Source organism: Wolbachia endosymbiont (group A) of Oxytorus armatus (assembly GCF_964027005.1).
GTDB lineage: Bacteria > Pseudomonadota > Alphaproteobacteria > Rickettsiales > Anaplasmataceae > Wolbachia > Wolbachia pipientis.
In genome coordinates this window covers 1,150,755-1,208,425 of sequence record NZ_OZ034719.1, presented here as the reverse complement: position 1 = coordinate 1,208,425, position 57,671 = coordinate 1,150,755, and the positions used below count along the sequence as shown (strand labels likewise).

Annotated in this window: 52 protein-coding genes, 3 tRNA genes and 3 pseudogenes (2 of these 58 cut by a window edge); 16 read left to right on the top strand and 42 right to left on the bottom strand. The window is 34.8% G+C overall.

Going from position 1 to position 57,671, the window contains the following annotated elements:
• Positions 1–860, bottom strand: the 5' portion of a protein-coding gene (dapE, locus tag AAGD79_RS05980) for a succinyl-diaminopimelate desuccinylase (RefSeq protein WP_341811295.1). Its footprint begins 337 nt before the window's first position; the window shows 860 of its 1,197 coding nt (coding positions 1–860); it begins with the start codon at positions 858–860; the stop codon falls past the left edge of the window.
• A 42-nt stretch (positions 861–902) separates the two neighbouring features.
• Between dapE and AAGD79_RS05975 the strand changes: the two genes are divergently transcribed.
• A complete protein-coding gene (locus tag AAGD79_RS05975; RefSeq protein WP_265043196.1) occupies positions 903–2,159 on the top strand; it encodes an iron-containing alcohol dehydrogenase in 1,257 nt (418 codons plus the stop codon).
• Between the two features lie 170 nt (positions 2,160–2,329).
• Here the strand turns inward: AAGD79_RS05975 and AAGD79_RS05970 are convergent.
• The 8 genes from AAGD79_RS05970 to gltX form a co-directional block, all read right to left on the bottom strand.
• Positions 2,330–2,402, bottom strand: a tRNA-Met gene (locus AAGD79_RS05970).
• Complete coding sequence (gene purB / locus AAGD79_RS05965) at positions 2,402–3,694, bottom strand: adenylosuccinate lyase (protein WP_341811294.1); 1,293 nt, start codon at positions 3,692–3,694, stop codon at positions 2,402–2,404. The genes AAGD79_RS05970 and purB overlap by 1 nt, the downstream gene beginning before the upstream one ends.
• Positions 3,691–3,888 (bottom strand): hypothetical protein, encoded by a 198-nt coding sequence (locus AAGD79_RS05960; RefSeq protein ID WP_236717745.1) that lies wholly within the window; start codon positions 3,886–3,888, stop codon positions 3,691–3,693. The genes purB and AAGD79_RS05960 overlap by 4 nt, the downstream gene beginning before the upstream one ends.
• A 42-nt stretch (positions 3,889–3,930) precedes the next feature.
• Positions 3,931–4,485, bottom strand: coding sequence for a 50S ribosomal protein L9 (gene rplI / locus AAGD79_RS05955; protein ID WP_341811293.1), 555 nt, complete (start codon positions 4,483–4,485; stop codon positions 3,931–3,933).
• Between the two features lie 7 nt (positions 4,486–4,492).
• Positions 4,493–4,768, bottom strand: a complete 276-nt coding sequence (gene rpsR / locus AAGD79_RS05950; protein ID WP_007548890.1) for a 30S ribosomal protein S18 — start codon at positions 4,766–4,768, stop codon at positions 4,493–4,495.
• Positions 4,768–5,541: a 30S ribosomal protein S6 gene (locus AAGD79_RS05945; protein ID WP_010082465.1), complete on the bottom strand. Its 774-nt coding sequence runs from the start codon at positions 5,539–5,541 to the stop codon at positions 4,768–4,770. The genes rpsR and AAGD79_RS05945 overlap by 1 nt, the downstream gene beginning before the upstream one ends.
• Positions 5,542–5,589: 48 nt before the next feature.
• Positions 5,590–8,919, bottom strand: a complete 3,330-nt coding sequence (gene dnaE / locus AAGD79_RS05940; RefSeq protein ID WP_341811646.1) for a DNA polymerase III subunit alpha — start codon at positions 8,917–8,919, stop codon at positions 5,590–5,592.
• A gap of 863 nt (positions 8,920–9,782) precedes the next feature.
• A complete protein-coding gene (gltX, locus tag AAGD79_RS05935) occupies positions 9,783–11,105 on the bottom strand; it encodes a glutamate--tRNA ligase (RefSeq protein WP_341811292.1) in 1,323 nt (440 codons plus the stop codon).
• Between the two features lie 206 nt (positions 11,106–11,311).
• On the opposite strand from gltX, the gene ligA reads away from it, so the two are divergent.
• On the top strand, positions 11,312–13,300 hold the full coding sequence (ligA, locus tag AAGD79_RS05930) for an NAD-dependent DNA ligase LigA (RefSeq protein WP_341811291.1): 1,989 nt from the start codon (positions 11,312–11,314) through the stop codon (positions 13,298–13,300).
• A gap of 38 nt (positions 13,301–13,338) precedes the next feature.
• Here ligA and dapA read toward each other — a convergent pair whose 3' ends face one another.
• From dapA to AAGD79_RS05880, 10 genes are all read right to left on the bottom strand, one after another.
• Positions 13,339–14,220, bottom strand: a complete 882-nt coding sequence (gene dapA, locus AAGD79_RS05925) for a 4-hydroxy-tetrahydrodipicolinate synthase (RefSeq protein WP_341811290.1) — start codon at positions 14,218–14,220, stop codon at positions 13,339–13,341.
• Positions 14,221–14,229: 9 nt separating this feature from the next.
• Entirely contained in the window at positions 14,230–14,712 is a 483-nt protein-coding gene (gene ssb, locus AAGD79_RS05920) for a single-stranded DNA-binding protein (RefSeq protein ID WP_010082448.1), read from the bottom strand.
• Between the two features lie 67 nt (positions 14,713–14,779).
• Positions 14,780–14,853 (bottom strand) — tRNA-Arg (locus AAGD79_RS05915).
• A 13-nt stretch (positions 14,854–14,866) separates the two neighbouring features.
• Positions 14,867–15,682 carry a hypothetical protein gene (locus tag AAGD79_RS05910; RefSeq protein WP_209473389.1) on the bottom strand — a complete coding sequence of 272 codons (816 nt, stop codon included), beginning with the start codon at positions 15,680–15,682 and terminating at the stop codon, positions 14,867–14,869.
• 4 nt (positions 15,683–15,686) lie between these two features.
• On the bottom strand, positions 15,687–16,295 hold the full coding sequence (locus tag AAGD79_RS05905; RefSeq protein WP_015589194.1) for a hypothetical protein: 609 nt from the start codon (positions 16,293–16,295) through the stop codon (positions 15,687–15,689).
• A gap of 4 nt (positions 16,296–16,299) precedes the next feature.
• A complete protein-coding gene (locus tag AAGD79_RS05900; RefSeq protein WP_015589193.1) occupies positions 16,300–17,739 on the bottom strand; it encodes a hypothetical protein in 1,440 nt (479 codons plus the stop codon).
• Between the two features lie 361 nt (positions 17,740–18,100).
• Entirely contained in the window at positions 18,101–19,846 is a 1,746-nt protein-coding gene (locus tag AAGD79_RS05895; RefSeq protein WP_065094799.1) for a type I secretion system permease/ATPase, read from the bottom strand.
• Positions 19,847–20,536: 690 nt separating this feature from the next.
• A complete protein-coding gene (gene lgt, locus AAGD79_RS05890; RefSeq protein ID WP_006280508.1) occupies positions 20,537–21,328 on the bottom strand; it encodes a prolipoprotein diacylglyceryl transferase in 792 nt (263 codons plus the stop codon).
• A gap of 6 nt (positions 21,329–21,334) precedes the next feature.
• On the bottom strand, positions 21,335–21,784 hold the full coding sequence (gene smpB / locus AAGD79_RS05885) for an SsrA-binding protein SmpB (RefSeq protein WP_007548863.1): 450 nt from the start codon (positions 21,782–21,784) through the stop codon (positions 21,335–21,337).
• Between the two features lie 120 nt (positions 21,785–21,904).
• On the bottom strand, positions 21,905–23,281 hold the full coding sequence (locus AAGD79_RS05880; RefSeq protein WP_341811289.1) for an ankyrin repeat domain-containing protein: 1,377 nt from the start codon (positions 23,279–23,281) through the stop codon (positions 21,905–21,907).
• A 145-nt stretch (positions 23,282–23,426) separates the two neighbouring features.
• Here AAGD79_RS05880 and AAGD79_RS05875 point away from each other — a divergent pair, with 145 nt between their 5' ends.
• On the top strand, positions 23,427–23,879 hold the full coding sequence (locus tag AAGD79_RS05875; RefSeq protein WP_410541940.1) for a Na+/H+ antiporter subunit E: 453 nt from the start codon (positions 23,427–23,429) through the stop codon (positions 23,877–23,879).
• On the opposite strand, the gene AAGD79_RS05870 is transcribed toward AAGD79_RS05875, so the two are convergent.
• The gene (locus tag AAGD79_RS05870; RefSeq protein ID WP_006279382.1) at positions 23,872–24,288 is read right to left on the bottom strand and encodes a hypothetical protein; all 417 of its coding nucleotides are present in this window, start codon (positions 24,286–24,288) and stop codon (positions 23,872–23,874) included. The genes AAGD79_RS05875 and AAGD79_RS05870 overlap by 8 nt on opposite strands.
• 304 nt (positions 24,289–24,592) lie before the next feature.
• Between AAGD79_RS05870 and purN the strand changes: the two genes are divergently transcribed.
• Complete coding sequence (gene purN, locus AAGD79_RS05865) at positions 24,593–25,153, top strand: phosphoribosylglycinamide formyltransferase (RefSeq protein WP_265043177.1); 561 nt, start codon at positions 24,593–24,595, stop codon at positions 25,151–25,153.
• A gap of 9 nt (positions 25,154–25,162) precedes the next feature.
• On the opposite strand, the gene AAGD79_RS05860 is transcribed toward purN, so the two are convergent.
• From AAGD79_RS05860 to ribF, 4 genes are read right to left on the bottom strand one after another with little or no spacing between them, the layout of a single operon-like run.
• On the bottom strand, positions 25,163–26,482 hold the full coding sequence (locus AAGD79_RS05860; protein ID WP_010962819.1) for a M16 family metallopeptidase: 1,320 nt from the start codon (positions 26,480–26,482) through the stop codon (positions 25,163–25,165).
• Positions 26,469–27,809 (bottom strand): pitrilysin family protein, encoded by a 1,341-nt coding sequence (locus AAGD79_RS05855; protein WP_341811288.1) that lies wholly within the window; start codon positions 27,807–27,809, stop codon positions 26,469–26,471. Before AAGD79_RS05855 ends, AAGD79_RS05860 begins: the two co-directional genes overlap by 14 nt.
• Before the next feature lie 29 nt (positions 27,810–27,838).
• Positions 27,839–28,315 carry a signal peptidase II gene (gene lspA, locus AAGD79_RS05850; protein ID WP_006279329.1) on the bottom strand — a complete coding sequence of 159 codons (477 nt, stop codon included), beginning with the start codon at positions 28,313–28,315 and terminating at the stop codon, positions 27,839–27,841.
• On the bottom strand, positions 28,312–29,244 hold the full coding sequence (gene ribF / locus AAGD79_RS05845; RefSeq protein ID WP_010082493.1) for a riboflavin biosynthesis protein RibF: 933 nt from the start codon (positions 29,242–29,244) through the stop codon (positions 28,312–28,314). The genes lspA and ribF overlap by 4 nt, the downstream gene beginning before the upstream one ends.
• A gap of 68 nt (positions 29,245–29,312) precedes the next feature.
• On the opposite strand from ribF, the gene grxC reads away from it, so the two are divergent.
• From grxC to AAGD79_RS05805, 8 genes are all read left to right on the top strand, one after another.
• Positions 29,313–29,651 (top strand): glutaredoxin 3, encoded by a 339-nt coding sequence (gene grxC, locus AAGD79_RS05840; RefSeq protein ID WP_007550037.1) that lies wholly within the window; start codon positions 29,313–29,315, stop codon positions 29,649–29,651.
• Positions 29,652–29,766: 115 nt separating this feature from the next.
• Positions 29,767–30,639 (top strand): hypothetical protein, encoded by an 873-nt coding sequence (locus tag AAGD79_RS05835; RefSeq protein WP_007550039.1) that lies wholly within the window; start codon positions 29,767–29,769, stop codon positions 30,637–30,639.
• Between the two features lie 801 nt (positions 30,640–31,440).
• Positions 31,441–31,617 carry a hypothetical protein gene (locus AAGD79_RS05830; RefSeq protein ID WP_182319925.1) on the top strand — a complete coding sequence of 59 codons (177 nt, stop codon included), beginning with the start codon at positions 31,441–31,443 and terminating at the stop codon, positions 31,615–31,617.
• Positions 31,611–33,332, top strand: coding sequence for a recombinase family protein (locus AAGD79_RS05825; RefSeq protein ID WP_341811287.1), 1,722 nt, complete (start codon positions 31,611–31,613; stop codon positions 33,330–33,332). Before AAGD79_RS05830 ends, AAGD79_RS05825 begins: the two co-directional genes overlap by 7 nt.
• A 109-nt stretch (positions 33,333–33,441) precedes the next feature.
• A complete protein-coding gene (locus tag AAGD79_RS05820) occupies positions 33,442–34,041 on the top strand; it encodes a peroxiredoxin (RefSeq protein ID WP_341811286.1) in 600 nt (199 codons plus the stop codon).
• Positions 34,028–34,966 (top strand): thioredoxin-disulfide reductase, encoded by a 939-nt coding sequence (gene trxB / locus AAGD79_RS05815; protein ID WP_174516028.1) that lies wholly within the window; start codon positions 34,028–34,030, stop codon positions 34,964–34,966. The genes AAGD79_RS05820 and trxB overlap by 14 nt, the downstream gene beginning before the upstream one ends.
• 89 nt (positions 34,967–35,055) lie before the next feature.
• The gene (locus tag AAGD79_RS05810; protein WP_341811285.1) at positions 35,056–36,222 is read left to right on the top strand and encodes an ankyrin repeat domain-containing protein; all 1,167 of its coding nucleotides are present in this window, start codon (positions 35,056–35,058) and stop codon (positions 36,220–36,222) included.
• Between the two features lie 32 nt (positions 36,223–36,254).
• Positions 36,255–36,722 (top strand): hypothetical protein, encoded by a 468-nt coding sequence (locus AAGD79_RS05805; RefSeq protein WP_341811284.1) that lies wholly within the window; start codon positions 36,255–36,257, stop codon positions 36,720–36,722.
• Here the strand turns inward: AAGD79_RS05805 and AAGD79_RS05800 are convergent.
• The 3 genes from AAGD79_RS05800 to AAGD79_RS05790 are packed head-to-tail and all read right to left on the bottom strand — an operon-like array spanning position 36,719 to position 40,132.
• On the bottom strand, positions 36,719–37,648 hold the full coding sequence (locus AAGD79_RS05800; RefSeq protein WP_341811283.1) for a tyrosine recombinase XerC: 930 nt from the start codon (positions 37,646–37,648) through the stop codon (positions 36,719–36,721). The two genes, AAGD79_RS05805 and AAGD79_RS05800, sit on opposite strands and share 4 nt — an antisense overlap.
• Before the next feature lie 2 nt (positions 37,649–37,650).
• A complete protein-coding gene (gene lpdA, locus AAGD79_RS05795; protein WP_341811282.1) occupies positions 37,651–39,030 on the bottom strand; it encodes a dihydrolipoyl dehydrogenase in 1,380 nt (459 codons plus the stop codon).
• Positions 39,023–40,132 (bottom strand): PQQ-binding-like beta-propeller repeat protein, encoded by a 1,110-nt coding sequence (locus AAGD79_RS05790; RefSeq protein WP_341811281.1) that lies wholly within the window; start codon positions 40,130–40,132, stop codon positions 39,023–39,025. Before AAGD79_RS05790 ends, lpdA begins: the two co-directional genes overlap by 8 nt.
• A gap of 359 nt (positions 40,133–40,491) precedes the next feature.
• Here AAGD79_RS05790 and AAGD79_RS05785 point away from each other — a divergent pair, with 359 nt between their 5' ends.
• Positions 40,492–40,785: a transposase gene (locus AAGD79_RS05785; protein WP_080717625.1), complete on the top strand. Its 294-nt coding sequence runs from the start codon at positions 40,492–40,494 to the stop codon at positions 40,783–40,785.
• Between the two features lie 248 nt (positions 40,786–41,033).
• Here the strand turns inward: AAGD79_RS05785 and AAGD79_RS05780 are convergent.
• A pseudogene (locus AAGD79_RS05780) lies at positions 41,034–41,898 on the bottom strand (IS982 family transposase).
• A 242-nt stretch (positions 41,899–42,140) separates the two neighbouring features.
• Between AAGD79_RS05780 and AAGD79_RS05775 the strand changes: the two are divergent.
• A complete protein-coding gene (locus tag AAGD79_RS05775) occupies positions 42,141–42,392 on the top strand; it encodes a hypothetical protein (protein WP_022626339.1) in 252 nt (83 codons plus the stop codon).
• A gap of 106 nt (positions 42,393–42,498) precedes the next feature.
• Here the strand turns inward: AAGD79_RS05775 and AAGD79_RS05770 are convergent.
• The 7 genes and pseudogenes from AAGD79_RS05770 to AAGD79_RS05740 form a co-directional block, all read right to left on the bottom strand.
• Positions 42,499–42,585, bottom strand: a tRNA-Ser gene (locus AAGD79_RS05770).
• Positions 42,586–42,616: 31 nt separating this feature from the next.
• Positions 42,617–43,423: a DUF2163 domain-containing protein gene (locus tag AAGD79_RS05765; RefSeq protein ID WP_341811280.1), complete on the bottom strand. Its 807-nt coding sequence runs from the start codon at positions 43,421–43,423 to the stop codon at positions 42,617–42,619.
• 436 nt (positions 43,424–43,859) lie between these two features.
• Complete coding sequence (locus AAGD79_RS05760; RefSeq protein ID WP_341811279.1) at positions 43,860–45,827, bottom strand: porin; 1,968 nt, start codon at positions 45,825–45,827, stop codon at positions 43,860–43,862.
• Positions 45,828–46,034: 207 nt separating this feature from the next.
• Entirely contained in the window at positions 46,035–46,856 is an 822-nt protein-coding gene (locus tag AAGD79_RS05755) for a 3'-5' exonuclease (protein ID WP_006279435.1), read from the bottom strand.
• Positions 46,849–47,733, bottom strand: coding sequence for a GTPase Era (era, locus tag AAGD79_RS05750; protein ID WP_341811278.1), 885 nt, complete (start codon positions 47,731–47,733; stop codon positions 46,849–46,851). Before era ends, AAGD79_RS05755 begins: the two co-directional genes overlap by 8 nt.
• Before the next feature lie 250 nt (positions 47,734–47,983).
• On the bottom strand, positions 47,984–49,006 hold the full coding sequence (cydB, locus tag AAGD79_RS05745; RefSeq protein WP_010962802.1) for a cytochrome d ubiquinol oxidase subunit II: 1,023 nt from the start codon (positions 49,004–49,006) through the stop codon (positions 47,984–47,986).
• Positions 48,999–50,405 (bottom strand): annotated as a pseudogene (locus tag AAGD79_RS05740) (cytochrome ubiquinol oxidase subunit I). Before AAGD79_RS05740 ends, cydB begins: the two are co-directional and overlap by 8 nt.
• 241 nt (positions 50,406–50,646) lie before the next feature.
• Here AAGD79_RS05740 and AAGD79_RS05735 point away from each other — a divergent pair.
• A complete protein-coding gene (locus tag AAGD79_RS05735; RefSeq protein ID WP_213863598.1) occupies positions 50,647–50,784 on the top strand; it encodes a hypothetical protein in 138 nt (45 codons plus the stop codon).
• Positions 50,785–51,121: 337 nt separating this feature from the next.
• Here AAGD79_RS05735 and AAGD79_RS05730 read toward each other — a convergent pair whose 3' ends face one another.
• The 5 genes and pseudogenes from AAGD79_RS05730 to AAGD79_RS05710 all read right to left on the bottom strand — a co-directional run bounded on the left by AAGD79_RS05730 (position 51,122) and on the right by AAGD79_RS05710 (position 55,092).
• Positions 51,122–52,852, bottom strand: coding sequence for a recombinase family protein (locus AAGD79_RS05730; RefSeq protein ID WP_341811277.1), 1,731 nt, complete (start codon positions 52,850–52,852; stop codon positions 51,122–51,124).
• The gene (locus AAGD79_RS05725) at positions 52,761–53,036 is read right to left on the bottom strand and encodes a hypothetical protein (protein WP_017532679.1); all 276 of its coding nucleotides are present in this window, start codon (positions 53,034–53,036) and stop codon (positions 52,761–52,763) included. Before AAGD79_RS05725 ends, AAGD79_RS05730 begins: the two co-directional genes overlap by 92 nt.
• Positions 53,037–53,142: 106 nt before the next feature.
• Complete coding sequence (locus AAGD79_RS05720; protein WP_236514967.1) at positions 53,143–53,604, bottom strand: ankyrin repeat domain-containing protein; 462 nt, start codon at positions 53,602–53,604, stop codon at positions 53,143–53,145.
• 25 nt (positions 53,605–53,629) lie between these two features.
• Positions 53,630–53,743, bottom strand: a pseudogene (locus tag AAGD79_RS05715) (ankyrin repeat domain-containing protein); the annotation flags it as partial.
• Positions 53,744–53,745: 2 nt separating this feature from the next.
• The gene (locus AAGD79_RS05710) at positions 53,746–55,092 is read right to left on the bottom strand and encodes an IS110 family transposase (protein ID WP_341811129.1); all 1,347 of its coding nucleotides are present in this window, start codon (positions 55,090–55,092) and stop codon (positions 53,746–53,748) included.
• Between the two features lie 259 nt (positions 55,093–55,351).
• Between AAGD79_RS05710 and AAGD79_RS05705 the strand changes: the two genes are divergently transcribed.
• Positions 55,352–55,933: a hypothetical protein gene (locus AAGD79_RS05705; RefSeq protein WP_341811276.1), complete on the top strand. Its 582-nt coding sequence runs from the start codon at positions 55,352–55,354 to the stop codon at positions 55,931–55,933.
• A 45-nt stretch (positions 55,934–55,978) separates the two neighbouring features.
• On the opposite strand, the gene AAGD79_RS05700 is transcribed toward AAGD79_RS05705, so the two are convergent.
• Both AAGD79_RS05700 and recR read right to left on the bottom strand, forming a co-directional pair.
• The gene (locus AAGD79_RS05700; protein WP_341811275.1) at positions 55,979–57,208 is read right to left on the bottom strand and encodes a P-loop NTPase fold protein; all 1,230 of its coding nucleotides are present in this window, start codon (positions 57,206–57,208) and stop codon (positions 55,979–55,981) included.
• A 3-nt stretch (positions 57,209–57,211) separates the two neighbouring features.
• Positions 57,212–57,671, bottom strand: the 3' portion of a protein-coding gene (gene recR / locus AAGD79_RS05695) for a recombination mediator RecR (protein WP_010963080.1). Its footprint extends 146 nt past the window's final position; the window shows 460 of its 606 coding nt (coding positions 147–606); its start codon lies off the right edge, out of view; the stop codon is at positions 57,212–57,214.

Sequence of the window (57,671 nt, the reverse complement as noted above, 5' to 3'; positions counted from 1 at the left end):
GAAAGTTTATAATCGTTAGTTACACTGTAGCATATTTCATCAATCAGCTTATATAAGCCACCCGGTGTTTGTTCATTGTTATATCGAATGTTAAAACGTGTAGTTGCTGAACTAGGTATTAGATTGCTAGTATTATTTCCAACATCAATAGTAGTAACTTCGCAATGTGAAGGCTGAAAATATTTATTACCATGATCAAAAGTAGTATTTTTTACCTTACTCAATATCGATATTACCTTATATATTGGATTATCTGCTAGGTCTGGATAGGCAACGTGCCCTTGTTTTCCATGGCAAATTAATTCAAATGTTACAGAACCTCTTCTGCCTATTTTTATGGTATCACCTAATTTCTCACTACTGGTTGGTTCAGCAACCACACAGAAATCCACCTTTTTTTGCTTACTTTTCATCCATTCCAAAACTGCCTTTGTTCCATATTCTTCCGTGCTTTCTTCAGCACTGGTAATCAATGCACTTATCGAACCATTAAATTGAAACTTCTCTGCAATCAAATTTACCATAGCAGCAATAAACGCAGCTACTCCGCTTTTCATATCAGCCGCCCCTCTTCCATATAATATACCATCCCTCACTTCTGGATTAAATGGACCAAATGCCCAATCTTTTAACTGACCCGGTGGTACAACATCAACATGCCCAGCAAAGCACAAATTTGGTACTCCATTTATATATTTCGCATAAAGATTTTTAACTTTATCACCAAACTCTAAAATTTCACAATCAAAGCCACTCTTCTTGAAGATTGTTGCTATATACTCTATTGCCCCGCCGTCCCTTGGTGTTATACTCTCAAAAGAGATCAATTTCTTAGTTAGCTCTACAGGGTCAATTTTCATGTCAATCTTAAAATACTTATATTGCTATATTGTAAACACTCTATGCACTATTTAAAACAAATATTACATCAAACCGAACAAACTTTTCTAAGGGAAGTAATAACAGATTACTACCTTGCTGATGATATCTATGAAATATGCACACGACACGGAAATGACGTCTTTCTAGTTGCAGATAAAAATACAGCAAAACTTTTAAACAAAAACGTACTTAATAAAATTTCTCATTTAATTATTCCAACCCCACCTGCCATTCCAGTGTCACGCGCTGGGATGACATCAGGTAGAGAAATGACACCAAGCAGAGCTGCCTCTCTTGAAACCGTAAATCTAGTGAGAAACAAAGTAAAAGACAGTGACTTAATAGTTGCATTTGGTAGCGGCACCGTTAACGATATCTGCAAATATGTAAGCTACCTCGAGAAAAAAGATTATATATCCTTCCCAACAGCCGCTTCTATGAATGGATATACATCCGCAAATGCTTCAATATTAGTAAATGGATATAAAAAATCGTTCAAAGCACATCTTCCAAGAGCAATATATATAGATATAGACATACTTGCCAATGCACCACTGCGCCTCACATTAAGCGGATTTGCAGATTTCATTTGTCGTTCAACAGTTCAGGCTGACTGGCTACTATCTCATTTGTTGCTTAGCACAGAATACAATGAATTACCTTTTACACTTGTTCATGATTTGGAGCAAATTTTGCTAAGAGAATATATGGCGCTTACTAAAAGAAGTAGAAAAGAGGTCCTATTACTTATGGAAGTTCTACTAATTTCAGGACTTGGAATGGTGATGTCAAAAGGCAGCTATTCTGCAAGCCAAGGAGAGCATATGATAGCTCACGCAATGGAAATGGTAACAAAAGATTATTCCTCACTACATGGTGAAAAAATTGCTGTCACAACGATTACTATGGCTAATTTACAGGAAAAGATATTATCAATACAAAACCCAATAATCAAACCGACCACTTTAGATGTAAAACATATAACTCAGTGCTTTGATAATATTGAATTTGTAAGAACTTTTGAACAGAAGCAAATTCTGCAGCAAAAAATCCAAGAGATTATTCGCAAAGAATGGCATAATATTTCCAGTTTAATTAAGCAAAATTTACTACCTGCAAAACACCTGCAAAAAATATTTGAAGATCTATCAATTCCACACTTACCAGAGCACCTCAATTGGAATAAAGAACAATATTGTAAAGTGGTCGATCTTGCGTTTGCAACAAGAGATAGATTCACTTTTCTTGACTTAGCTAACTGCATAGAAGAAAGTTAAGTTTTGTAGTGAAATTCTGTCATTTAAAGAGATCATAGGCCAAAAGCTAAACCCTTTTCACAATTTCTTATCCATTGTCTCTTCACCTGAGTGGATACACAACTCACTCCAAGTAGTTGACACTGGGTTTCACCAATAGCACTATCTTGCTAAACATAGTTTAGTGCGAGTGGCTGAGGAGGGACTCGAACCCCCGACCAAGAGATTATGATCCTCCTGCTCTACCAACTGAGCTACTCAGCCTAATTGAAAACCTTGCTATACGTGTGACCTACATGTTTTGTATAGTATTTCAAATCAAACAAAGATTCAAGTTTTTCCGAGTTAATAACCTTAAGTAAGAGTTTATCTTGTTTCAATTCGGCCAGAAAATCACTGTTGTTTTGTTTCACTTTCATTGCATTGCTCTGAACAATTTTATACGCCTCTTCCCTCGCCAAACCACTATTTACTAACTCAAGCAATACACGCTGTGAGAAAACTAAACCTTTTGAAGAATTTAAGTTCTTTTCAATGTTTTCCTTATTGATCACCAATTTATCTATCAAATCTGTTAATCGCACTAAAGCAAAATCCATTGTTATACAAGCATCAGGAGCAATGCATCTTTCCACAGACGAGTGTGATATATCACGTTCGTGCCACAATGCAACATTTTCTAACGCAGGAAAAACATAACTGCGTATTAAACGTGAGAGTCCAGTCAGATTTTCACTTAAAATAGGATTACATTTGTGTGGCATAGCAGAACTCCCCTTTTGCCCAGTGGAAAAATGCTCAGAAATTTCGCCGATTTCAGTTCTTTGCAAATGACGAATTTCAATTGCAATATTTTCTATTGAGCTTGCAATCACTCCCAAAACTGAAAAGAACATGGCATGTCTATCACGAGGAATGATTTGAGATGATATGGTTTCAGGTATGAGTCCCATTTCTTTCGCTACATACTCTTCAACAAACGGATCAACATTTGCAAAATTGCCTACCGCACCTGATATTTTACAAATTGAGATTTCTTTTTGCGCGCTAATTAATCTCTGATAATTGCGTTTAAATTCAGCATAAAATCTGGCAAATTTTATTCCAAGAGTTGTTGGTTCTGCATGCATTCCGTGACTGCGTCCAACACAAACAATATCTTTATAGTCCTCAGCTTTTTTTTTCAATGCTGCAAGTAAATTTTTTAGATTCTCGAGCAAAATATCACAGGACTCTTTCAGTTGCACCGCAAGGCATGTATCCAAAACATCAGAACTTGTCATTCCATAGTGGAGATAACGAACATCAACTCCCGCTTTTTCAGCAACATATGTCAGAAAAGCTATAACATCATGTTTTACAATGGATTCAATTTCGTTGATACATTCAACATCAAATTCAATAGCACCAGAGAGGTTCTCAGCAATATTATTCGGAATCACTCCTAACTTTGCTTGAGCTTCACACGCTAATTTTTCTATTTTAAGCCATATATTAAATTTATTATTTTCCTCCCAAATGGAAGACATTTCTTTTCTGCTATAGCGGGGAATCATTTTTGATTTATTCCAATAATGGTGTCATTCCAGTGCGTGACACTGGAATCCAGGTATAAAAGTATTTGCAAATTATTCAATGGACAACGGATTCTAGAAGCATAAAATAATGTCCATGATGAAATAAACTGGATCCCAGTGTCACGCACTGGGATGACATGAGGGAAGCACTGGGATGACACCAGCTTAGCCATGGCAGACATTTCTTTACGACTATAACAAGGGATCATCTTTGATCAGCTATCATCACCATCAGTAGCTTCTTTATTCGCATCTTGCTCTGCCTCTTGTTGCTCAGAGTTCTGATTTTGCAATTTTACTTGCCTTAGCTCATTTGCATCTGTTTCGGATTTCACGACGTATATAGTAATTGGTACTACTACTTCACTATGTAATTCTACGTTTACTTGGTATTCACCCAAGTTTTTGATGCTTACTCCACCAAAAGATAAACTACGGTGATCTATCACATGTCCTTCTTGTAGTAAAATTTTCGCAATTTCACGTGTTGTTACAGAACCAAAAATTTTACCATCCTCTGAAGCTTGCTTTATCAATACCACAAACTTATCATGTAGTGACAATGCAAGCTCTTTTGCTACATTTAATCTTTTTATATTCTCTTCTTCCAGTAATAAACGTTGCTCCTCTAGCTTTGTTAAATTTTCCTTGGTAGCTTTCACCGCTTTTCTTTGTGGAAAAAGAAAATTACGTGCATAACCTGGTTTAACTTTGACAACTTCACCAAGCTTACCTAAAGTCCTTATATTTTCCTTTAAAATTATCAACATAAATTACCTAAACTTTTTTAGTACAGTAAGGAATAAGAGCTAAAAAACGTGCCCTTATGATCGCTAAGCGTAACTTCCTTTGTTTTTTTGCACATACGCCTGTTAATCTTCTAGGTAATATCCTACCATAGTCAGAGGTAAACTTGGATAATAAATCTATATTCTTATAATCTATGTCTTCATCTTTAGACGCAGCAAGAGGGCAAACTTTAGAACGCCTAAAGCCAGTCCTATTATTTACAGATACGTAAGAATTATTAAAACTATTTCGTCTTTTCATCATTATGCGCTTTGCTCCTCAATTTGTTTATTCATCATATGAGATTTACCTTCAAAAATTTTATCAACCTGCACAGGAAAGTGGCGAATAACGTTCTCATTAAGTTTCATTCTACGCATAAATTCATCCAGAATGCTTGCAGTAGAACTTATGCACATTATACAATAATGACCGCTCTTCATTTTATTTTTGTGATATGCAAAATCCAAAAGACCCCAATGTTCATACTTGATTAATCCTGATGCTTCAATGTTTTTCAAAAGCATTTCCAACGCTTTGCTCGATTGAGTTGGACCGTTTATTCTAAAATCTTTCAAAATATCTTGAAAAATCTTTATTAGATGTTCTGAAATATTTCTCTTCAAAGCATTTACTGCGTTATGGATAAACGCACTTTTAGTACTGCCTCCTAGAAATTTTGTAAAATCTTGCGTTATTCCTAAATCTTTTAGGTCATCTTTCAACTCTTTATCGATTTTTGACTTCACTTCTTTCAAATTTGAAAGATCTTCTTCTAATTCAACCCATAAAATTTTTGTAAGATCTTCCAAGAAATCAGAGTAAGCAACTAGACTTTCTTTAATGTCCTCAGCACGCACTTCTAACTCTTGTTTTGTAAGCTTGTCATTTCCTTTTTTCAGAATATCCCTGATTTGCTGGAACATAATATCTGCTTTAATATTTTTCAATGAAACAGCTAGCTCTTGGACCATCTCCTCTACTTCTTGCTGTAACAATCCTTGTTGTGCTATAAAAGTAAATTCATAAAGATTCACTATATCTTCCTTTAATACCGATTAAATATTTCATTATATAAAGCTTTTTTATATAAGCAAGTTATTTGTATTAATTTCTACGCCTTTAATCCAGCTTAAGTTAGATATTTCATAAATAACTTGAGGAGCAATTGAGTATGCACCTGGTAATAAGATGCTCACTTTGTGTTTTTCGAGAAGAAGTTTTAGCATTATTTTGGTTCTGCCTTCATCTTTCAATATTGCGTTTAATTCCATAGCGGCTTTTTGCGAATCCGTGCACTCAGTGGTGAGAACTAATTCTTTTATTGTAGAAGTGACTCTTTTTGTAAACTCAGATATATCTTTGCCTGCCAATCTTGTTGTATTTTCCGAAGCTTCAAGATCAATTATCACAAATGTTCCTGGTGAAAATAAATCTCTTTTTTCTTCTATTATTTCATTATTATAGAATGCTATTTCAGAAACGTTATGGGGATCAGAAAGTGTGAGGATAACAAACCTTCCACGCTCTGAAGTTCTCATACGTGCATTTAATATTACCCCAGCAGTTTTTGCTGTTCTATTTTCTCCGATAAACCCAATATTTAACTTTTCCAGAAGAGTTCTAAATTTTTCAAGCGGATGATTAGTTAAATAAAATCCTAGTGAAAATAACTCATGTTCTAATTTTTCCTCTTCATCAAAATCTTCCACATTCTCAAGTTTCGGTTTGAGGACATCAAGACTACCAAACAAAGCAGCTTGACTTGATTCTCTATCCTGTTTGTTTTTATTTGCAAAGTAAATCAGCGTGTCCATTGACTCATATAGCTGCTTTCTGTTCTTATGCACGCTATCGAATGCTCCGGATTTAATCAGGCTTTCTAGCGCTCTCTTATTTATTATATGACCTGAATTTTGAATGAATTCCCATATTTCCTTACAAGCGCTTGAACGTACGTTCACTATTCCTTCCGCTATAGAAAAACCAACATTCCTCAAGGCAGCAATACCATAACGTATGCGTTCATCCTCTATTGAGAATTCAGCTTGAGACTTGTTTATATCAGGTGAAAGAACGGTAACGCCACTAAACTTTGCTGCATGATAAAATAAATTCAGTTTATCTCTATCATCAATATTCAGATTCATTAGTGCTGTAAAAAATTCTAATGGATAATTAGCTTTAAGGTAAGCCGTTTGATAAGATATAACCGCATATGCTGCAGCATGAGATTTATTGAACCCATAACCAGCAAATTTTGCAACAAGGTCAAAGATATAACTTGCCCTGTCATAATCAACGCCATTCTTCGTTGCCCCTTGGACGAAAAGTGTACGTTGTTTATCCATCTCTTCCTTGATTTTCTTACCCATGGCACGTCTTAGCAAATCTGCTTCTGCGAGACTATATCCAGAGAGAATACGCGCTATTTCCATCACCTGTTCTTGGTAGATTATTACCCCAAACGTTTCTTTTAATATTCCCTCAAGTAATGGATGAATATAATCTGGCTTTTCAAGTCCATGTTTTCTTGCAACATAAGTTGGAATGTTATCCATAGGTCCTGGACGATAAAGGGAGATTAAAGCGATGATGTCCTCAATGCAGTCCGGTTTTAGTTTAATTAAAGCTTCTCTCATTCCCGAACTTTCAAGCTGGAACACTCCAATTGAATCACCGCTTGAGAGCATCTCATAGGTTTTTTGGTCATCTAAAGGAACTGAAGAAATATCGATCTTTTGTCTATCACGATTAATTAAACGACACACATGATCTATTAGCGTTAGCGTACCAAGTCCAAGAAAATCAAATTTTATTAGCCCAGCTTTCTCCACATATTTCATGCTGTATTGAGTGATTGGCAGAGCCGAATTTGGATCGTAGTACACAGGAACAAAATTTTCCAACTTTTGATCACATATTACAATTCCAGCAGCATGAGTTGAAACGTGACGATATATTCCTTCAAGCTTAAGAGATATATCAAGAAGCTTTGCAATTACCTCATCACTATCTCGTTCTTTCTGCAGGTTTTGATCAAGCTCTATCGCTTGCGATAAAGTTACAGGATTTACTGGATTAAATGGAACCATTTTAGATATTTTATCCACTTGAGAGTAAGGCATTTGCAATACTCTACCAACATCACGCAATACTGCCCTTGCTTGCAATTTTCCAAAAGTGATTATTTGAGCAACATAACCGTACTTTTTCTGAACATAATCAATAACCAGGTCTCTTTTTTCCTGGCAAAAATCGATATCAAAGTCAGGCATCGATATACGATCAGGATTCAAAAATCTTTCAAATATTAGGCCAAACTTTATTGGATCAAGGTCTGTAATCTGTAAGCCCCAAGCAACAATTGAGCCTGCACCAGAGCCTCTTCCTGGACCAACTGGAATGCCATTTGCTTTGCTCCAACGAATGAAATCAGAAACTATTAGAAAATACCCGGAATAATTCATTGAAGTTATTACGCTTAGTTCGTAATTTAGCCGATCGTAGTATTGTTTAAGGTCTATGTCTGTCTCATTCGCGATGCGGAATTCTAATCCTGCAACTGCCTGCTCCCTCAGTTCTTCATTCTCAGTTTTATTTTCTCTACAAGGAAATTTAGGCAGAATAGGCTGCCTGCTTCTTGGCATGTAAGAGCACCGCTTAGCTATCACTAAAGTGTTATGAATTGCTTCAGGAATATCACTGAACAGCTCCTCCATTTCTGCCACAGACTTGAAGTAATGCTCGGTAGTTAACTTCTTTCTGTTATTCTCCAGGGCATAACTCCCCTCCGATATACACGTTAATATATCATAAGCCTCATAGTCAGACCTATTTGGAAAAAACACATCGTTCGTTGCAACTAGTGGTATATTGCGCTGATAAGCAAAGTCTATCAAAGCTTCTTCAAGCTCTAGCTCTTTATTCAGCCCATGACGCTGCAATTCAACATATAAATGACCATTGAATGCTGAAAGCAGTTTTTCAACCGTTTCTTTATCTTGCCCCAACAATGGTTGAGCCAAACATCCACCGGTTAAAGCGATCAGACCCGTACTTAAATTCAATAGCTCATCAAAATCAACGTAAGGAATATCGCTGTTATTCTTGCGCTTTCTAAAAGACTCACTCACCAAAGTGACTAAATTAGTGTACCCTTGCTCATTTTTTGCAAGCAATAATATAGGTAAATTTTGTTCTGAATGTTTAACTATAATATTGCATCCTATTATTAGCTGTATTCCCCTACTTGCTGCATATTCTGAAAACTCGAGCGAGCCAAACAAGTTACCTGAATCAGTAATTGCAACCGCTGGCATTTTATTTCGCAAACAAAGGCCGATCAGCTCCTCAATTTTAACCGAGCTTTCAAGCAGCGAATAAACACTATGAACACGTAAGTGTATGAACATAAGAAACTTTAGATCAACAAAAAAGGATAACATTAATTTACTCATGAGAACATAATTTTCATGAGAACAAAAGCCTATAAAATTCTAAAATTAAAATACAAAAACTTACTTGACAAACTCCGCCAGCTCCCTTATCATGATAGTGAAGCTATTGTATTTGCTTTCGCCAATCTGCAGATTAAAAGGTAAGGATTACTTAATGTATTGGCGTCTTATGTTCAATTTTTTGCAGTATATAGATACTGTATGTCTTTACAAAACTTCATCTACATCTAGATTTTTATCTAAATAAGCTGAACGCGCTTATAAAGCGTTACAAGACATCAAAAAATGCCAATACTCGACAGAGATAGTAAAAGACTAGCTAACTCGGGGATTCTTTGTCTTTTTTTCTGCTTAGTAAATTTCTTAAACATTTGCAGCGTAGGTTAGTTGCAATTAAAAGCAGCTAAATCTTGCTTGTCAAGCGTTTAAAACATAAAAAACGCCAATATTTTAAAGCGGATAATAACCACGGGGCTTCTTTTGCCTTTTTTTTCATTTGGTAAATTTCTTAACGTTTGTAGCTAAAAGAGCCCAAGAGAGGTCAGTGCTCCTTTTTTTGTCATCCCAGTGCCCAAACACTGGGATCCAGGAATTTTATTAAGTTGGTGAGCATAAAAATAGCTGTTTTAGTTAAAATACAATGTTTTAATGATTATGGAAAGGCTGGATCCCAGTGTCTGGGCACTGGGATGACAAGAAAGAGGCTACTTGGATGACACCCTGACAATCGTCATCCCGCTGCTTGTTAGCGGCTAAGAGATACCGCGAATGAATCGCGGTATGACGTAGGGATTGTATTAGCTATAATTCTTTAGTTTTCACTTTTCTTTTAACCTTGCAATGATATTTTCTTTGCCGATAAAAGTTAATAATTTAGCGAGCTCTGGTCCTGTTTCTGTTCCTGTTAAAGCTAAGCGCAACTGCATAAATAGGTCTTTTGCCTTTATATCTACTGTGTGCCGAATAGTTGTGACCCACTCTGATAATGTGTTTTCATTATAATCGTCTTGAGGCAATGTATTGAGCGCGATTTTTATAAGCTCCTTATCAAGAATCACAGGCTCTATATCGGATTTGCATATTTTCCACCACTTGGCCACCTCAGAAAACCTTTCTATATTGTTCTTTATAAAATACCAAAACTCTGAGGAGTCCACTCCAATTTGATTTAAACGTTCTTGTATAATTTCAAATGGCATTTGTTGCAGCACTTTGCTATTTAGCTTGTATGCTTCACTCAAGCTAAATTGCGTACATGCTGAGCTAAATTTTTTAATGTCAAATGAATCAATCAAAGATTGCATACAGGCGCAAGCTTCAATTGGATTGGATGTTCCAAGCTTCACTAAATAACTAACTAGTGCCATCGGTTCAATTTCATCTTCTTTTATAGATTTAATGTCCAGCACGCCGGTTCGCTTGGATATTTTGCTATCATCAAAATGTAGCAGAGAAAGGTGAGCAAGTGTAGGGATTTTCGCTTTTAATGCTTTAATCATTTGGATTTGCACTGCGGTATTAGTTACATGATCTTCCCCGCGTACAATATGAGTTACATTAAAGTCAACATCATCAGTAACAGAAGGTAACATGTATGTGTAAATTCCATCTTCTCTTTTTACCACAGGATCGCTGATGTGACTTGTTGCAATATTTATTTCACCTTTAACTTCATCATTCCATTTAACAACTTCATTTCTATCCAACTTAAATCTAAAATGTGGTCTTCTTCCTTCTTGCTCATAACTAATTTTCTCTTGCTCAGTTAGAAGTAACGCGCTTCTGTCATATACAGGGGGAAGTCCTTGTTTTAACTGCAATTTTCGTTTAATGTCTAACTCTTCTCTTGTTTCATAGCATGCATAAATATGCCCTTCTTTTATTAACTGCAAAAACACCTCATTGTAACGCTCAAAGCGCTCTGATTGCTTGAAACTTGCATCCCAATTGATACCAATCCATTTCAAATCTTGTATGATATCATTTATATATTTGACATCTGAACGCTGAAGGTCAGTATCATCAAAACGGAGTAAAAATTTTCCATTTTGATTGCGTGTGTACATCCAACAAACCAAGGCAGTTCGTACGTTTCCTACGTGGAGGTAGCCAGTTGGGCTTGGAGCGAATCTTGTTAGCATTTAAATAGCAATATTGTTTACTCTAATTTATTTTAATTTTATATAAATGTACGGCTAAAGCAAGCGAGATCTGCTAATACAATTGAGCAAAAGAAGAATAAGTATGGCTATAGCATTGTGGCACCTTTGATGTTTGAGACCATATGATGAATTCAAGAAAATTCATGGCTTGACGACAAAGGCTAATGTAGCATTATATTGGTATCATGACTAACTTAGAAAAGATGAGAGAAAAACTGCAAGATCAAATAAATTATCATAATGTTTTGTATCACCAAAAAAATAAGCCAGAAATAAGTGATGCTGAATATGATGAACTGAAGAAAAAGTTAGCTGAAATAGAGCCAGAAATTTATGCAACACAAGATAGTGTTGGTGCTCCACCTGATGAGAGGTTTTCTAAGGTGGAACATCAAGAACCTATGCTTTCCCTTGAGAATGCTTATGATGAACAAGGTGTAGAGAAATTTTTGTCTAAAATAAAGAGGTTTTTAATTGAGGACAAAATAGAGATATTATGTGAACCAAAAATTGATGGGTTGTCGTTTTCTGCAATTTATGAGGATGGAAGATTTGTTAAAGCTGCAACTCGAGGTGATGGTTTTGTAGGGGAAGATGTCACTCACAATGTTGCAACAATAAAAGGCTTTCCTAAGTTTTTGCAAGGTGTGCAAGGAAGACTAGAAGTAAGAGGTGAAATATACATCAGTAACAGCGACTTTTTAAAGTTAAATGAAAACGATGAATTTGCCAATCCTCGAAATGCAGCCGCTGGTTCTCTAAAGCAATTGGATGCAAACATTACAGCAAGCAGACCTCTTAGATATTTTGCTTATTCTTTGATTGGTGGAGCAGAGAAAAGTCAAAGTGAGGTACTAAATAAGCTTGAGGCACTTGGTTTTTGCGTAAATGAGCATCAGTCCTTAACGAGTAGTTTAGATGGAATGCTGAAGTTCTATAATGAGGTCTATAACTGTCGCTATAACTTGGATTATGATATTGATGGAATAGTCTATAAAGTAAATGATTTGGTACTACAAAATCGTCTAGGGAATACTCACAAAGCACCGCGCTCAGCACTTGCATACAAGTTTTCTGCGGTTTATGCAAAAACAAAGTTAAATAAGATATTTATACAGGTGGGCAGAACAGGGGTTTTAACTCCAGTTGCAGATTTAGTGCCAGTCAATATTGGTGGGGTGCTAGTTAGTAGAGCAAGTCTGCATAACCAAGATGAGATAAAACGTAAAGACATAAGAGAGGGAGATATTGTAACAATCAAAAGGGCAGGGGATGTAATTCCCCAGATCGTTGAAGTAAGCAGAGATTCTCGTCTTCCAAATACACCTGAATTTGTGTTTCCTGAAGTATGCCCTGAATGTGGTAGTAAAGTACGTCAGGTTGAGGGAGAGGCTGCAGTAAGATGTCCTGAGGAATTTGCCTGTAAAGCTCAAATAATAGAAAAACTAAAGCATTTTGTATCGAAAGATGCATTTGACATTGTTGGCCTTGGTGATAAGCAGATAGAGTTTTTTTACGACCTTGGTCTGATAAAACAAATTCCCGATATTTTTACTTTAGAAGAAAGATTGGATGAATTTAATCTGGAAGAACAGTCTGGTTGGGGCAAGAAATCAATAGCTCATTTATTAAATGCTATACAAAGCAGAAGGGTAATAACTCTAGATAGGTTTATATTTTCTTTAGGTATTAGATTTATTGGCCAAGTTGCAGCAGAATTGCTTGCAGATTATTATGTTTCTTATGATAATTGGTATAATTCGATGATTGAACTGTCATCAGATAATACTGAGCTAGTAGGTATAGACGGCATAGGAAAAAAAGTAGCTGAATCTTTGGAATCATTTTTTTCTAAGGAACATAACATCAAAATGTTAAATGATCTTACTGCTTGTCTTCAAATTCTTCCTGTGAGCTCCAACTCTAGTAACTCTGTTTTAAATAATAAAATTATAGTGTTTACTGGTAAGCTACTTGCTATGAGTAGAGGAGAGGCAAAAGTAAGAGCCAAAACTCTAGGAGCAAAGGTCAGCTCACATCTTTCTGCTAAAACTGACTACCTAATTGCAGGAGAAAAACCAGGATCCAAATATAAAAAGGCAGTGGAATTAGGTGTAGAAATTTTAGATGAAGACCAGTGGCATAAAGTGATAAGTTTGGGAGTGTTCAAATGAAACTTGGATTGTATATTAAATCAAAGTTGCAAGACTATTTAGAGAGTAGCCAATTCTTTCCATCCAAGAATCATTTTATTGACTTGCCTCAATTTTTCAACAGAAGGCAAGTCTTCTGTGCTGAGTGGTAGGCGGACAGTTTGATGTTCTATGAGCCCAATATCATGCAAAAGTGCTTTAGTGGGTATTGGGTTGCTGGCAATAAATAACGCTTCGCAAGCCTGTTGCCAGATATCTGCCTGAGGGTTCCTGCCATTGATGCACTGCTTAACGTATTCATGTGCTACGCGCGGCCAAACATTGGCAGCAACGGAAACCAGACCAGCCGCACCATAAGCGGCCATATCAGATATCATATTATCATCTCCGCAAAAGACCTCAATATTTGGTGCAACTTTCTTATACTGAGTTAAAGTATCAACAGTGCCACTTGAATCTTTGATAGCCCAAAATTTTTCGTGACTGGATAAGTTGCGTACAGTTTCAGCGTGAAGACTCACTCCTGCTCTTGATGGAATATTGTAAAACATAACCGGCACATGTGCTTTCTCAAGCAGCTTTTCAAACCATAAAGTCTGCCCCATAATTCCGGGCTTTGCATAAATGGGAGTTGTCATTAGATAGCCATGAATAGGCATACCCTTGCAAAAATCAAGCCATTCAAGAGTCTGATATAGATTCACTCCTGGTACGCCAATTATAATTTTCGTATTTAATTTTAGCTTACATACGAATTCAACTAATGTACGCTTTTCAGAATCAGTAAGCGATAGGCTCTCACCTGTGCTACCTAGCAACACTACGCCATTTTCAGCTTTAACTTGCATTGTCATTAAACGCTGCAAACTGCTATAATCTATGCTATCCCCATTGCAATTAAAAGGAGTAACACAAGCAGTCCATAAAAATGTAGATTTCAATTTAAATTGTTAAAATGGTATTTCATCGTCGAGTAGTTCATCTTTTATATCGTTGTCAAAACTTTCGTGTTTATCTTTTTGTTCTGTTTCACCTTGTTTGTATTCACTTGGCTTGTAATCAGAATTTGGCGCACTATTTCGTGAATCCAAGAGAGTAAGAGCGCTATTAAAATTATATAGAACCACCTCTGTTGTGTATCTTTCACCACCGTTTTGGTCAGTCCATTTTCTAGTTCTCAAAGAACCTTCAACATAAACTTTACTGCCTTTGCGTGCAAAATCTTTGACGATTTTTACTAATCCTTCACTAAAAATTACGATATTATGCCACTCTGTCTTTTCAGAGCGCATACCGGAAAGTTTGTCAGTCCAACTTTCAGACGTGGCTATTGAAAAACTTGCCATTTCTTTTCCATTTTGTGTAGTCCTAATTTCAGGATCTTTTCCTAAATTACCAACTAGTATGACTTTGTTTATGGTACCACCAGACATAATTATGTTCTAAATAAATCCCTTTATTATCTTATATGAAAGTACTATTGTCAAATTTAATTAAAAGTGCGCTTGGAGGGATTCGAACCCACGGCCTTTGCCTCCGGAGGGCAACGCTCTATCCAACTGAGCTACAAGCGCATATATATTTAAGTTATTTAATAGATAAGCCATCCAAGTCAAATTTTTGTTTTGGATAAAGCGTAAACATAATACTCCCATATCCAAAATATACATTTTGAGAATCATTCGCATGCTTTTTTATTGCTTTTTGATCTACGGTCCATACAAAAGTTACATAATTTTCAGTGACTGAGTGCACTTTTAAATCCTTAGTATTTATAAACAGTTTTCCATTTACCCATATTTTCCATGTATCGGGAGAAAGATATAAAATTGAGTCTAAACTCACTACCTTACCGTTGAAATTATCTGATACCTCCTCTTTTGCAGCTCTTGAAGATTGTAAATTGAACTTTTCCATTTCATTGACCATTCTATTAACTGGCTCTTCATCAAAAAAAATGCTTTTTACGTTACTATATTGTGACAAAACGTCAAAGTCACTTTCCACTGCTTCTCTTATTATATCGTCCCGATCTGTATAGCTTAGTTTTTGATTGTTGATAAAGAAACACTCTTTTGCACGCAAATTTGCTATATCAATAAAATCGTCGATTTCTTGATTGCCAACTTTAAGAATACTTTCAAAATATCTTTTTTCTATCATCATTCCATACTGAGAATGATGACAAACCATTTCATCATTACCTTGTTTTTCTATATATACGCATAAATTTCCACTATTTAATCCTAATATTTTATGCTCAATAAAATCTTCATTGCCAATATATTGTCGGCAAGAATACTCCTTACAAATTTCTATGCTTTCTATGATATCTTCACAACTGCAATATGCATTAACATTGGAAATGAGTAGCGTAAAAATAAAAAACAGCTTTATGTTCATCACCTTATCTACTTAATATAGTATACCAATCAAAGACTATATTAGCTCTCACTATCTCTATCATATTACCATTCAAAATCTGATTCATAGTTGCAGCATCAATATTTCTCTGCTTATTTAAAATAAGAGATTTGATCATAACATAACCGGGCAGATTTGGAATAGACTGTAGAAATAAAAAAATATGCTTATCGCTGATTGAGCTTAAATTTAGGACCACTTCACTTTTTATTACTTTTGTGCGTTCACTTTTGTTGTGGAGCTCAACTTCTTCGGGTATAGAAATTGATATTTCAGGTTCTAATATATAGTGCTTTTTATATAACTTGCTAAGCTCGAAATTTAAATTTGCAATGTATCTGCTACTATGTAAATTTGAAGAAGAAATTTTTTTCCATAAATCTAGGTTTTTATTTAGAACAACTTCCTTTTTTTGAATTCCAGTAATCTGTAAATTAATAGAACGTATTTTATCAATCGCAATTTGGTTTTTATTATAAATCTTTTCGTTATAGATAACAACATATGTTAATAACCCTATTAATCCAACAGATAATAACAAATACGATATAAACTGAATTGTAGCTTTTCTTTTTAATTGAGAGATAGTCATTAATCTACATTGCCTCTCCTATTTCAACATCAATAGATAGATTTTGCTCTTTAGCAGCAGGTAAGCTAGAAATATTAATGTCATAGGTACGAAAATTATCGTTTAAATTTTTTCGTAGTTTCTCGTATTGATGAGAAATATTTTTACCGGATTGAAAATTAAACTTTAAAGTTGTGGTAATATAACTTTTTGCCTCATTATAATTCCATTCAAATGATCGAAGCTCTATACCTGGTATTTTTAACTTTTCTACATATTTAACTTGTGTAAGAGGAGAGTATTCTATTTTTGATAAAATATTATTGATATTAATAAAATCATAAATTTCATCTATTTTTTTTACATTATAGCTTTGGCTAAGTTTTGTTAATTGGTTATTTAAGGTGTTCTGCTTTGCTGATAAATTATCAGCGACATTGAAATTTGAATACAAATTTAGCAAACAAAGGGTGTTTGTTATAACTAAAACCAGGGCGAAGTATAGAAAAATTCGAGGAGAGTTTAAATAAAGGTAATTGAATAGATAAAATTCTTTAGTTTCCTTTGTATTAAAAATAGCTGCTAATTTATTCTTAAAGCTATGAAACAAAATTATGGTATCGCAAAAGTTATCTTTTTCACTTATAGCTAGTTCTGCTCCTAATAGTTTGCCTAACTCATATGGAGTTAATATGTTCACACTGTTCTCTGAAAAATTTATGACTGATAAACTAGCTTTGATATCTTCTGACACTATGATACAAAGGTCGATAGGGTTATTTTTTTCAAACCCAAACTTAGTTAAGGATCGAATAGTATCTTGCACTTCCTGATATATTCCACCAGCGATAATTCCTGGTAAATTATCATTAGTAAATGATGTTAAGCGCGTAAATACCATTTTATTCTCTTTAAGAACCACTTGTCTATAGCCTCCCGTTTTAGTTGCAGCAACTATAATTTTCCAATTATTAGGATCTTTATGTAGAATCTTTTTTGTTATATTACTTATTTCTATAGGAAACATTAATATTCCCTTAAAGTTGGAGCCTATCTCAATAAACACATTCAACCAATATTCTACTAAATGCTTTGCTTTTGATGAAACAAGAAGATAGCACCAGTTTTGATTGAATTTGTTTGGCTTCTCAACCAAAAAAACTGAACTTATGTCATTATTACGAGAAAAATGCTCCATCTTTGTTTTTGCTGATAGATAGGCACTAATCTTGTTTGCCCTTGTAATAAACTGTAGCGAGTAATTTTGATCTGCATGATTAAGCACCAGGTATAAAGGTGCTTTTTTATCTGACGAAAGACATGAAATTAAATCGGAAACTGCTTTATCGTTTTTGCCCTTAACAAAATACCTTTTATTTAAAGTATTATTTTTAAAATATAGTAACATTATGCCTTCTTCTCCAATAGAAAGCATAAACTTACTTTTGGATTTTGAACTAAACATATTAACAAAGCATATACTTATCTAGAATTAAAAAGGCAATTTATTGAAATTCATTAAACGTTAGAGGGAAATATTGTTATAAATTTTCGCAGCAACATTATTTATATTATAATTTTTTTATAAAATTACCACTAATATTAAGTTATTTAGATAACAAATTAAGAAAATTCATTAAGACGAATTTGTTGTTTTTCAAATTGTAGGTAAACCTAAGCCACTTTAGCTATATCTGCCGATTGACTTTAATTAATAAGAGTTATTAATCTATTTACTATTCTTGTAATATTATTTCTAATGGTAAAGAAATATATATTTTTCTGGAACAGTTGTTATTTCAGATACAGAATTTATTGTAAGTAAACTAACCATTTGCTGAAGAGCGCTCATCTTCTGTGGTACTTGATGATGGAGCAACTAATTTGCTCAAAATCTCATCTTTTGGTCCCATAGCGTAAATGACACCATCTGACATGAGGATCACCTTATCAACTACGGACAATAACGGTAGCTTGTGAGTGATGATAACAGTAGTAGTATTTTGTTTTCTTGCAATGCCAATTGCATTAATTAAGCATGCCTCTCCATTGCTATCTAAGTTAGCGTTTGGTTCATCAAGTACTAAAAGTTTTGTGTGACCATAAAAAGCTCTGGCAAGTCCAAGAAGCTGTTTTTGGCCGCCAGAGAGCGTTACTCCTCCAGGACCTCCTATTGTTGTATCATATCCATTTGGTAAGCTTAGTATTAGTTCATGTATTCCTGCAATTTTTGCTGCTTTGATTATTTCTTCAGGATTTGGATCTGGCCTCATGCGAGCAATATTAGCTTTGACACTAGTGTTAAATAACTCAATATCCTGAGGTAAGTAGCCAACATAATTACCAAAATTTTCTCGATTCCAAGTATATACATCAGCGCCATCTAGTCTGACTACACCAGATATTGGCTTCCATACACCAACAGTTAATTTTGCGATAGTGGATTTACCAGAAGCACTTGCACCAATAACACCAACTACATCTCCAGGATCTATAATGAATGATATTCCTTTTACTGTCGGCTTATTGCTTCCATAAGGAGTAAAAAATACTCTATCAAATTCCAATTTTCCTTCAGGTTCTGGTAGAGCCATCGTTTGCTCTCTTTTTGGCGATGTTAATATAAGTCTTTGTAGCCTTCCATATGACATTCTAGCCTGATTTAAAAACTTCCAAGTATGAACCGCAGCATCAAATGGTGCTAATACTCTACCCATTAAAATTGAAGCAGCGATGATGCTACCGGCAGTCTTATGAGCTGTGATTGCAAGTAATGCACCTGTTCCAATCACTGATATTTGCAGAGTTGAGCGCAAAAATTTAGTGATTCCAGTAATTACATTAGAGCGATTTTGTGCTTTAATTTGCATTGCTCGGTTCTGATCATTTCGTTTACACCAATCAGAGACTATGAATTCTGACATGCCCATAGCTTCAACCACTTCTGCATTTCTTGTTGCAACATCTATAGCATTGATATTCCGTATAGTTTCTTCGTTGGTTTCTTGTAATATTCGTTTAGTGGCAAGTTCATTCCATATTGCCATAGAGACTAATATAATAATTCCAGTAATAGCTATAAACCCCGTGGAGGTATGTATCATGAAAATCACAACAAGGTAAATTAACGACCATGGAGTATCAAACAGTGAGAATATACCATTTCCTGTAATGAAATTTTTTATCACTCCGAGATCTCGTATTGCTTCACCACTTGAAGTTGAGCTCTGCACTGACGTTAGCCTGATTGACCTTACTATCAGATCTGGTGTTGCAGTTTTATCGATCCAATCACCTATTTTTGCCATGGCTAAATATCGACAAGTTTCAAGCATTGCAGAACATGCAAATGCAGATAAAGTGATAATTGTCAGCATAGTTAGTGTTGATACACTTTCGCTCGATATCACCCGATCAAGCACTTGAGAGGTATAAAGTGGTAGGAATAACATTAATAAATTGATTCCCGCACTAAACCAAAAGATAAACCAAAATGCACTTTTGCATTTTTCTAGGCAAATATATAGAGTACTTTGCTTCAATTCTTTTTTTATTGATGGCGTAATTTCCACAATCTTCCTCTTAATTTGATTACATGCACCATATACAATTTTTATTACAAAAATATTAATAACGGTAGTTAGCTTACTTTAAGTGAGTAAAATATTAATATATGTGAATAGGAAATATAAACAATGGTAAAAAGAAGTATAGTTAATATTTCCTTCATTGCCTATAGCGAAGCTACGTCATACCGCGATTCATTCCATAGCTGTAAGAACATTCATTTTTGAAGGTAAACTGCACAGCAAATGGTGTCATGAAAGTAGCTGACACTGGGATGGCTTTGTTGCATCGCTACTTATGAAAGGCTAACTATAATTAGGATTATAAGCAACTTATTGAAAATCTTGTTTTTTTGCAATCAATCTGATCAAATTTAAGAATAGTAATTTGTTATTTATATTAATAAATTTAATTCTATTGAAAATAGCTAAAGCATTGAAATTCTTGAATTTTAGCCAGATTAGTGAGTGGTAGTGAAATTTCTTTTACTCAAATTTAGGTATTCACTGACCGTTCTTGTTATAAATACCAGAATAATAAGCTACTGATATTCTCCACCTTTTTTATCTTTAATCCATCATAGCTAGCGATGCAACAAAGCCCACCGATTCATTCTACTGCAACGCAGAAAATTCGTACAATTGTGCATAATGTGGGGCTTCTGGCTACATTTTTCTATTGAACTCACCTTTTCTCTATGTGACAGATTTCGTATTAAATTTTAAATTTAATGCGCCTAGATATACAAGCATTCCTAGCAAAACCATAGGTATAGAAAGCAACTGCCCCATAGTTAAATCAAGCCACAAATAGCCAATTTGATAGTCTGGTTCGCGAAAAAACTCAACGAAAAAACGTGCTATTCCATACCACATAACTGCAATACCAGTTAACGCACCGTGATACAGTCTTATTCTAGTTAAGAAAAACAGTGAATTTGCAACTGCAAAAAGTAGCAGTCCTTCAAAAAGTGCCTCATAAAGCTGGCTTGGATGATGCAGCAAATTATCACCACTCTCTGGAAATACCATACCCCATGGCATAGTTGTAACTCTGCCAAATAACTCTCCGTTTATAAAATTGCCTATGCGACCTAAAAATAAACCTATGGGAACTCCGCAAGAAACTAGGTCCAGTGCATAAAATATAGGAATGTTATGTCTTCTGCAGGAGATTATTACTGCAAGCAAAACTCCTATAGCACCGCCATGAAATGACATCCCTCCTTCCCAGGTCTTCAATATCTCGATAGGGTTGCTTATATAAAGAACTGGATCATATATCAATACGTAGCCAAGTCTACCTCCAAGGATAATACCTACAATAGTGGCTGTTAATAACGAATCGTAAAAATTCTTAGTAAATATTTTTTGGTCATCTAGCCTATGTAAATACCAATATGCAAACACTATACCCAAAACGTAGGCTAAGGAATACCAATATATAGAAACAGGACCGATGCTGAAAATTACTGGATTTAAAGACATATTTTGCTATAAATTATTTTTAGACAATCTACTTTTTTCACGATCCCACTCTCTCTGTTTTATGGTTGCTCTCTTATCGTAGAGTTTTTTTCCTTTTACAATGGCAATTTTAGTTTTTGCAAATCCTTTATCGTTAAAATAGACCGAAAGCGGCACAACAGTTATCCCAGCAGTCTTGATTTGACCAATTAGTTTATTTATCTCCTTTTTATGCAAGAGTAATTTACGTTCCCTTTTTGGTTTATGATTTTTTCGGTTCGCAGCTTTATATTCTGCAATATGCATATTGTGCAGCCATACTTCGCTATTCTTTTCAACAACGTAGGCGTCGGAAATATTTACTTTTCTTTCTCTTAGCGATTTAACTTCACTGCTTAATAAGACCATACCCGCTTCAAATTCTTCTAAGATGAAATATTCAAACCTTGCTTTCCTATTTTCTGCAATAACTTCCATATTTAAAGATATCTTTAAGCTTCAATATATTACAGAGTTTTTGACTTAATTCATAATAAAACAGTTATCCCAATAAATATAAGGTGCCAGGCTAGTCTGATAGCAACAGGATAACAAAAATCAAGTAAGTACTTCTTTTGCCTTTCCAGATACAAGTTCCTGCTTTACTCCTTTCATTTCAGTTTTAGGCTTTGACATTATATATTGACCAGCACCAACTATGAGCGCAGATCCTGCAGCTAGTCCAATTATTGCTGGTACAGATAGGGCAGTAGCAAATGCAAGTGCAACACCAACTATCACTGCAGTTACAAAACACACAATAACACCTTTTACAATTGCATTTTTTGCAGATTGTTCTTTTTCTTTCACAATTGCATTTTTTCCAACCTGTTTTTCTTCCTTTTTCTCTGGAAGCTGCATTACATCTTTATTTTCAGTAAGATCCTTTGGCGTTTTTTTATTCTCATTTTTTAACGTTTGCTTTTTTTCCGCTTCCTCTAAAAGCTGAATTATACCTTGATCTTTAGTGAGGTCTCTTGGCGTTTTTCCATCAACATCTTTTAATGAAGGGTCTGCTCCAGCTTCTAGCAGAACTTTTACTATACCTTCGTGGCCATTTTTAGCAGCAAGATGTAAAGGAGTACGTCTATCACCATTTTTTGCCTTAACCTTTGCTCCTTTTGCGATTAGAGTTTTTACTATATCTTCGTGGCCATTTTCAGCAGCAACATGCAAAGGAGTCCATCTATCAGCATCCTTTATATTAACATCTGCTTTCTCAACTAGAATTTTTACTACCTCTATGTGGTTATTTTCAGCAGCAAGATGTAAAGCAGTACATCTATCATCATTTTCTGCATTAACCTTTGCTCCTTTTTTGATTAGAATGTCTACTACATCTTTATGGCCCTTTTTGGCAGCAAGATGTAAAGGAGCCCATCCTTTATCATTTTCTGCATTAACATTTGCTCCTTTTCCAATTAGAGTGTTTACTACATTTTCGTGGTTCTTTTCAACAGCAAAATGTAAAGAAGTCCATCCATCACCATTTTTTGCATCAACAATTGCTCCTTTTCCAGTTAGAATGGTTACTACATCTTCGTGGCCATAGTGAGCAGCAATATGTAAAGGAGTAATTTTATTATCATGTTCTGCATTAATATCTGCCCCGTTTTCAATCAGAGCTTTTGCTACATTTGCACAGTTCCAATAAGAAGCAAGATGTAACAATTTGACTTCCTTAGAATTTTGACCACGAGATATAGTAAATATGTAATTTATGCCAGATCTACTATCATTGTCAGGTTTACTCTTTTCCCACTCTTGACATAAATCTGGATCTTCTTCTTGTAACTTAGCTTTTATTTTTTCAACTATATTGTCCTTGCTCAAATCTGAAAGGTCATTTATTTTTTTTAATATTTCCATAAATTTATCATATTCCATAACTTCCTCACTTAAAATACATAACTTAGTTGTTATATCTTTTAACATAGAAGTCAAGAACCTAAATATTCGTTATTATCTTTCCTTAAAGAGTCATTTTAGTTATATTACAGACTATGAAAAACCTCAACTTTAGGAAGGAAATCAAATTTTTTCTCTGTCGTTTATAATTTTATTTGTTCTATGGACTGTATTGTCTGGTTATTTTGAACCGTTTTTTATTTTTTGTGGAGTGTTTTCCTCTATATTCACATCGTTTATCTTTAGAAGGTTGATAAACGCTGAAAGAGCTCTTAGCCAGATTTTAAATAGTACGAGTAGACTGTCGTTTTATAAGTTAGTAAGTTATATACCATGGTTAATGTACCAAATCATTTTATCAAGTGTTTATGTAACAAAAAAGGTGCTACAACTCAAATCTAAGCTTGAGCCGATTATTATTCTCAAGAAATGCAAAGGGCATAATGATGAAAGCATTGCGTTATTTGCCAATTCAGTCACAATCACTCCCGGAACTTTAACTATCAATGTTGAAAGCAAGCAAAAAACGTATTTGTCTACCATATGCTTGATAGATAAAAACCTTGAAAGCGGCATTTCTGAAATAGAAAACAAAATCTTAAAAATACTACGTTCAGTTAAGTAATTGCTTTAAATAAGTTAACAGCATCCTTATATTCCCTTACAAGACTTTCAAGCATTTCTTTTGGAAGGCTATTATTAACAATAGAACATAAATAATTATATAAATCTTCTAACCTTAATATGTTATTTCTCTTCTTGCTGTTAAATTTATACGGAAAAATACCTTCCATAACTTCAATAGTAGTAGCCTTGTTTAAAAATACATTTTCACTTGTCACGCTTATTCTTGCTAAAACAGTGTTAATTTCAGGTTCGTCACTCGTATAAAAATCTGATAGCTGAGTTATTCTAATAACGTACAAAGTTACTATTTTTGACAAGCAATTATCAGCATATTCACAATTTTTTATTACCTCCCACTGAGTAACCTGAGATTTACCTATTTTTGCATTGTTCGGTAATTTACTCATTGAACTTTCTCCATTTAATCCAGTGTAATAAATTATACTAATACTTTGTTAAATAAATAATAACGCGATTACAAAAATATATACTTATAGTGGTATATTATACAAAAATAGCACAATATCTAAGCATTAAAGCTAGTTTTAGCTGGGTACATGGGGCTATTCGTTATTTTGTGTTGTCCAGTGAGGTCCAAAATTAGAGGTCCACTTATATAAAGAGTTTAGTCTGCCTTCTTTGCTATAAAATAAGTTTTCCTTTTGAGCTGTTTTGTTAGTATTAACTAAATTATAAACTAACTGTGCTATAATGAAAAAGATAAAACTCGGAATACTAATTTCAGGTAGGGGATCGAATATGCAGGCCTTAATAGAAGCATGTCAAGATCAGAATTTTCCCGCAGAAGTTGCATGTGTTATCACAAATAATAGCGAAGCTGCTGGTCTGAAAACAGCAGAGCAAGCAGGAATCCCAGCGTTTATTGTTAAAGATAAACCACTTGATGCTGATAAAATTCACAAAATACTTGTTCAACAGAAGGTTGATTTAATTTGCCTTGCAGGATTTATGAGAATTCTCAAAGCTGATTTTCTGAGTAAATGGCATAACAAGGTGATAAATATTCATCCCTCTTTACTTCCGTCTTTTAAAGGTCTAAACGCTCAAGAGCAAGCTCTAAAAGCAGGTGTAAAAATTACAGGTTGTACTGTACATTATGTCACTCCTGAAGTTGATGCTGGAGCCGTAATTGCTCAAGTTGCTGTGCCAGTGCTACCAAATGATGATGTTCAAAGCCTTTCAGAACGCATTCTAGCTGAGGAGCATAAGTGTTATGTAGAAGCAGTAAGGTCAATAGCAGAAGATATATGACTGTAATAATTATTGACCTTGAGCGTTTTTTCCAACTTCAACAAAAAATAAATTTTCAGGTTCCAGTAAAGAACTTGCCAGTTCGTTTACTTCCTCTAATTTAACATCATTAATGATATTCGCATAATTATTTATACGGTTAACATCACGATCATTTATCTGCATATTATCTAGCAGCGTTGCTGTATTTGTGTTATTGGACAGGAAAAGGACAAGATTATTTACCAAGCCAATTTTTGCATCCTTGAACAATTGTTCGTCAATTCCTTGCTTTTTTATTCTGCTAAATGTATCTTTTACTGCTGATATAGCTTTGCCAGCAGTAGAACTATCAGTACTTATAAATCCAGATATAATATTTCCATGTTTATTGGAAATAATACTTGCATAAACACCATAAGTAATACCCAAGTTTTGCCTCAGTTCTGTCATTAATATTGAATTCAGCCTCATGCCACCAAGTGCATCAATTAAGACACCAGCGTTATAATAATTAGGATCTTCATAAGCTATACCTTTTTGAGCAAAAAGTATCACACTCTGTGGTATATCCATAAAAATATTCTTACTTTCTGCAGAACCAAAATTATTTTTTACAGGTATTTTTCTAACTTTTGATCTTTTTGACGGCAATTTAGATAAATATTTATCTAATAGCGTAATAATTTCTTCTTTTTTTGTACAACCAGCAACACTGATAACTATGTTATCTTTAGCAAAATTACGCTTTATGTATGTTAAAACATCGTCTCTAGTAATGCTCATTATAGTATCAAGAGTACCGTACACACTTTTTGAGTAAGGATGTTTTTTAAACAATAACGTATCTAATTCTTTTCCAGCAACAAAATAAGGATTTTTTTCAAGATTATTAAAATCAACTTTGGCTTTCTCGAAAACTCTATTCAACCCTTCAGGGTCAACTTTAGGACGCATTATAGTATCGCTCAGTAATGAAATTGCTTCCTCTAGATTGTCAGACAAAGTATTTAATGAAACCCTAAATGCTTCTAAATCAGCAATAAAATTTAAACTAATCCCTTTATCTTCAAGCTTTTTCGCAAAATCTTTGGCATCATTTTTTCCTGCCCCTTCTTGGATTACAAGAGAAGTAAACCAAGCAAGCCCCTGTTTTTCCTTATTCTCATACACATAACCTGCATCCTTGAACGATATATTTAGTGAAACTTTTGGCAAATCATGATTTTCTACAAATAAAAACTTAAATCCTTTACGGGTAGTGACCTCCTCTATATTTAGGTTACCACTTGCTTGTAAATTAAAGCCTAGACAGAAAAAAAATAGAAATATAATTTTACTTATTCTCATTATTATCTCCTTTTGGTAATAAACGACCAATTAACTTATTAGCAGAAAAAATAGCACGGATTTTATTATTTACATCCTCTAGATTGACATCATTAATCTTGCTATATGAAATATCTATTTCATCAAGTGGAATACCAAGTGCAAGGTGTGGCACATAGAACATCGCTATATGAGTTAAGTCAGATAGATTATCAAACTGTGCTGCCTTATACCTATATTTTGAGCTTTGTAATTCCTCGCTCGTCACCCCTTTAGATACGAAGCCATTAATAGCATTATCTAACTCTCTTTCAACAATATCTAAATTAGCGCCACTTTTTGGAATTATCATAATATCAATGTAGCCATCACTAAAAGCTAGGCTATTATAATAAGCAAACACTGATACTGCCACATCTTTATCTAAAACCAAATCTTTATACAGTTTGCTGGATTTGCCGCCACCTAAAATGTCAACCGCTAAATGAGCAGCAGAGGCTTCATTTATGTGATCAAATAAGGGAACACGATAACGAAAATATAAAACTGATTCTTTTACTTCAGTGCTCTCTAAGGTCACCGATAGACCTGCATTATGCACTGGATCCTGATTTGGGTAATTTCTCATTACAGGCTTAGCTTTAATTTCGCCATATTTTTCTTCTGCTAATTTCACTACTTTATCAAACTCCACATCACCCACAATCAGCAATATTGCATTACCAGGGTGATAATAACTATCGTGAAACCTCACTATGTCATCCTGATTGTAAGTTTTGATATCGCTCTCCCAGCCGATAACAGACCTACCATAGCCAGTACGGTAAAATGCACTATCCATTTCTTCCCATAACAAGTTATGAGGTTGGTTATCAAATCTCATCTTTCTTTCTTCTAATACGATGTTTTTTTCTCTATCTATTTTGTCTTGAGTAACATTAAAGCTGCCCATTCTATCTGCTTCAACTTCCATTGCAAGTGGTAAATCTTTTTTGGGGATCAACTCAAAATAACAGGTATATTCTTTAGTGGTAAATGCGTTAAATTGAGCCCCAATGCTACTCATAGTGGCTTCTATATCTGTGAACTTCCCTGTAGTTTCAAACATTAAATGTTCAAAGTAGTGAGCCAATCCTGCTTTGCCGATTGGATCATCCATTCCCCCAACTTTGTATATTACTGCATGTAAAACGGCTGGAATCCGATGATTAGAAACAACATAAACATCTAGTCCGTTACTGAGTTTAGTATATTTTATGTTGTGCTCTATGTTTAAAGCATTCGAAGAAATTGGGTAAGTAAAAAAAAGTACAGGTAGTATAAGAAAACTAAAAAACTTATGAAGCATTATTTCGACCTAATATAAAAACAATTATTTTATTCCTCATTTTGTTTAGAAATAAGCATATCGTATATATACCACTTATATAACAATGTAAACATTCCACAAACTATAGATAAATCTGCTAAATTAAAGGCTGGCCAATACCAATCATCAATATGAAAATATATGAAATCATATACAGCTCCCCAATAGATCCTATCAACTACGTTTCCGATTGCTCCACCAATCATCAGAGAAAAACCAAGGTAAGTTGACTGATCGTCAGACTTGTATATCAAATATGCAAGTATACCGATTATTAGTATTGAAAATGCTGAAAAAAAGAAACCGCCATGTGGTAAAGCGCTACACATTCCAAAACTAATACCTGAATTCCAAACTTCAACTAGTTTTATAAAACTAGCGATCTCAATTGATTCTCCTTCATCAATCAATGAGTTTATGTACAATTTGCTCGTTTGGTCAATCAATACTATAATTAATATAACAACTAAGCATAACTTTTTCATAAATTTGCCTTTAACCTATAAACTTTAAGTATATCATAATTTATCTGTTTTGTTAACTCCTCAATACTATGGAATTTTTTTTCTGACCTTATGAATTTTAAAAGTTGTATATTGACTTTATGACTATATACGTCTTCATCAAAATCGAATATGTGCATTTCTATTATAGGCTTTTTCAGATCCTTAAAAGTAGGTCTCATACCAATATTGACTACTCCATATAACCAATTTGGATTACTATCAGGAAAAGTCACTCTAGCGTAATATGTGCCAAACTTAGGTTTTATCATGCAATCTTCTATAGGAATATTTATGGTTGGAAATCCTATTTCTCTACCTCTACATGCACCTTTTGTCACAACACCAGAAACTTGATAAGGCCTGCCGAGCAATTTATTAGCAATTTCTATTTCGCCCCTTTGTACATACTCCCTTATTGAAGAAGAAGAGCAAATTTTGCCGTCAATTGTTAATGGCTCTAATTTAGTCAAAGAGTATCCATATATTTCAGAATATTTCTCTAGAGTTAATATATTACCCAATCGTTTATGACCAAAAGTGCAATTTTCTCCGACAATTATGTGTTTAGCGCCATATTTATCTATTAAAATCTCACTGATAAAGTCATCGCAGCTAACCTCAGAAAAACCTCTATTAAAATTAATAATATATAAGTAATCTATACCATAGCTGCTGATTAGTTCCTTTTTTTGTTCTTGGTCTATTAACCTAAAATTGTTTCTACCAAATAAAACAGTTGATGGGTGAGGCTCAAAAGTTAAAACTGCAGAGGGTAATCCTCTTTCTTGTGCTACCTTCTTTAGAGTAGAAATTGCAAACTCGTGTCCTAAATGAATGCCATCGAAATTTCCGAAGGTTAGTGCTATATTATTTTCTATTCCTTGCTCACAATTATAAATAATTTTCATACAATTTGATGTTTTTACATGTTTCTTATATATAATAACTATATTTTAGTAAGCTACGGAGATAAATTGTGAAAAATGTTGTGATATATGTAAAGAAGGGCTGTCCATACTGCATAAGGGCAAAGGATTTACTAGATAAAAAAGGTGTGAAGTATGAAGAAATTGATGTGCTCAAAAACTCAGATCTATTTAACGACATAAAATCAAAGTATAACGTTAGAACAGTTCCACAGATTTTTATCAACGATAAGCACATTGGGGGGTGTGACAAATTGATGGATCTTGAAAAAGAAGGAAAGTTGGATGATATGCTAAATAATAATGACAATCACACTGATGTCACAACCTACACAAACAGCAATGATGAATGTGGAGAGTGTGTTATACCACATGATGATTTTATGTAACTTTTTATCTTGTTTTGTCGTGTAATACGTAAATGAAAACTAGTATGCTCACTTTAAACAATTCTTAATGAATTAAAAATACAATTCATTCAGTGAGTTTTTTTAGTGGGAAAAAATGACAAAAAATATTTCAATTATTAGCAGAAACTTAATTAGTATCGAATTAGTTAACAAACAAGATTTAGAGAATTTCATCAAGATTTTCACAGTGCTTGATAAACATATAGCAGCTAAAACACTTTTTACAGAAGAAGTGAGAATAGAGTATAAACAACACAACGGCATAGAAGTTGTTGAATTGCTAAAAGATACAGACTTTACATATCATGAGGTTGAAAATGTATTGAACCACCTGAGTAAACATGGAATGAAGGTGCCCAGCAGTGTTATAGCACACACCCTTTTTGCTGCATACAATCATGCACTTGAATTTAAGGATGTAGCATTTTCCTTTTCTGAAGGCTCTCCACAATTTAACATCAGAGTGAGTAAGAACACCTTCATAATAACTCCTATGAGTGAGGAGAATTTGGAATTGAATTCACAAAGTAGCAAGAAATTAATAGAGTCGTTACAGAGCGAAAAAAATATTTATGATTGTATAGTAGAAGAAAATACCATTAAAGTTATAGTGCATTCTGAAATACATCAAGCTATAAATTTGATTATAAAATCACTGATAAAGTCTCGCCTTTTAGCAAAAGAGGAAGAAGGAAAATTCAAAGAGAAATTGAGACAACTTGCTTTTAAGGATCAAGCTTTTGTTGAGTATTCCAGTATCAAAACCATCAGTAGGTATCCACATAATCATCCTCTGAGAAAGCATGAAAGTGTTACTAAGGATATAGAAAATATTTTATGTGATTTCATAGCAAATGAGAATAGCGAGTTCGCTATAGAGCGGTTAAATAGGCTGAGCTCAGCAGTTTCTCCGGATACTCCAAGAATCATCACTAAAACTATAGATAAACTTGTTAAGTTTCACTAAGATATACGAGAGCCAATAGACTTCTTGTATTACCTTTTGTCATCCAAGTAGCCAAGGCTACTTGGTTCTTTTTTTGGGTTCCAGCTATGTACATAGCTGTATGAACATTGTAGCCGTTATTCAAGTAGCCCGCAGAAGCGAAAAACTTACTTGACAAACTCCGCCAACTCCCTTATCATGAAACTGAAGCTATTTATTTATCTTCTCTGTACAGATTAAATGACAAAAAAACTCACGTATCTGGCGTCTCATGTTTAATTTTTTGCACTATGTGCACCTTATGTCTTTATAAAAATCTAGGTTTTTACCTAATATAAGCTAAAATGCGCTTATAAAGCATTTAAAACATAAAAAAACGCCAACTTAAAAAATGGATAGTGAATAACTAGCTACCCTAGGGTTTCTTTTGCCTTTTTTCTGTTTAGTAAATTTCTTAATGTTTATAATTTAGATTAGTTGCGGCTTAAAAGCAACTGAATCGCGGTTATTAAACGTTTAGAATAAAAAAACGCCATACTTGAAAGTATAATGTAAGTAATTAGCCAACCACGGGGCTTCTTTTGCCTTTTTTTTCGTTTGGCAAATTTTTTAACATTTATAGCTAAACGACAACCGTCATCCCGCTACTTGTGAGCGGCTGAGATACCGTGGCGGGACTCCGCCAACAATATTGCAATAAACCTGAAACTTGAGAAGACTATTTCCCGAAAGCTTCTACAAAAAGAACGGAGAGTTGAATTTATTTATAGAGCTAATGATCAAATAACCATATGTCTCGATGGATAATATATGGTAGAGCTCATGGGCAACAAGAAATTAATAGTTCGTATTAGTTGTAGTTATGAAGTAAATCGATTAGCAGAGTTGTATCTATTAGATGCATATGAAAAATTAGTGTTAAGTAAACCAATAAAAGCGAGCAAAAAGGAAGAAAACTCTGAATATAAGAAAGTAGATTTGAGGACGGTAAAATGGTAACAGTTAGTTTATATGCAAGAGTTTCTTCAGGGAAGCAAGCACAAGAAGATACAATAGCAAGCCAAATTGCTACTATAGAGAATCAAATTAGTATGGATGGACATAAATTATTAAATGAATATAAATTTATTGATAATGGTTATAGTGGTTCTAACATAATCCGTCCTGGTTTGGAAAAATTACGTGATAAAATAGCAGAAGGTAACATTGATAAGGTTTATATTCATTCTCCTGATCGTTTATCTCGTAAGTATGCATATCAGATGATATTACTTGAAGAGTTTAAGAAATTAGGAGTGGAAGTCATTTTTTTAAATCATCAAATTAGCGATAATCCAGAATCTCAATTACTATTACAAATGCAAGGTATGATAGCAGAATACGAACGTGCAAAAATCATGGAACGAAGTCGTCGAGGAAAGATTTATGCAGCAAATAAGGGTTGTATAAGTGTAATGAGTGCTGCTCCTTATGGCTATCGTTATATAAACAAAAATACAGAAACAGGACAGGCCTTATTTGAGATTTATGAAGAAGAAGCTGAAGTTGTTCGTAAAGTATTTTCTTGGGTAGGAAGAGAAAGAGCCAGTATAGGAGAAGTATGTCGTAGGCTAAGTGCTATGTCCATTATGACGAGAACTGGAAAAGAGTATTGGGATAGGGCTGTAGTTTTGAGTATGTTAAAAAACTCTGCTTATAAAGGACAAGCAGCTTTTGGTAAAACAAGGTTTGGTGTCAAACTAAAACATATAAGACCGAAAAAAAACTCCTGCGAGCATCCAAAAGATAATTATTCTACTTATCCTGTTCCAAAAGAGGATTGGATTTATATTAAAGTACCTAGTATAGTAAGCGAAGATTTATTTGAAATCGTTCAAGAACAATTAGCTGAGAATAGAAAAATAGCAAGAACAAGACAAAGAGGAGCAAGACATTTATTGCAAGGTTTAGTAGTATGTAAGCTTTGCAATTATGCATATTATGGTACTAGCACTGCAAGGAATAAGGAGGGGGAAAAAACTAATAATCAGGTATATTATCGTTGTGTTGGCACGGATTCATACCGTTTTGGCGGTAATAAAATGTGTAACAACAAATTAATTCGTACAGATACATTAGACATGGCTGTGTGGGAAGAGGTAAAACATCTATTAAAAAATCCAAATAGAATATTAGAGGAGTATAAACGTAGACTTTCAGAACTTAAAAAATCACCACTAGATCAAAAAAGTGCTTTGCTTGAAATACAAGAAGATAAGTTAAAACGAGGTATTGCAAGGTTAATTGATAGTTATGCTCAAGAATATATTGATCAAGAAGAATTTGAGCCAAGAATTAAAGCAATGAAACAAAACTTAAAAATGGTTGAAGAACAAAAGAAAAAGATATTTGATCAGAAAAAACTCACACAAGAGTTAACTCTAGTAGTAACAAATTTAGAGGGGTTTTCCTCTAGTATTAACTCAAGTCTTAATAATGCAGACTGGCTAACTAAACGTGATATTATTAGAACGTTAGTTAAGCGAATTGAGATTAATTTTGAGGATGTAAACATTGTGTTTAGAGTAAAAGAGCTTCCAGACTCTTTTCATATGGAGAAAAATCAATGCTTGCAATGTTGTTGTAGGGGTAGGTATGACGGTTCGTGGCGGCATGACGTAGAATTTTATACTCACCAACTCAGTATTCCAACCTGGATTGTATCTTATCGGTAAAAAAGAAGAGCTATTTTAGGAAGTTTTTATAGGACTAAAACCAAAGAAAACTTGCATATAAGTTTATCAAGATGTAAAATTAAAGTTATTTTAAAAGAATAGGTTAATTATGAATCTTGTAACAAAATCTGCTATCGATTTTACTGCTTCATCTGTTCTCTCTGACGGAGAAATTGTTGATGATTTCTGTCTGAGTAAGCGCATAAAAAATAAGTATGCTGTCCTTTTTTTCTATCCACTTGATTTTACTTTTGTTTGCCCAACTGAATTGATATCGCTCAATAATAGAATAAATGAGTTTGCAAAGCGTGGTGTTGAAGTGATAGGAATAAGTGTAGATTCAAAATTTTCACATTATAAATGGCGAAACACTCCAGTTAATGATGGTGGTATTGGAGAGATTAGCTACACTTTAGTGTCTGATATCAAAAAGTCTATATCAAGAGACTATGGGGTCTTATATGATGACTCAATTGCGCTGAGAGCAACTTTCGTTATTGATGATGAATTTATTGTACGTCATCAATCGATAAATGATTTGCCTTTAGGGCGTAATATCGATGAATTCGTTAGAATCGTTGATGCAATTAAACATAATGAGGAGCATGGTGAAGTATGTCCAGCAGGCTGGAAGAAAGGTAAGCCAGCAATGCAGGCAAGCGATGAAGGAGTAGCTGATTATCTAAACTCATACAGTGAAGAATTATAAATTTAGTACAAAAGTTCTTATTATTGGATCTGGGGCAGCGGGTTATGCTGCCGCTATATATGCAGCACGTGCAAACTTAGAGCCAATTGTAGTAACGGGAATGCAGCCTGGTGGTCAGCTTACAATTACTACAGATGTTGAAAACTATCCTGGTTTTGTTTCAATACAGGGTCCAGAACTAATGGAGCAAATGAGGTTGCATGCAGAAAAGGTTGGAGCAAAAATAATAGATGATGAGATAAAAAGCGTTGAACAACTTGAGGACTTTAATGAGTATAGATTTAGATCTTCTGGTAATATCAATGACTACTATTCAGATGCAATTATCATTGCATCTGGTGCGCAAGCGAAGTGGCTTGGTTTAGAAAGTGAAAAGAAATTTCAGGGTTATGGGGTTTCAGCTTGTGCGACTTGCGATGGTGCATTTTTTAGGAATAAAGTTGTAGCTGTGATTGGTGGTGGAAACACTGCTGTTGAAGAAGCAATATTTTTAACTCGATTTGCTAAAGAAGTGATATTAATACACAGGCGTGATAAATTAAGAGCGGAAAAAGTAATGCAAGATAGGCTCTTTAAAAATGATAAAATAAAAGTAATGTGGAACCATACCGTAGAGCAGATTCTTGGAGAAGAAAATCCAAAAAGGGTTGCTGGTATTGCGATTAAATCAGCAGAAACCCAAGAATTAAAAGTGGATGGAGTGTTCATTGCAATCGGGCATGCACCAAATGCGGGTATTTTTAAAGGCTTTGTTGAAATGGATGAGCAGGGTTACATCATTACAAAACCTGGAACAACTTTAACTAGTAGGGCAGGAGTGTTTGCTGCAGGTGATGTTCAAGATAAGGTATATCGTCAAGCAGTAGTTGCAGCAGGAACAGGATGCATGGCTGCGCTTGATGCAGAAAAGTTTTTGGAGTCGTAGTTAATTCTAGGATTTTAGATAAATTGCTTGCAATTTTCCTTTTCTTTTACATAATTATATTAGTAAATCATTAATAAAGAGGGTTTAGTATGCCTTATAGAAACGGTGTAGCATATTATAGAGCTTATGGAGGTGGTGATAACACGGCATCGCAAGCTCGAAATCCGACAACTTCAAGACAGCTAAGTGAATCAACAAAACAGCTATTTAAGGCTATTAATGATGGAAACCTAGAAGATTTTAAAGAAGCTCTGGCAGAGGGTGCGGATGTTAATGCGTTTGATAAAGAAGGCATGACACCTTTGATGTCCATAGTTACTAATTTGTCTGCAGGCTCTGAAACAGAAAAAGAATATCAGAATATGATTAGGTTGCTCCTACTGCACCGGAGCATAGATGTTAATATTTCTGAACAAAATAATAACAATACAGTTTTGCATCTAGCAATGTGCTTTCAACAAAAGAAAACTTTACAACTCTTACTAAGTCATCCAAACATAAACACTTATCTAACCAATAAAAACCATCAAAATCCTGAGGAATGTGCTAGACAAAATCGTGCTGGGCATTTGATAATAGAAATACAAAAAGCACAGAAAGGAAAAGAATTATTAGCTGCTCTTTCTAGCGGAAATATTTGCCAAGCGAAAACACTATTGAATCAAGAGCTTCATCCTAATTGCTGGAGAAGAACCCAAGATGGAAGAATAAAAACACCACTTAGCTTAATTATTCGATTATGTTTACGAACGATAACAGAAGATGAAAAAGAAGTATTGACAAAACTTTTAAAACATAAAGACCTAGATTTTAGTTACGAGCAGTATGCACAATTAAAGCAAACAATTGAACAAGCTATTACAGAGCGATTAACCGGTACTATTAATAAAAAAGATTTAGATGATGTAAAAAAATTAGTAGAAGATAATGACTTCATGAATTATGCAATTATTATTGCTGCATGGAGAAATGTTAATAATCCAATCGAGTCTATTGTAAATTATCTAAATGAAAAATTTCCTGCAAATACATTACAACCTTTGGCAAGTACGAATGATATACCGGTAGGTTCTGAGCAAGTTATACAAGAACTTAAAGGTGAACTTGAAAGAACGAAAGCTCAACTCATAGAAAAAGAACGAGAGCTGGATAGGGTCGTACGCGAAAGAACGAGAGGCATTGACAAAATTTCACAGTTAGAAGAAGATTTAAGGCAGGAAAAATCGGCTCAAAAAACAAAAATCAATGATCTATAGCTCTTTTTACAATAATCCGAACAGACCGTAATATGCTACTGGCCTGCTATAGCCATAAACACATATCTTATCGCATTCGGACTATTATAAGAAAGGCTATAAATAGTGAAGTAACTCGACTTAATAGAATTATGTGTGGAAGAGCAAGCGACACTGTCGAAATTTCACGATTAAAAAGAGATTTGAAACAAGTAAGGGAAGAAAGAGATAGGCTTTTATCAGAAAATAGACTGCTCCGTAGTAATAAAAACGAAAAATCCTCGCAAGCAATTTCTTCTGGTAGAAAACTAAGCAACTACGCTTCTGCATGTTTTATATTGCTTGGAGTATATACTGTTGTTGCATGTTTAGTAATAGAAGATTATCCAGGGATAATAAGTGCTTTCTTTACAGCAGTTGCACTGGCTTTTTTTTTATTAGGATGTTGTAATTTATATAAAGCAAACACAATACTTAGTGATGTTGAAAGCACTCAGCTTGGTGGTTTAGAACGAAGTTAAAGTTTTGATTTCTTCTCCAGGCCCTGCTGAAAATTTTTGTACATGTTAAAAACATCTTGATAATTGAGGTGAGTGTAAATTTGAGTAGTTTCCAGGCTTGAGTGACCAAGCAGTTGTTGTATTGATCTTATGTCAATATCTTCCTGAAGCAAATGAGTAGCAAAACTATGGCGAAATGCATGTGGAGATAAAATTTCTGGTAAATTTAACATTCTCCTTATTTTTTGCAAACGATTGGCCACATAAGTTCTTCCCAATTTTTTTCCTCTTACTCCCAAAAAAAGATATTGTGCTTCATCATTAATGCCAAGATAAGGACAGGCTTTTACATATTCCTGTATACATTTTTTTACTACCGGAAGAATGAATACCTGCCTTTGTTTATCTCCCTTACCTGTTACTATTAAACTTTCATTGTTAATATCACTAACCCTAAGGTTCAACGCTTCACTGATTCTTAAGCCTGTACCATATAGCAGGACGATAATTGCAATTTCTCTTTTTATCACCCAAGGTTCGCCCAGGTCGGATAGTTTCATTTCTTTCAATAAAGTTTTTATATTAGGTATTGATAATGCTTTGGGCAGAGTTCTTCTCTGAATTGGCCTTGATAAGGAAAATACAGCTTCATTGTCTATATTGTGGTTATTTTTTATGTACTTGAAGAAATTTCTGATTACTGAGAGTGCTCGAGTGTTAGATCTTGCATTCACACCTCTTGCGTAACGAGAGGTAAGCCAACTTCTTAACTCAGGTATGCTTAAATTTTTCAGAGTACCAACATTTACTTCTCCACCAATGTGAGTATTTAGGAAACTTATAAGATCCTTCAAGTCCCTCATGTATGACTCTAAAGTGTTTGGTGAATAAGATCTGTTACACCTCAGCCACTCATACCATTTTTCAATGATTGAACCGAGGTCCACAATTATTTTTTAAAGAAAGCATCGATGCACGCATCTCGAAAGGCTTCATTTATATCAGGATGAGAGTGACAAATTCTGTATATATCCTCTGCTGCTGCACCATATGCCATTGCAACCGCTGCTTCGTTGATTAGCGTATCAGCGTATGCTCCTATGATATGCACACCTAGTATTGTATCTGCTCTGCTACAAGTCAGCACTTTCACGAATCCTTCAGCATCATCAGTGATTTTTGCTCTGCCGTTTGCAGCAAATTGACATTTACCAACTTTGTACTTACGGCCAGCATTTTTGAGTTCCTCTTCGGTTTTACCAATCGAAGAAACCGCAGGGTGAGTGTAAATGACAGATGGTATGATTCCATAATCAACGTGAGGTGACTGTCCTGCTATTATCTCTGCAACTGCCACTCCTTCTTCCTCTGCTTTATGAGCAAGCATTGCTCCACCGATCACATCACCAATAGCAAATATTCCTTTCACATTAGTTTCATATCTGTTGTTAACTTGAACGAAACCGCGATTATCTTTTTCTATTTTTTCATCAATACCAAGATTCTCAGTGCATGGTTTGCGTCCTGCTGCCACCAATACCTTATCCGCCTCTATAGTGTTTGTTTGATTATCTTTTACAGAGCAAACTTTCACACTCAAAGAATTACTACTTTGTTTTATCTCCTCAACTTTAGTGCTAAGTAAAAATTTTATTCCTTGTTTTTGTAGACTAGAAAGTAGAGACTTACTTAATTCTCCATCCATTGCTGCAGCGATTCTGTCAAAAAATTCTACTACAGTGACTTCAGACCCTAGCCTCCTCCATACAGAAGACATTTCAAGCCCTATTGCCCCAGCTCCGATTACGACAAGTTTTTTTGGTACTTCAGTTAAAGATAGTGCACCGGTGGAAGAAATAATGTCTTTCTCATCGATATTAATTTCTGGCAAAGAAATAACGTCAGAACCGGTTGCAATTACTATATTTTTTGTCTTCAGCACCTTACCTTCAACTGAAACTTCAAGATTACCTTGGTCAAAAGAAGCAAGCCCATTGATTTTAGTGATTTTGTGAAGGTTAAACAGATATTCTATACCTTTTCCAAGTTCCTGAACTCTGGCGTCCTTATAACCTAGCATTTCTTTTAAATCGAAACTTGCGTCCTTAATTTTTATGCCAAGCTTCGACAGATCATTTTTCGTGTGAGCATACTGATAGGAAGAATGGAGCAATGCTTTGGAGGGTATGCACCCAACTCTGAGGCATGTGCCACCAAAAATGCTATTTTTATCTATACAGGCAACTTTCAATCCAAGTTTTGCAGCAGCGATAGCACACTTATAGCCTCCTGGGCCACCACCTATAACAATTAAATCATAATCAGTCATAAAAAACAAACCTATTTTCTAAAGAATAAACACCTTTTCCCTCAGTTGTTACATATATCTTATTGCGAGTAAACACTGGAGTGTGAAACACATTACCAGGTACTTTTACTACCTTTCCTGCACTTTCAGATCCCGGAAAAGCAAACATTGAACTTTTATTGCTTGTCACCCACAGTGTATGGGCATGCATAATTGGAGCAAATAGTTGCGTATTTTCTATTAAATCAGATGCCCAGACTATTTCTCCATTTTTTATATCCAGGCCAATTATTTTATCATCTTTAGTAACTATAAAAATTCTTCCGCCTTCTTTTTGCTCCTTTGGAGGAATAAGAGGACTGTAATATGATTCAATGTCTGATACACTTTTTACTTGCAGTGACTTTGACCATAAAATATTTCCTGATTTTACGTCAATACCATAAATATAAGAATTATTTGTAGCTATTAAAGTATCGCCAAGCACTCTTGGTGTAGTAGTTACATCTGTGAGCTGTGTATCCAAAAGGTTTGTAGCCAATTTTTGGCTCCACAATTTTTTACCGTCTTCATTAAAAGCTATTAACTCACCATTTGAAAATGGTGCTATTATTTTATCATTAGAAATTGCTGGCGATATGGAATACAAACCTCGAACCTCATTGATGCCGTTTTGATAAGTCCAAACGAAGCTGCCATCTTTTATATCAAACACGTACAGATAATTATCAATAGTCAATACTACCAATTTATTGTTTATTACTGCTGCTTTCCCTCTTACTTGAGCTCTCAATTCTTTTTCCCACTGAATCTCGCCGGTTTTTGCATCTATTGTGTGTAGAACGTTATCCACTATAAAGAAAACGTTTCCTCTGTGACGCAATAGGCTCATGTTACTAATTTTTTTTCTGTGTGAGAGGTGTAATTTCCAATTCATAGCCTTTGAGTTATCAATATCAAAGGAATATAAAGCGCCGTGCTTGTCTGATAAAATAACGCTATTTTCTGTAAGCACTGGAGCTACATATCCTTGAGATAGTTTTTTATCCACTAGACTTATTCTCTCGCTTGCCATTGTGTAACTGCTACACAATAACATTATCATGACAATTATTACTTTCATTATTTATTGAAAACAAGATTCATTAATATACATCTTAAGAACCTTAATTACAACGGAAATGTTCTTGCTGCATGTTAAAAACGTTGATTTATGAACGAAATATTATATTATTATGTGAGATAATGTATACTCTTAGAGGTAGTACACCTCATCCACTATGCGGCAACGTGCATAGCTGTACGAACATTGAGATATAAAAGTAATTTATACCAAGAAGAAAGATGTCATCCAAATAGCCTCTTTTCCTGTCATCCCAGTGCTTGACACTGGGATGGCTCTGTTGCATCGCAACTGAAAAAATCTGGTGGCTACTGACAAAATTCATTATAAAATAGCCATTTAACCGCTTAAGGAAAAATATGCCACAAAAAATGAGAGTTAGTAACTGCCATGAATATAACAAATTTCTAGAAAAAAGAGGAAATATTTTTCGTTACATCGATAAAGCTATCGAAAATTGGTATGAAAATAGTCCAAAAATGCAGGGCGGCAACTATATTTATAGTGATAAAGTTGTGATTTTAGTGCATATAATCGTTAATCTTTTTAGAATTGGCTTAAGACAAACAGTCGGGTTTATAAAAGGATATTTGCAACAAATAGGAAGAGATTTGGCAGTTATCAGCTATTCGCAAGCTTCAAAAAAAACTTAATATTAAGATCAATGATTGCAGAAAATAATATGGAAGATATCGAAATTGCCATAGATAGCACAAGCATCAGCATTTATAACAACACACAGCAAGGAAAATAGCGCTGATAGAAAATATCGTGGCTATGAACAGACAAGAAAATTGCATGTAATGTTGAATATAAACAGCAAAAAAGCCATAGCTGCAAAATACAGTAACGGTCTGATCACTATGGAGCTTGCGATTTACTTAAAGACCCCAGTTATGGATTAACCAACACAGTAAGGCTTAGAAATAGAAGGCTTTTTTGACTGCATGGAATATGAAATTAATGTAGAAAAAATATGTACCAGAAAATTTATTGGCGATCTGTGCCGTGTATGTTCAAGCTCAAATTTATTTTTTAAACAACAAAAGACTGTCTCAATAATCGACCTTTTTCTCAATAAAGCCTTCTCTTTTAGTGAGATTAGTGCGTTTTTCATGCCTTTTTTCACTTTAGTGACAAGCTTTAAACCTCTATCGAAGAGTTCCTCAAAGAGCTCCTTCTTGATATAGCCTTTATCTCCGAACAAAAGTCCTGTCAGTCTTTTAGTTATAGTTGGCACAGGTATCAACGTTACCTTTGGTTAGAGTAAGTGATTGAATTTCTCCAATTTCGTTAATCACCAAGTGCAATTTAAAGCCAAAAAACCAACCATACGTGCTCTTACCAATTTCTGCTAAACCATCAAAAACTTTGTTCCTAGAGATCCTTTTCTTGTGGCAAATGGCAATCGTAGAAGTGTCAATGTAGGAAGTACCTGTCATTTTCGCTTGTTCGCAGAACCATTGAAGAAGTAATGCTAAATACCGTAAAACTCTCGGCTTTAAGGCAATAAATCTGTGATATGAAGGCATCTTTGAAAATTCTGATCTATAGAGTAACTTAAGGTAACAAAGATAAAAAGCCTTGAAGTTTTTACATGGCGATTGGTGGTATAACAGGATTATGGTTAGCATTTCTGAGTGCGCTATTTCTGGTACTCTGGTTGGTTTTTTGCCATTTGATAAGAACTTATTTGCAAAATTTTCATCTACTACACGACAAAAATCCTCGACGCAGCAGTAAAGTTCTGTAATATCTTTCTTCATGGGTAACCTCTTAAATTATTGTTAAAATACTTGAGTTTACCCTATTTCCCTCTTTATTAATTCTACTTTTATCTGTTTTCTAATCCATAACTGGGGTTTAAAGGAGTTAATTTTCAGCATGCCATAAAAGCACTATATGCAGACAGAGCATATGACAGACATAAACTCTATAAATTGTGTGATGAATGCGGCATAAAGACAAAAATTCCTCCAAAAAAACAATGCAGCAGAGCATCCAAAGTATGGCAGAGAGAAATGCTGCAATTAGACTAATAAAGTCATACAGCGAAGATGGAATGAAGAGGTGGAAAAGGCAAACAAACTACGGAAAAAGATCTTATGTAGAAAGTTTTTTCTCGCGACTGAAACAAACATTCGGGTTTAATTTTCGGAACAAATCAGAAATTAATCGTGGGAAGGAACTGCTACTCAAGTGTTATTTGCTTAATCAATTTACTGACATTGGTATGGCTAAATTTGAAATGGCTACATGAATTTATCGTAAATTACCACCGCATAGTTGTAACATTGTACCATATTACAATGTTCGTACAGTTGTGTGCGCGACCGGGGGTTTTATACTATTCTAGAAGTAACATACGGAAAAGGGGGGATTCGAACCCCCGACATATTTTCATATGTGCACGCTTTCCAAGCGTGTGCTTTAGACCACTCAGCCACCTTTCCATGCTTATTCATAATATTGAAAATTGTACTGCTAAACAATATAAAAACCTGGTATATAGGGTTCACCACGAAAATTCACAGTATTGTTAAACTTGCTTCTGCAAGTTGGAAATGTTTTATCGCAACCTGCGAGTATTGAATATTTATCTCCAGCAAAAATTTGGTATGGAGGCGAAGTAAACAACGTAACTACTTTATTTTTATATTCTTTTACTACACCTTCAAACGCTATTGAGCCAAAGAATTTTACTACTCCGTGCTTATAATATTCATCACTCTCAGTTAAATTCGTGTCTTCAAATCTTCTTTCATCTATTACTTTAGTGATTGTACTTATTTTACTAAATTTTTTAGTATCGGCTTTACATTTATCATCGCAAAATTGTGCTCTGCATGCAGGAGAGTATAATTCTGCTATGCTTCTCTCAAGCTTTGCTGAGAGCCCTCTAATTTCAGCAATAAATCTTCCACTACTTAATGTCACTTTACCAAAAATTCCTGAATGTAGATTCATTGTTCCCTGGGTCAAGTCTTTATAATTCACAAGAAATATCTCAATATTTGCAAAGTCGTACTTTCCTGATAAAACATCTTTTTTTTTGATATCAACACTATTTAATATTCCCTCAATTTCCAAATTATCAGTCTTTAAATCGCTGTTTAATATTATACTACTGGCTGTAAATCCACTTGAAGATTTATAGAGTATATTATCAATATTTAAGTCTTCATCATAGTCAGTGAATCCCATTACTTCTCCACCTGCAAGCGTTAATTTCCAGCACGTAGCAGTGGTAAGTAATTCTCCAGCTAAATGATTTTTTAGTGTGGTTTGCATAGGGGCCTCCTGCTTAATTGATTAAATTTGAAAGTAGCTATACGGCCAGTAGAATAAGGGCAGTGTGTTCTTTTCTCATCATCTAAGTAGCCATAAAGCGTCATTCCGGTGACCATAGGGTGTCATTCCAGTGCTTGACACTGGAATCCAGGAAATTTTGCTTGTAAGTAAGCAAACTGATTTGGTGAGCATAAAAAGTGGCTGATCTTATGCTGAATAAACGCTTTTGATGAAGTTGCATGGAAAGCTGGATCCCAGTGTCTGGGCACTGGGATGACATCCTTCTTGGTGGAGTGTCCTCAAATCACAATGTTCGTACAGTTGTGTGTCACGCACTGGGATGACAGGAGAGAGGACACCATATGTTTATTTGATCGACAAATAAACACTAACAGACAAGAATACACCACAGTTAACTGTGGTGTGTACTGGCTGGTTAGAAAGAAAACTTCACACCAGTAAGAAGGAGAATTCCTTGGTTAGAAGGTACATCAGCATCAGACTCATCTTTCAGCTTACCTGTTTCGTTAGTCATAAAATAATGGAGAGCTGCGTAAGGAACAAATTTGTTCTTACTGCATGCAGGAGACAGATCATATTGAACGCCAAGTGCACCATCATGAAGCATATCTTTGTCATTCATTCTGCTGCCAAAATACGTCAAACTTGTGTAGATATTCTCATGTTGATACCCAGCTCCTACAGTCCAATACATGGTATCTATACTATCTTTACCAAATTGAGCTTTCAGCCCTTCCACTCTTTTGCCATCAGTAGCATCTTTACTATCAATTTCCGTATAGGTATCACCAATTAATTTTTTAATACCCTTCGGTTGACCAGATTTGCCCAAGTATGCAAAAGAGGCAGCAAACTTTACGCCTTGATCTTCATTAATCTTATAATCAGCGCTTACACCAAAATTAACACCCATCAGGTCATTATACTCCACAAATTCCTTATAAAGATGCTTATCTTTACTTGGTTGCTTTGGAAAGCCATACTCACCAACTGCAGAAGTTTTAACTTTTACATTATATTTATCAAAGTCATATTCATATGATGCACCAGCACTTACTATGTGCTCATAGTCTGGACCGACATGCCTTATCTTATCTTTTACCTTACCGTTTTTCTCTTCTTTTTCTTTCACAATAAACAAGCTACTATCATAACGAGGTGCATAACTGATGCCAAACCTTGCGCCCATATAATTTGGTGAGTAGTAGGCAACTCTAAATGGCAGTGTAGTCATAACGCCTTTGTTATATTTCCCTGCCATGCGGAAAGAGAATTTTTCACTTTCACTCGAAAAACTTTCAGTGTAAAGACGTGGTGTTACATAAAATGGAAAGCTAGCAGCGCTTCCTTCTAAGTTCACTTTTCTGAACCAGTCACTATCTGCAGCTCCGTCAACAGTCGCAATTCTTGTTGCATCAAGCCTCATCAGAGCCTCAGGACCAAATTGGTAACCAAGCTTCACGTCACCATATTTTGAGTTAACAAACACATGCGCACTTCTGCCTTTTGCAGCATAAACACCCTGTGAAGCTCCCTTACCTTCGGTCACTGGAACATGAAACTGCACGTCAGCACCATAAAGAAGACCTAAATCTTCATTCTTATTTTCTGCTCTGAGGTGCAATATCGCGTCAGCAATCATACCCATATCGTTGCTGTAATCACCAATATTTCCTATTCCTTCATAGAATATTGGATTTGCTCCTCTTGTTATATCTGGAGTGGCATTATAATACTCTGTAGATCTGTTTGGCATAACGTTATAACGTTTATAATCTGCGCCACTTGGTCCAGGTTTGCCATAACCTTGAGCATCAACAACACCACCAAAAGTTATTCTTAAATTACTTTGCCCTTGATTGGTATCGATAATATCAACTCCACCAACTGAAACAACAGGACTTGCCTTACCTTTTTCCTCTGTATTTTTGTTAACAACTTTTATATCCTTCTTTACATCTTTAGCTTCAACTTTAGCATTCTTAGTTTTAGAACGCTTAGTTTTTGAAACTTTACCTTTTTCTATATTAGAATTCTTAGCGTTTAGAGCTTTCGCTTTTGAATCCTCTATAAGCTTTGCTTTTTTCTCATTTGCTAGCCTGATCTCCTCTTTTTTCTTCTGCTCGGCTGCTAATCTTAGCTCCTCTTTTTTCTTAAGCTCTTCAGCTTTTTTTCTTGGATCAGCATTACATATTCTGTCCATCTTTTCTTTCAGTTTTTTATTTGATGTTTTCATAACTTCCACTTTTCCAGAAGTTTTTGTGCTCTCTTGCTTTTTTATTTCCTTCATACTCTCATCAGGAAAGTCAGCTGCAAAACTGCTGAAAGAACATAAAGTTAATAAAGAAACTATAGCAGTTCTAGTATACATAGACTTTTTCATGAAGTGCCCCCAAAAAATTTCGAAATCATATCTTAAATGTAAATAGTATAAAAATGTTGAAAATTCAACTTAAAGCAACCTTATAACGAAAATAAAAGTAAAATGCAATACCTTAAAAGCAACTTTCTTAATATGCTCAACGTGTATATTAACCAAAATTTAGTACAGAGGTTCGCTTGTTAGTGCATTATAACTCGACTATTTATTCTATGGAAGTAAAATTTTTCCACCACAAGTTATTTGCCATTCTTCTTTAAATTTCTTTAGGTATTCTTTTTTTTCGCACTCTAAAAGCAGCTCTTCCACACTTTTGTTGTAGCTTTCAGTAGTAATCCTTCCCTGATGATGCATGAACCTTAAGTAAATCAAATAAGTGTTAATTACATCTGTTTCACAATAATCTCGAATCTCTTGTATCTTGCCGCTATCGTATAAGTCCATAACTTGTGACCCATCAACTCCAATCTTACCAGGAAGATTAAATGCTGCACAAACTTCGTTCATTTTTACTCTCGCAGAAGCTCCAAAATCAGAGAGGGATTCAAGTAAGTCACAATGCCAATCACTGCTATATCTCTGATTGTAACTATTCCACTTATCGCCAGCTTTATGAAAATATTCCGCTTGAATGCCATGGACCATAGCACGATACTTCAGCACTGGTATATCAAAAGTGCGTCCGTTGAACGAAACTAATCTTGGCTTTTTCTCTGATATGTAGTTAAAAAATCCTTTCACTAGCTCCTTTTCACTGGAATTTAGTGTGCCTCCAGATCTTATTTCTTGCAGTGTGAACACCTCATAACCGCTCTGGTAGCTTATATTGCAAAGTAAAAAACTAATAACTACAACAAGGTGAAAAGGCTGACGCAGAAAAGAGTTTTGCCCATTTGTTATTTCGAGATGATATTTTGTTAATGCATCCCTCTTCTCTTCTACACTACTATCATCACTAATATTGAGTAAATTTTTGCAGGAATTTACATCTGGTATAGTTTCAATATCAAATACCAATAAAGAATTAAGCATTGCCTATATACTCCTCCGGACGGTCGATCCAAGGTCGCACTTTCACAAATAAAAAGAGGTGTACCTTGCACTCAAATAATTTTTCTAGTTCAGCACGCGCTTCGATATTAATTTTTTTAATATTACTGCCATCTTTTCCTAGTACTATTTTTTTATGACTATCTTTCAACACAAATATGATCTGTTTGATGACTAAACTCTTATCTTTTTTTTCCTCAAATTGTTCAGTTATAACAGCTGTACAGTATGGCAATTCTTCACGCAAGTTCAAGAATAATTTTTCTCTCGTAATTTCTGCTGATAAAAAATTTGTCGAGGAATCGGTTATTTGATCTTCTTCATAAAACCAGGGGTTCACCGATGCAACTTCAGACAAGTAATTCATCAAATCAGAAAGTCCATCATTCTTTAATGCTGATATCATAAAAACCTTTTCAAATTTATAAAGCAAATTCAGATGCTCATGCGCCATCTTTAATTCAGGCCTTTTTACCAAATCAGTTTTATTGATAACCAAAATGCATCTGCCTTTTGTGCGCTGCAGCCGCATAAATATAGTCTTAATTCTTTCTATATTTTTCAAATAATTGCTTACATCAACAAGCAACAAAGTGATGTCACTATCCTTAACTGCCGACCATGCAGATTTGACTAAAGCTTTTTCAAGTTTTGTTTCTGCTGAGAAAATTCCTGGGGAGTCAGTAAAGACAATTTGTGTGTTGTTGCATGTTGCAACACCCCTTATTTGCGTCCTTGTTGTTTGCACTTTAGGGGTGACAATTGCAATTTTCTTGCCTATGATGCTGTTAATTAATGTAGACTTCCCAGCATTTGGTAAGCCAGCTATGGTTACAAATAAGCATTTTTGTTCTTTCACAAAGAAAATTATAAAGAAAACTGAATGCCCGCGTCAAGCTACTTATATGACAAGAAGGATGACAGAACCCTTTTTGGTTAGCATGCAAAAAGGAAAAAAACTTATTCTACAAATTAAAAATACAATATACTCAAAAACTTTTCAGAAAATCCATAGGAGGGTTTGCTAATGAAGGTTCTTGAGTTGACGCCATTGCCTGAACGACTGCTTGATTTAAGGGTAACGTTTTAACCATAAGGTCACTAACTCCTTAATATGTGTGTTCATAATTTGATTTTCCACGAAAGACATAATAGCAATAACCAGTGTAAGTTAAAATGATTGGTAAAAGCGGTATTATAACAATGAGCATTAAAGATAAACTTGGCCCAGAAGCGGCTGCATCCAGAATGGTATATTGAAAAGGTATAATCCATGGGTAGATACTAATTCCTAAACCTAAATATCCCATAAAAAAAATAGCAATACTGAGAAAGAATGGACGGTACTCCCGTTTAGTATTCTGAAGATCAAACCACAGCATGAAAAATAGCCAAGATGTGAGTAATGGAATAGAAAATAAATAATAAAAATTTGGCATGCTAAACCAAAAGTTTTTAATACGTTCATTTAAAAATGGTGTCACTACACTCACTAGTCCCATGAAAATACCTACAAAACCAAGCGTATAAGAAGCAACCTTGCGTGCCCATTCTTGTGTTATATTTTCTGTCTTCATTATGAGCCATGTAGAACCTAAAAGTGCATATCCAAATATCACAGCAATGCCTGTCATTACACTAAAAGCACTTGCCCAATCAAATTGGCCACCAGAAAAGTTGCGTCCGTTTACTTCTACACCATGTATAAATGCACCTAAAATCATGCCTTGGCAAAATGCAGCACCAAGTGACCCAAAATGAAAGGCATAATCCCATAATCGCCTGTATTTTCCTTCTGCCTTAAAACGAAACTCAAAGGATACTCCGCGCACTATAAGGCCAAGCAGCATAATAATGATTGGAATATAAAAAGCAGGCATTAATATTGAATATGCAAGAGGAAAAGCAGCAAACAACCCTCCACCACCCAATACCAACCATGTTTCGTTTCCATCCCAAAATGGTGCAATTGAGCTTATCATGTGATCACGGCATTTATCTGACGGTGCAAAAGGAAGTAAAATACCAATACCTAAATCAAACCCATCCATTAAAATATACAGTAAAACAGCTATGGCAATTAGTAATCCCCAGATTAGGGGTAAATTAATTAAGGAAGAAAAATCAAACATGATTGTTGTCCTTTCCAGATGTACCAGCATCAATCACTGAAGCTCCAATACCGTGTTTATAAAATTGCTCTTCTTCTTTAATGACAGGAATTCCTTTGTATATAAGTTTCAGAATATAGTAACTACCTGCTCCAAATATAAGGGTATACATAACGATAAATGCAATCAAAGACCATGCAACCTGAGGACCGGTAATCGCAGATGAAAATGATTCAATTGTGCGCATAATTCCATATACAGTTTAAGGTTGACGGCCAATTTCAGTAGTAAACCAACCTGCAAGTAACGCTATGAACCCAGACGGCATCATTGATATCCACCATCCATGTAAGAAACAACTTTGGAATAATTTGCCACGAAGATACTGTATAACACTTACTGACCCAATTATGATCATTAAAATTCCAACTCCAACCATTATACGGAAGGACCAGAATACCCATACTACAGGTGGTCTATCTTCTTTTTTCCATTCCTTTAATCCTTTTACTTCTCCTAAAAAATCATGTGTTAAGATCAAGCTGGCAAGATTAGGAATTTTTATCTCGTAGTGATTAATTTCATTTTGCTGATCCGGATAAGCAAATAAAAGTAAGCCAGCCCCTTTTTCGGTTTCCCATATACCTTCCATTGCAGCAATCTTAGCAGGTTGATGCTTTAGTGTATTTAATCCATGCCTATCTCCCATGAACAGCTGAAATGGTGCAGCTAAAGCTACCATAATGGTTGCCATACCAAGCATAATTCTTGCTTGAGGAGCATGTCGTTTTCTCCAAAGATAAAATGCTCCTACACCACCAACCACAAAAGCTGTTGTAAGATAGGCTGCTGTTACCATATGAATAAAGCGATAAGGGAAAGAAGGATTAAAAATAATCTCTAACCAATTGGTTGGATATAGGAGACCATTCTCACCAATCGTGAATCCAGCGGGTGTTTGCATCCAACTGTTGGCCGCAATAATCCAAAAAGCTGAAATAAGCGTTCCCACTGCAACAATACAAGTAGAAGCAAAGTCCATACGAGAACTTACTTTATTCCATCGAAATAGCATAATACTCAAAAAAGATGCCTCCAGAAAAAAGGCTGTTAAAACCTCAAAGGAAAATAGAGGGCCGAGAACATTGGCTATGCGGTCAGAAAAAATCGACCAATTGGTACCAAGTTGATATGACATTACAACTCCAGATACCACTCCCATGCCAAAAGCAACGGCAAAAATCTTGATCCAGAATTTATAAACATCACGGAAACGTGTATCACCAGTCTTAAGCCAACACCATTCCAAAAAGGCTAGAAAACTTGCAAGCCCGATCGTGAAAGCAGGAAATATAATGTGAAAGCCTATTGTGAAGGCAAACTGAATTCGAGCTAATAATAAAGGATCAAATTTAAACATTTTACCTAATACCCATATATTACAAATAATAGCCAAATCTGCCTATAATTCAATCCATTTTTTCACAAAATTGACCTTACCCAGAAAAAGTAGAGAGAAAGTTAAGACGTTTTTGTCATGAGAATAAATTGTGCAGGAATACAACTGTTCTCCCTTGTCATACCGTCACGGTATCTCTAGATCCCGCTAACACGTAGCGGAATGACGATTGTCAGGCCAGCGCCCCTATGATGTCATTCCAGTGCTCCTTTTTTTGTCATCCCAGTGTCTGGACACTGGGATCCAGGTTGCTCACAAGCAAACTAGCATAGAAAGTGGTTACAACGTTTTCGATGAGATTATATGGAAAACTGGATCCCAGTGTCAGCTACTCGGATGACATCATCCTTTTTTTGGGATTCCAGCGTCACGCGCTGGAATGAAACCTTCCGTATAAACATTAAGAAATTTACTAAGCGGAGAAAAAGGCAAAAGAAGCCCCGTGGTTGGCTAATTACTTACATTATACTTTCAAGTATGGCGTTTTTTTATTCTAAACGTTTAATAACCGCGATTCAGCTACTTTTAAACCGCAACTAATCTAAATTATAAACGTTAAGAAATTTACTAAACAGAAAAAAAGGCAAAAGAAACCCTAGGGTAGCTAGTTATTCACTATCCATTTTTTAAGTTGGCGTTTTTTTTATGTTTTAAACGCTTTATAAGCGCGTTTCAGCTTATGTAGGTAGAAATTTTATAAGACATAAGGTGCACATAGTGCAAAAAATTAAACATGAGACGCCAGATACGTGAGTTTTTTTGTCATTTAATCTGTACAGAGAAGATAAATAAATAGCTTCAGTTTCATGACGTCCAGTACAATGTTGCAAATTAAAAATCTCTCCATCCTGTGCTGGTTCTTCGATTCTAAACGCCACTTCTACCTGGTCATAACCAATCTGAATTCGTTCTACTAATGCTTTAATGATGCCACGCTTAGTTTGCCAATCTAGCTGTTCCAAATTAGATTTTACACTGGAATAAAGACTCTTTATACTGTTGATGATAAGGTTCATTCCCTTCTCTATTGCTTTTTGATCAACTACCTTTTTCTTCTCTTCTTCTATCCCTCTTAAGCGTTCCCTCATTCCTTTCATCGTCTGTTTAAATTCTTCCTCACTTATATATCCTTTATCTCCTACATTTTCTTGACTATAATAGTCTTCCATTAACTTTTCGATGCCTTGTTTTATTTGATTTTCCCTTCTTGCAAACTTCTTATCTGATGATTCATCATTTTTATTTTCTGCAATTCTACGGTGATACTCATTTTTTATTATCTCTGGGTTTTTTAGTAAATTTTTCACCTTTTCCCATATAGCTGTTTCTAACATATCTGTACGGACCAATTTATTAGTACACTTCTCCCTACCATCAGTAATACGTATAGTACTACTACAGCGATAATAGCTAAACTTTTTTCCTTCAACTCCACATTGTGCACCACTATACGCATATCCACAGTTTTGACACACAACTAGACCTTGTAATAGATATTTCTTTTTTCCTCCCTCTCTCTGCATCCTTGCTCTTTTTCTATTTTCATCCAGTTGCTTTTGTACTTTATTAAATAACCCTTCATCAACTATTTTTGGTACTGGTATATAAATCCAGCTGTCCTCATCTGTGCGACAGATAGAAACCTTTTGTTTATTTCTTTCTCTTCTTTCAACCCTCTTTAATTTACCAAACGCTGCTTGTCCTTTATATGCTGGATTTCTTAATACCTTCCAAATTATTATTGGACACCACACCTTCTTTCCAGTTCTTGTTCTAATTGACTTATCTCTTAGTCTACGTATCACTTCCCTTATACTTATTCTCTCTTGCCCTACCCACATGAATAGCTGCTTTACTATTTTTGCTTCCTCTTCATTTATTTCAAACTTTGTCTTTTCTCTATCTACATGCTTTATACGATTATAACCAAAAGGTGCAATGCCAATTACACTTACACAGCCTTTTTTTGCTCTATGGAGTTTTCCCCTACGACTACGTTCCATAATCTTTGTACACTCATATTCTGCCACTAATCCTTGCATTCCCAATAACAATTTAGACTCTGGATTATTTTCAGTCTTATGATTTAAGAATATTACTTCTACTCCTGCTTTTTCAAATTCATCAAGTAGTATCATTTGATGTGCAGATTTTCTTGATAGTCGGTCAGGTGAATGAATATAAATTTTATCAATTTGATCTTCTCCTACTTTATCACGTAATGCATCTAAACCTTCACGTTCTAAACTCCACCCACTAAGCCCATCATCCTTAAATTCATACTCATTCAATAACTCATGCTTATCTGCAGCAATTCTATGCTTGAGCTCGGCAATTTGACTCTCTATTGTATTGTTCTGCGCTTGACTCTTCGATGAAACTCTTGCATATAAGGCCACTGTTATCATTTTTCTTTATCTCCTTTTCATTGTTTCTTTTTACCGCATACCTTAGTAACAGCTCATAGGCGTCTGCTAGATGTTGTTCCGCTAATTCATCTGGCTCGTATCGGCAAGTTAATGTTCTTTTTCTCATAGTTTCTCCTGCAAATGTTTTTGTAGTGCAAGGAGCCTTACCACTCCTTTTTTCCATCAATCCATTTACTCTTATGAAAAAGACCAACTTTTATCAGCTACAGCCTTCAAATTTGGTCTAGCCCTTCCTTTACCAACTGCTGTTGCGCTTTCTGATACGACTCTTATTTTTTTAACAAACTTTCCATTTTCTCTGTTTCTTTCTTTAATACCTCGGCTATTTCTTTGCTATTTTTCGCATAATCCATCGCTGTTATTCCAAATTTATCTGCTTGCTCTATTTCAGCCCCTGCTTTTACTAGCTCCTCCACTATTTCTTTTTCTCCTACCATACATGCAAGATGCAGCGGAGTGCATTTATTGCCATACTCTTCAGCATTTACATTCCCTCCTGATTTTATCAATTCTCTAACTGTTTCTAGACGTTTCTCCGTTATCGCTAGATGCAGTGCTGTATGTCCTCTTACATCTGCTGCATTCACATCTACTCCTTTTTCGATTAATAACCTCACTGTTTTTACCTCTACTGCATAATGTAGAGCTGTTCTTCCTTTTTCGTCTCTTTCATAAATATTTTTAAACGAGTTCTCTAATAGTGACTTATCTTTTTTACCCAGCTTTACCATAACTTACCCCACCTTTTCTTTAAACCTAAGCCTTCCTTTTTACCACCTCATCTATCATTTCATTCACTTGGCTGATTATCTTGCTTGCTAAATTTTGACATTCTTTCTTTATTAGCGATTTGTCTCTCTTCCTTATTTCTTCTAAGAAACTCTTTCTGCTAGTAGCTCTTTTTTAATCAAGACACAACCAAATTCACTAGCTTTCTTGCTTAGAGTCTTCACTATTTTTTCCTTATATAACTTTTCATAGTAATCAATGCCCTTCTCTACATATTCCTGTCCATACTTTAGCATACTATAAAAAATGCACGCCAATTTCCTAGCCGTAGCGGTAATCGCTTTCGGTGCTCCTAGTCGTTTTTTTAACCTTCTGCAATATGCACCAATCCCACTGTTGCTTCTTGACACACACTGGGCAGCCATCCTAAAAGCATTTGCAGCACGAGCAATAACTTTGCGAGTTCTCGTCCCAAATACTTTTTCCCCTGTAACTTTATTAGCAGGACTTAGCCCCAACCAAGAAGTAAAGTGCTTCTCTGATGGCCATTTATCGTGGTTCAAACCAACTTCTGAGATAATTGTTTGTATAGTTAGCACATCAAGCCCAGGAACTTTAGTAAAATCAATACCGGTTACTCTATACAGTTCTTCGTGTAAAGGAAAGTCTGGTCTGTTTTTTGAAAACCTATTCTTTATTTTGCTGCATCGCTTATTCTCGTCAGATTTTGTTTCAAATGTTTTGTAATATTGTTCGATGCTTTTGTCGCATTCTGCTATTTTTTCCTGATAAATATTATACAATTCAAATTCTTGCTTTAACACAAATAAGAGTTCCTTTCTGTAGTCGCCTTTTAGCGCTTTTGCCATGGTAGATCTATCATTTCTTATCCGTACATCTCTCAATTCTGATAATTTTTCAGGATTCCTTTCACCTTCAATTATTGCTTTGATAATTTGCATACCGGTCACTCCAGTAATATCACTTATGACTTTGTGTAATTGAACGTTCATTTGAATTAACGCTTTTTGCATACGTAGAATATGTGTGGATGCACTTTCAATCAGGTTGCTACGTTGCCTAACGTAATTACGCAACACACACATTTGATCATCAGGTCTAAACGACCCATGGAGTAATCCATAGCTGTGTAATTGTTGTAACCATTGACAGTCTTGAACGTCGGATTTTCTACCAGGCACGTTCTTAATATATCGTGCATTTACCAATTTTACCTCAAATCCATATGACTCAAGTATTTGAAACAAAGGAATCCAATATACTCCTGTTGATTCCATAGCTACTGTTCTAACTTTACATTTCTTTAACCACCCTGCTAAGTTATGAAGATCAACTGTAAAGCATCCAAATTTTTTGACACGTTGTTCATCTCTTCCTTCAGGTACACATACATAATGTACAGCTGAGCCGATATCAATTCCTGCTGTATCAGGATTCACTATTTCTAGTTTACTTTTTGCCTTTATCATGGTAATTATCCTACTATAACTTATAATGGAGAAGCACTTAAGCTTGGGACGGTTAGATTATACAATCTTCTAATCGAGGTAGTCATAATAGACTCCATCAGTGGTTTAACCGTTCCTCCAAAACCACGCTCCTAAACGGGCACTTAAGCACCATTGATCAGTCGGTTATAACTGCAGAAGTACTTCTTGATAAATTATATATAAAAATTGCTATGGAAGTGAAGAAATAGTTTCTTTCCGGTTTAACAAGATTTTTTTCTTGTTCGACGCTCCTAACAAACAACGCCGCAATTCAGGGGATAGTGGTATCAGTGATATTAGTAGCAGCACTTCTGATGATGAGGATAGAACAATAAAAGATAAAATGATGGAAAATGTTAAGCAGGATAACCATCAAAAAAGCTTTGATTTACATAAAGTACAAGCAACTGATGAATTAGAAACCGTAAAATTTCTCAAAACGCTAAGCAAGAAAGAAAGAGAAAAACTTGGTTTTTCTCCTAAACAGCAAAATAACCAAAAGGTTGAGACTAGCAAAAAAACTTATAATCCACTTGATTGGAATCCAATCTATCAAGGTAAAAAGCTCTTTAGCTTAGGCAATATGTCGAGTAATTCGTCTTCATGTAGTGAAAAAAGCAATATTTCAGATGTAAGCGATAAGTCTAATAATTCAAACATTGTTAGATGTAATATTACTAGGAGTAACAGTAAGGAAGACCTTCGTAAACCTGATGCTTCACATAATGACAAATCTGCAGGTAAAAAATTATCTAATGTCAATGTAAGCGAATTAATCAGAAAGTTTGAACAAGGTAATGAAATAATAAAAGGGCGTTAATCACATGTTACCCTATCTTTGTATATGTAAAGGTAGGGTATCTTTTTAAAATAGTATATCCTTTATAGCTTTGTTAATTTTTGACTCCCTCTCTGCAAAAGCAGTTTCTAGAGAGGTTCTAAGTTTTTTCCATTCTTCTTGACCATTTATGTGGGTTAAAATTAAAGATTTATATTCATTTTCAATTTTTTCCAAGGATCTTTGACATGAGGAATCTAGTTCCTCATATATATCAATATTTATTGATTGCAGTATTACCAAAAATGCAAACAAATTCGGATCAGGTAGTTCTTCCTTTATATAATTAAGAAGACATAGTTTTATTTTTTTTGTGCAATATTCTATTGTTTCTAACGATAGCGATAGACTTTCTGCATAAAATATAAAACTATCTATAATTAAACTTTTTGATTTTTTCGGTAATTTAATATTTTCAAATAGTTCTTTTGTAAATTTTTCTATCGGTTGTTTTGGCAAATGTAAAGAGAGATCAGTAAAAGATTTTAGGTCAAAATTTGGTCCAAGTATTGTGCTGATTGCTCTTTGTACATTACTCTTATCTTTACTTACAGAAATAATGAAAACCAGCCCCTCCACATCAAGCATATACTTTATAGATTCCAAAAAATCGACAACGAATTTAGGACGGCACACATCAAGATTATCCACCATTATATAAATGTTTTTGTCTTTTCTGATTTTATTAACCACATCCGCTAACTGTGTTTTAAAATCTCTAGTACTCTCTTTTCTTCTTTGGAGAAGACTTAATTCACTCAAAACAAAACCTATGTCTTTTTTATCAGCCTCTTTTGCAGCATCAAGAAATACTGAAAGCATAGCAAGTGGAGATTTACTGATCAGCTTTCCTAGTGTGTTTAGAGAAAATAGCTCTTGGTTTATGTTCTTGAACTGTTGTATAACGCTTCTTTTTACTTCATACGATGCAAATAAATCTTCAAATAGAAAATTTAAAAAAGAAGGAAGCGGTTGATCCAGTGCATTGATATCCCATGCGCTATAATAAGCTGCAATTTCATTTTGCTGTTTTAACTCTTTCACCCATTCTTTCAAAAAAAACGTCTTGCCCCATCCATCATATCCTTCTAAAGATATTATTGTAAAAGACTGATCAATTGTTTTAATTATAGTGTTGAATTTACCTGAAAATTGCTTATAGTTTAGACGGTCATTTTCCCAAGCCACTACTTTAAGTGGTGGCACTATTTTTTTCTTTTTGAATGTTATTAGCGATATAAGTTTTTTTAAGCACATGTCTTATTTTATATTTAACTCATATTCTTGTCTTGAAGTAAGTGCTATCCTCAGCGTTCCTTCATCAAGATAGTCAATTTCTCCGCCCATTGGTATGCCGCAAGCAAGGCGTGATATTTTCACATCCAAATTTTTTAGCAATTCAATTATATATTGTGCAGTAACTTGGCCCTCTAATGTCGGATTAATTGCGATAATTATCTCTTCAATTTTAGACTCTGTCACTCTTTTCAGAATAGTGTCAAGGTTGAGTTCTTTTGGACCTATGCCATTTATTGCAGACAATCTGCCACCCAAAACATGGTATAAACCTGAATATATATTTCCTTTTTCAAACGCCCATAGATCACCTAATTCTTCTACTACACACAGTAACTTAGTGTCACGTTTTGGGTTAGTACAAATAGAACAAGGTGACTTAGTATCTAGATTTCCGCAAACTTCACACTCTATTATAAGATCT

Coding starts and splice junctions, on each gene's coding strand:
- AAGD79_RS05760 (WP_341811279.1), bottom strand. CDS start 45,827: ATGAAAAAGTCTATGTATACTAGAACTGCTATAGTTTCTTTATTAACT.
- AAGD79_RS05785 (WP_080717625.1), top strand. CDS start 40,492: ATGCCACAAAAAATGAGAGTTAGTAACTGCCATGAATATAACAAATTT.
- AAGD79_RS05910 (WP_209473389.1), bottom strand. CDS start 15,682: ATGAACATAAAGCTGTTTTTTATTTTTACGCTACTCATTTCCAATGTT.
- AAGD79_RS05825 (WP_341811287.1), top strand. CDS start 31,611: ATGGTAACAGTTAGTTTATATGCAAGAGTTTCTTCAGGGAAGCAAGCA.
- AAGD79_RS05855 (WP_341811288.1), bottom strand. CDS start 27,809: ATGCTTCATAAGTTTTTTAGTTTTCTTATACTACCTGTACTTTTTTTT.
- lpdA (WP_341811282.1), bottom strand. CDS start 39,030: ATGACTGATTATGATTTAATTGTTATAGGTGGTGGCCCAGGAGGCTAT.
- lspA (WP_006279329.1), bottom strand. CDS start 28,315: ATGAAAAAGTTATGCTTAGTTGTTATATTAATTATAGTATTGATTGAC.
- AAGD79_RS05755 (WP_006279435.1), bottom strand. CDS start 46,856: ATGCTTAATTCTTTATTGGTATTTGATATTGAAACTATACCAGATGTA.
- dnaE (WP_341811646.1), bottom strand. CDS start 8,919: ATGTTCATACACTTACGTGTTCATAGTGTTTATTCGCTGCTTGAAAGC.
- purB (WP_341811294.1), bottom strand. CDS start 3,694: ATGATTCCCCGCTATAGCAGAAAAGAAATGTCTTCCATTTGGGAGGAA.
- AAGD79_RS05810 (WP_341811285.1), top strand. CDS start 35,056: ATGCCTTATAGAAACGGTGTAGCATATTATAGAGCTTATGGAGGTGGT.
- AAGD79_RS05900 (WP_015589193.1), bottom strand. CDS start 17,739: ATGTTTAGTTCAAAATCCAAAAGTAAGTTTATGCTTTCTATTGGAGAA.
- AAGD79_RS05725 (WP_017532679.1), bottom strand. CDS start 53,036: ATGGAAAAAAGGAGTGGTAAGGCTCCTTGCACTACAAAAACATTTGCA.
- ligA (WP_341811291.1), top strand. CDS start 11,312: ATGACTAACTTAGAAAAGATGAGAGAAAAACTGCAAGATCAAATAAAT.
- rplI (WP_341811293.1), bottom strand. CDS start 4,485: ATGTTGATAATTTTAAAGGAAAATATAAGGACTTTAGGTAAGCTTGGT.
- AAGD79_RS05820 (WP_341811286.1), top strand. CDS start 33,442: ATGAATCTTGTAACAAAATCTGCTATCGATTTTACTGCTTCATCTGTT.
- AAGD79_RS05905 (WP_015589194.1), bottom strand. CDS start 16,295: ATGACTATCTCTCAATTAAAAAGAAAAGCTACAATTCAGTTTATATCG.
- AAGD79_RS05720 (WP_236514967.1), bottom strand. CDS start 53,604: ATGGTAAAGCTGGGTAAAAAAGATAAGTCACTATTAGAGAACTCGTTT.
- ssb (WP_010082448.1), bottom strand. CDS start 14,712: ATGTCTGGTGGTACCATAAACAAAGTCATACTAGTTGGTAATTTAGGA.
- cydB (WP_010962802.1), bottom strand. CDS start 49,006: ATGTTTGATTTTTCTTCCTTAATTAATTTACCCCTAATCTGGGGATTA.
- AAGD79_RS05860 (WP_010962819.1), bottom strand. CDS start 26,482: ATGAGAATAAGTAAAATTATATTTCTATTTTTTTTCTGTCTAGGCTTT.
- AAGD79_RS05775 (WP_022626339.1), top strand. CDS start 42,141: ATGGCAGAGAGAAATGCTGCAATTAGACTAATAAAGTCATACAGCGAA.
- AAGD79_RS05870 (WP_006279382.1), bottom strand. CDS start 24,288: ATGAGTAAATTACCGAACAATGCAAAAATAGGTAAATCTCAGGTTACT.
- AAGD79_RS05805 (WP_341811284.1), top strand. CDS start 36,255: ATGCTACTGGCCTGCTATAGCCATAAACACATATCTTATCGCATTCGG.
- AAGD79_RS05960 (WP_236717745.1), bottom strand. CDS start 3,888: ATGGCTAAGCTGGTGTCATCCCAGTGCTTCCCTCATGTCATCCCAGTG.
- AAGD79_RS05835 (WP_007550039.1), top strand. CDS start 29,767: ATGACAAAAAATATTTCAATTATTAGCAGAAACTTAATTAGTATCGAA.
- ribF (WP_010082493.1), bottom strand. CDS start 29,244: ATGAAAATTATTTATAATTGTGAGCAAGGAATAGAAAATAATATAGCA.
- AAGD79_RS05710 (WP_341811129.1), bottom strand. CDS start 55,092: ATGATAAAGGCAAAAAGTAAACTAGAAATAGTGAATCCTGATACAGCA.
- purN (WP_265043177.1), top strand. CDS start 24,593: ATGAAAAAGATAAAACTCGGAATACTAATTTCAGGTAGGGGATCGAAT.
- smpB (WP_007548863.1), bottom strand. CDS start 21,784: ATGGAAGTTATTGCAGAAAATAGGAAAGCAAGGTTTGAATATTTCATC.
- rpsR (WP_007548890.1), bottom strand. CDS start 4,768: ATGATGAAAAGACGAAATAGTTTTAATAATTCTTACGTATCTGTAAAT.
- AAGD79_RS05880 (WP_341811289.1), bottom strand. CDS start 23,281: ATGTTAAAAGATATAACAACTAAGTTATGTATTTTAAGTGAGGAAGTT.
- AAGD79_RS05830 (WP_182319925.1), top strand. CDS start 31,441: ATGGGCAACAAGAAATTAATAGTTCGTATTAGTTGTAGTTATGAAGTA.
- AAGD79_RS05975 (WP_265043196.1), top strand. CDS start 903: ATGCACTATTTAAAACAAATATTACATCAAACCGAACAAACTTTTCTA.
- AAGD79_RS05765 (WP_341811280.1), bottom strand. CDS start 43,423: ATGCAAACCACACTAAAAAATCATTTAGCTGGAGAATTACTTACCACT.
- gltX (WP_341811292.1), bottom strand. CDS start 11,105: ATGCTAACAAGATTCGCTCCAAGCCCAACTGGCTACCTCCACGTAGGA.
- AAGD79_RS05790 (WP_341811281.1), bottom strand. CDS start 40,132: ATGAAAGTAATAATTGTCATGATAATGTTATTGTGTAGCAGTTACACA.
- AAGD79_RS05700 (WP_341811275.1), bottom strand. CDS start 57,208: ATGTGCTTAAAAAAACTTATATCGCTAATAACATTCAAAAAGAAAAAA.
- AAGD79_RS05730 (WP_341811277.1), bottom strand. CDS start 52,852: ATGATAACAGTGGCCTTATATGCAAGAGTTTCATCGAAGAGTCAAGCG.
- lgt (WP_006280508.1), bottom strand. CDS start 21,328: ATGTCTTTAAATCCAGTAATTTTCAGCATCGGTCCTGTTTCTATATAT.